This window comes from Bacillus sp. YKCMOAS1, from assembly GCF_030268125.1.
GTDB lineage: Bacteria > Bacillota > Bacilli > Bacillales > Bacillaceae > Bacillus > Bacillus safensis.
Window position 1 is genome coordinate 227,336 of the sequence record NZ_BSEI01000001.1, and the last position, 57,671, is coordinate 285,006.

Sequence of the window (57,671 nt, forward strand, 5' to 3'; positions counted from 1 at the left end):
TTTATTGTAATCGTTTACAAAATTGATTTCAATCCTAAAACAGGAAAAAACGATCTCCTTTAGAAAAGAAAATCGTTTTTTGGCTATTTTACAGGTGATGATTTTTTTAGGATAATCGCAATAGTTGTTCCAGAGCCTAGTTCACTTTCAACTTGAATATCACCGTCATGCAGCAAGACAAGCTCTTTTGCTATCGCAAGCCCGAGACCAGTTCCGTTCGTTGGATCATTTGTATTTGTCCCTCTGTAGTAGCGGTTAAATAGGTGATCCACCGTTTCCTGTGCCATTCCGCGGCCATTGTCTTTCATTTCGATCCGAACTTCTTCATCTGTTTCAGATAAAACAGCTGTAATATGAGTGCCTTTTTCGTTATGCTTCACTGCATTCGCCAGCAGGTTCTCAATCACTCGTCTGAACCAGGCTTTATCGATCTCAAATATGACACCATCAGTTTGATCTTCAAAGGAGGATGGATAATCCTCAGATGAGGAGCTTCTTGAGAACTCATCCATAATGGAAGCTAAAAATTCACTGAGTTCAACCGGCTTCCGATTAATAGGCAGGGCACCATTCTTCAATCGGTACGTGAGGTTTAAATCCTCAATCAGTGTCGACATGTATTCTGATTTCTCACGAATCACCTGTCCCATTTCTATGACTTCTTCCTTGGACCATTGATATTGATCGGATTCAAGCATGAGTCCATAGCCGTAAATCGTACTTAAAGGCGTTTTCAAATCATGAGACAATCCTGCAATCCATTCTTCCCTTGTGGTTTGAATTTTTCTTCGGTTTGATTCGTTCTCTTTTAACGTATGTGTGAGCTGATCCATTGTTTTTAGGATATCCTCAAATAAACGATATTCCCGCTTAATACGGCCTTTTTTATTTTTACTGACTGGAATTCCCTTTCTATTTGTTGGTTCCTGCAATTTATTTTTTGATAAGAAAATCAGCCAGCGAATAATATGATAAATTGGCAGCCCATAGCAATACGAGTACCATAATGTCATCACAATAATAATAGTGAGCGCAAGACCTGCAATTAAGATGGTTGTATATTGATTTAAAGCGTCTGTCTCCTTATCGTAAAGCTCGTCTGGGCTGTATACTTTATTTGGTACCGAAACGATAATATACAGGTTTTTATTCACCTTCATATAAGTGAGGTCACTTCTAAACTCCCAAGGCTTCGATTGATACTTGAGCAATTCAATATCTGTTACGTTATGCTTCAAACTTGTGTTGGTCCGAATGCCTTTTAAATATTTTCCTTCTTCATTGAACAGATGAACCGATCCGTTCATTCTCTTCAAGAATTCTTTCGTTTCAACCGAATATTGAGATAATGCAGCCAAATTTTTCTCGTGCTGCTTCAGATAATTGGCTACCTTTGTGCTGTTCGTTTTGAACCCATATAACACAATAAAGCTTTCTTGATCAATCTCAATTGGCCAGAAGTACATCTTGTAATCTTTAAATTCTCTTTTTTCAAAGATCTTAATCATTTCATCCTTTTGATAGGATGTTGGAATAGATTTAGGGCGGTGATAGCTATAAACGTTTTTCTTTTTTGAATCAATCACTTGCAGCCAGCCGTCTCGTTTTTGCACTGCTTGCTTGAGCTGATCGTCGGCTTCCATTTTTCCATCCTCGTTAAAATAAAGCCAGCTCATGAGTGTATCTCCATCAGCTTTAGTTAAACCAGTTTCAGCCATGTTCTCGTAGTATTTTTTTACATATAGATTATCAGAGAACGTATTTCCGATTATAAAAACAGCAATCACAATAAACATTTGTCCGACAAAGTGAAAGAAAAGTTTTGCTCGTAAATTCATAATTTATTGAAGGACCTTTGCAGGGTGTGGTATAAATTTATATCCCATACCACGGATCGTCACAATATATTCGGGCTGACTTGGATCTAACTCGATCTTTTCTCTCAGCTTTCGAATATGAACCATGACAGTGTTGTTATCACCATATGATGGGACGCCCCATACTTTCTCATAGATTTGATCTTTTGAAAGAACCACATTCGGATGATCACAAAAGTACTTCAGCAAAGAAAGAAGCTGAGCTGAGCATGCCGTCACCTCTCCTCTTACTTTCAATTCAGCTGCATGAGGATGATAGGAGAAATGGGCATAATGATATTGGCTTTGAGTGTCTTCTTGTTCCTCCTGTAAGGAGATATATGTTCGGTTTAGGTGAGCCTTAATTCTAGCCACTAGCTCAAGAGGATTAAATGGCTTCGTGATATAATCGTCTGCCCCCTGCGCAAAGCCCGTCAGTTTATCGACATCAGACGTTCTTGCAGTTAAATAAAAAATAGGCGCTTTCGTTACTTTTCTGATTTCAGGCAGAACGTCAAAGCCAGATTTACCGGGCATCATCACATCTAGAAGTAAGAGGTGGATGTCCTCCTTTTTGACAACATCTAATGCTTCATCTGCATGGTATGCTTTATAAATATGCTTGAATCCTTCTTTTTTTAATACGCGTTCAACCATTTTCACAATTGCTTCTTCGTCATCTGCAATCAATATTTTTGCTGTTTCCACGCATCTCTTTCCTTTCTAGCTATGATCTCTAACCGTATATTACCATTGTCTAAAGTAAAAAAGTACCTCTTTTCTGCATAAAAGCGAAAAAATATCAACTGGAGAAAATAGCAGCACTAGGAAGTTTCAAACACGAAAAAAACCCGGCAGCTGCACCGGGTTCCTTTACATCTATTATCCATTTACAGCTTCTAGCTTTCGTTCATGATTCATTAAATCATATGTTAAACAAATCGGCTTATTCGTTCTAGGATCAAGCACAATTTCTGCATCAATATGGAATACCTGACTGAGTACCTCTTTGGTCATGACCTCATGAGGCGTACCGTCTTTTATGACTTTCCCTTGATTGAGGGCAATCATGTACTGTGAAAAACGCGCCGCATGATTCAAATCATGGATGACCATCAACACAGTTCGCCCCTGCTCTCTATTTAAGCGTTCTAACAGCTGCAGAATCTCGAGCTGATGTGCAAGATCCAAATACGTCGTAGGTTCGTCCAATAGGAGCAGCTCTGTTTCCTGGGCAAGTGCCATCGCAATCCATACACGCTGACGCTGTCCGCCTGAAAGTGCTTCAATTGGCCGATCATGAAAAGCGATCATTCCCGTTTCCTCAAGTGCCCATCTGATGATTCGTTTATCTTCATTTGATAAGCGACCAAACCCATTTTGATGCGGGAAACGTCCATATGACACAAGCTCATACACTGTCAGTCCACTAGGTGCTTCGGGTGTTTGCGGTAAGATCGCCATTTGTTTTGAAATTTCTTTTGTCGGCGTCTCATGGATAGCCTGGCCATTTAAATAAACAGCTCCTCGATTGGCCTTCATAATACGAGACATCGTTTTTAAAATGGTTGATTTCCCGCAGCCATTCGGTCCAATCAGTGTTGTCACCTTGCCTTTTGGGATACTGACATTCAAATCTTCTACAATCAAACGGTCTTGATAACCGATACAAAGCTTTTCTGTTTCGAGCGATTTCATATGTTGTCTCTCCTTCCTCATTAGTTCGATTTCATCAATAAGTAAATGAAGTAAGGTGCGCCTAAAGCAGAAACGACAAGGCCAACTGGCACTTCTGATGGTGCAAGTATGACGCGGCCAAGTGTATCCGCCAACAATAATAACAGCGCCCCAATCAACGCGGAGGCCGGTATCATTCCTTGATGCTTTGGCCCAACAAGCTTTCTCGCCAAGTGCGGTGCGGCTAATCCTAGGAAAGAGATACTTCCTGCAACAGCAACACTCGCACCTGCTAATGCAACGGCAATCAGCATGAACAAGCTTCTTTCTTTATGAACTGAAATGCCTAATCCATAGGACAGCTGATCACCCAAATTCATGATATTTAAATAGCGTGATCTGACAATCGCGAATATAAGGAAAATCACCATCCATGGCAGAACAGATAGGACATACGTCCAGCTTGAGCCATAAATACTTCCAGATAACCACACGATGGCTTGGTTAAAATCATTTGGGCTCATTTTCAATTGAATGACCACAATCGCTGCTGAAAACGCAGCATTAACACCAATACCAGTTAAAATCAATCGGACAGGTGTGATGCCTTTTTTCCACGCTAACACATAGATGAGAAATGCAGCAAAGCCTGCACCTACGAACGCGAAAAGCGGCAGTACAAAAATCGAGAAATCACCTAAATTCGCCATCGTGCCTTGAAATGCAAAGATAAATAGCACAACGGCAAAGCCAGCGCCGGCATTGACACCGAGAATACCTGGGTCAGCTAAACCATTTTGCGAAACACCTTGCCAAATCGCTCCTGATACAGCGATAGAAGCACCGACAAGTAAAGCGATGACCATTCTTGGAAGTCGGAATTCGAATAATACGAGCTCATCCATTTCACTTCCGAATCCAAAAAGTGTTTTCAATGTATCCATCGGAGAGATCCGAATTTCTCCGGTATTTAAACTAATAAGGAACACAGCTACGATCGCGAAAAAGATCATGAGCATCGTTCGTTGATATTTCTTTTTCTTTGCTTGCTGCACCATTTCCATTTAAATTCCGCTCCTTTCACGTCTAGCTAAATATAAGAAGAAAGGAACGCCTATAATCGCCGTAATGGCACCGACTGGCGTTTCAAACGGAGCATTGACCAGCCTCGCAGCAATGTCTGCATAAATTAACAAAGTGGCCCCTAAAATAGCGGAGCATGGGATAATCCAGCGATAGTCCACTCCGACCAAGAATCGAGTGACATGAGGGATCACAAGCCCGATAAAACCAATAGAGCCTGCTACCGACACGGCAGCACCCGTTAAAAGAATAACAACCAATACGCCAAGCACCTTGACCGTTTTCGTATACTGTCCAAGTCCTTTCGCCAATTCTTCACCTAAGCTCAGAACCGTGATCGAACGGGCAAGGATCATTGCAATGATTAGTCCTGCAATGGCAACTGGAATGATGATATGAATGTTGCTCCAATTCACACCTGCCACTCCGCCAGCATACCAAAAGCTCATATCTTGAGCGACGTCAAAACGAATGGCAATGGCTGAAGAAATTGAGCTCAAAAGTGCTCCAACCGCTGTACCAGCTAGTGCGAGTTTAACCGGAGTCAGTCCCCCTTTTGACATAGTACCGACACCAAATACAATAGAGGCACCGAGTGCGGCTCCAACAAATGACCAAAGAATTAATGTGAAAGAAGATTGGCCAGGGAAAAATGCTAATGCAATGGCAATCGCAAAAGCGGAGCCATTTGTCACACCCATAATCTCCGGTGACGCCAGCGCATTTCTTGTCATTCCTTGCATAATGGCACCTGATACGGCTAAAAAGGCACCGACGAGCGCGGCTCCAACTGTGCGCGGCAGCCTCAATTCCCGAATGATTTGATGTGAAGTTTCTTGTGGATCAAAATGAAAAACGGCTTCCCATACAGTCTGTAGATGAATGTTTGCCGCTCCTAATGATACCGATAAAAAAAGACCAAATGCTAAAGCGATGATTCCTATGATGATAACAGCTGCTGTTCCAAAAGGCTTCGTGACAATATCGATCGTATCATCGCTGGCTGGCAGCTGTTTATTCGATTGTGAGCCCAAAACCAGTCTCTTCCTTTCCGTTCATGTTTATTCTTTATTAGTGATAATGATTATCAATCTCGAAGTCTAGTATATCACTTTCTTTTCTTTTTGAAATCATTGTTCTGATAAATTTCTTTATTTTCATCAAAAAACTGTGAGAATTTCATCATTTTTCTTTAGGCCTAAATTAGCCAATGCATTTTTGTTCCTATCATGTTACGATAAAAAATGAAATTGAGAATCATTATCAAGGAAAAATGAATAGGAGAGAACTTTTGTGAAAAAACGAACTGGATTTCTTTTGATTTCTTTATCGATTCTTATGATCTTTACAGCCGCTTGCGGCAGCACTTCAAATAAACAATCTGCAGCGAAAAAGAATGACATGATGACATATCAGGATGCAAAAGGTGAAGTGAAGCTTCCGAAAAATCCGAAACGAATAGTGCTTCTTGCAGAAAGCTATTACGGGGACCTCGTCACACTCGGCAAAACGCCAGTTGCTACAACATCACCCATCTTTAAAAACCCTTTTTATAAAGGGAAAACAGATGGAGTGGAAAATCTCGGAAGGACCCCATCGGTCGAAAAGGTAGCCGCTTCGAAGCCAGATATGATTATTGCTTGGGGGGAAGATGAGAAGTTTGATCAATACAAAAAAATCGCCCCAACTGTAGCGGTAAAATACAATCAATATTCTTTCAAAGACCAGCTAAAAGAATTCGGTAAAATGACAGGTACACCAAAAAAAGCAACAGAATGGATCACAAAATGGGATACCAAAATTGCTGAGGTGAAACCAAAGGTAACCAAAGCTGTCGGCAGCAAAACGGTCTCGATCGTATCGCCATTTGATAAAGGCATTTATATCTTCGGAAACACCTTTGCCCGCGGGGGCGAAATCATTTATGACGAACTGAAATTAAAAGCACCGAAGGCGGTTAAAAAAGAAGCGATCGACAGCGGCGTCGGCTATGCGAATATTTCTCTTGAGAAGCTGCCAGAATTCGCAGGCGACTATATTTTCACAGGTCCATGGAGCGGCTCAAAAAGTAAAGGTGAACAAGTGTATCAAAGCAGCATTTGGACATCACTTCCTGCCGTCAAAAATAAACATGTATTCGAAATAGATCCAGTCGGTTTCTTCTTTAATGACCCAGTGTCACTAGAAGGTCAGCTAGAATTTATTGTGGACCGATTGACATCTGCATCATAAAAAAACGTTTCTCCAGAAATGGAGAAACGTCTTTCTTATACCGTTCCTTTGGCAAATCCTTTTGACATGAATGGATAAAGCAAAATACCTACTAAGAATAGACCAATTCCAAGACCAAAGGTTTTCAAGTCGGCTGTTCCTGAAATAATGACCCAAGCTGAATACCCCATCGCAACAAGTGCAATGATGCCGTCTCTCGTTCGATTTCCTTTTTGAAGCTCATACGTGTCACCTTGCATAATGACCTTAAAGCTGTAGATGGAAGACACAATATACGGAATAAGATACGCAAGTGTCGCTGATGTAGTTAAAAAGGTAAAAGCTTCATTAATCGTACGTGACATCACAGAGAAGATAAACAGCTGTGACATAATATTTGTAACAGTCAAAGCGAAAGCAGGGCTTCCTTTTTTGTTTGTTTTTGCAAATACTGCTGGAAAATCACCAGCCTTTGCTGCTTGATACGGCACTTCTGAACCAAGTAAAATCCACCCAAGCATTGAACCAAACAAGCAAATAATCGCCAGCAGAGCCATGACAATTCCGCCAGCTGGCCCAATAATAAGCTGAAGCACGTCTACGAATGGTTTGTCAGAGCCTTGCAATTGATCGTGCGGCAGAACGCCCATTGTAATCAACGTGATAATCATGTAGATCGAAAGTGCAATTAAAAGACCTGTAATCGTCGCACGCTTCACATCACGCTGTGAGGATGCTCTTCCTGATAAAATGACAGCTGATTCAATTCCAATAAATGCCCATAGTGTGGAAATAGCCGCATGATGAATTTGACCTCCAAGGCCAAGCACTCCTTCGCTGCCTGTTTCAACCGGGAAGTAGTAATGTTCAAATAATGCCGTTTGAAATGCAAATAATCCCGCAACAATAAAAAGGACAAATCCAAGCACCTTTGAAAAGGTCGTAATAAAATTCAATTTACTAGCAGCACTTAAGCTTGTAATTAAAATGGTATGTGTTCCCCATAGAAGAAGGGTACATACGATAAACGTCATGAGCTGACCAAGCGTGACCGATTCTTTTCCAAAGGTAAAAACTTCAGTCTTCACGGTGAGAATCGGGAAAAAAGTCGTTAAATAACCAGCAAGACTTGTAATAATTGCGACATTACTAATCCAGCTTGCCACCCAATATCCCCAAACCATTGTAAATCCAGCCGCTTTCCCTTTTTTCGGATCTTTAAAAAGCGCCCTTGCATAACTTTGTGGTCCAGCCGTCAGCTGCGGCTTATGAATGGACAAATGCCCAAATACAAGCGCAATCATCAGCACACCGCCGCCTGTGACAAGCCATGCCATCGTCACACCTAAAGGACTTGCGTGCTGGGCAAGCGTACTTGGCAGCATAAAGATGCCTGAACCTACCATATTTCCGACGACAAAAGCCGTCAATAACCAAAAACCCCATTTTTTTGTCTGTTCCATTTCCGTACCTCCGTTTTATTCACTTTGGACCAGACCCGGCAGTATCTTCATTGATATATTTGTGAAGCAATGACTTGCATTCTTTATGTTCATAATGAATTGCTTTTTAACAGCATACCCTTATTTTTGTGACTCAGAACATAAAAAAAAGCCTGAACAAAAGTCCATGCTTTTCAAAACATACACCTTGATCTCCGGATAGCCCTCCACGCTTCAAAGACGTGGCAGTCCTGCATTTATTCAATGCAGACCCAGCATAAAGAAAGTTGGAGCTCTCTCTACACTTCGGCGCTGATGCCTTTTTTCTCATGATCTACGATTCCATCTCTCCTATGAGTGACTCATCATCCGCGCAACCTCTACCTCACTGAGACATAGCGTGAGGATTTCTATTCATTTTTACTACACGAAGGTTATCAAACATTCTCACATCTGTCAAAGGGAAAAACATAGAAAAAGGGCAGAGATTCTTTTCTCTGCCCTTTACCTGCTTATTGTTGGTTATTTTTCTTTTTTTGTACAGCTTCCTGAAGCGGATCGCCTGCTAGCTCTTTACTTGCTTCCTCTAACAGCTGATCTACCTGCTGATGGTTTTTCTCACTTTTCGCTTTTTTATCCTTTTGGAAAAATGACATCGCTGTTTCCTCCCTTTTCATAAAATGCGGTTGCCTGTTTAATTTGTGCTACAGCGCTCAGCATTATACAAGGGAAGAGGCTCAATCATCATGAAAGGTCTGTCTCATTTTTTGCAAGTACGTCAGAAAGGTTTTTAAATCATCCTTTGTGAAGTCTGACATCATATGCTGAATCACCTTTCCGAAAAGACGTGTATGCTTTTCATAAATGGCCATCCCTTTTTCCGTGACTTCTAAACGGACAAGTGACGAATCGTCCTTGTCCCGTTCTCTTTGAATATAACCCTGCTCACATAATTTATTGAGTGCAATAGAGGCTGCACCAGGGTTTAAAGAGAGTCTTTGCTTCAGCTCTTCGGCATGTGATACTTTGCCTTGTATCAAAATAGAAAGAGCATATATCTGTGGGGGCGTGATGTCTTTCTCTAACTCAAGTAACTTGCGGTTTAATTTACGGCTGACTTCATAATGTACAAGAACAATTTCTTTTAAAATGTCTGCATTACCCATCCGAATCGCATCCTTATCGTTAGTATCAACATGACTTCCTCCTTATTATAGAATGTTTTTCCATTCAGCCAACCTTTTTGGCCTCTTTTTCTTTAGAAATAAGCCTTGCTGAATGAATCGACCCTTGATATAGTGAATACTTGAACTAAAGATAGAACAGGAGTACGCATCATGACAGGAAAAACACACATCATGGGCGGAATTGCCGCCTCCACAGCCGTTGCCTACTACTATGGATTCGACCCAGTGACGATGGCTGCTGCTGGATCAGCAGGTGCTCTGATCCCTGATCTTTGCCATACAAAAAGTAAAATCGGCAGAAAATTCCCGCTGCTCTCGACACTGATCAGCAGTGTGTTCGGTCATCGCACGTTTACACACAGTTTATTATTTTTGCTGATCATTTATTTTCTAGCAACAACATACATTCCAAATGACAGCCTAAGTATCGGTTTACTAGTCGGGATGGCAAGCCATCTCATTCTGGATGCAGGAACAGTGAATGGGATTAAATTTTTATTTCCGGCTTCCATTAAAGTGCGTCTTCCCTTCTATGTCAAAACAGGCAGCACAGGAGAACAAGTCGTACTAGCTGCTCTCACCGTTGTTACCTGCTATTACATCGCTGTCCTCTGCGGCATCTCAATCCCATTCTAATGAATCAAAAAGAGTTTTCCGAAAAACACAGGATATGAATTGATCATTCCTCATTTTTTTAGTAGGTTTAAGATAAGTGTTTTTGCCTTGCAGCTGAATACAGAATGGTGAGGAGCTACATAAATGAAAGCGTTTTTCAAAATTCACTGGTTTTTAGTGTACTCCATCCTCTTCATGTGGATGAAAACATACATCATTTATCAATTCGGATTTCACATACGAACGGCCAATCTGTTTCATGAATGGCTGCTTTTGATCAATCCACTTAGCTTTTTGCTCCCTTTGTTTGGGATTGCTCTTTTTTTAAATGAAACGAAGCAAAAGGTATTTTTATTAACCGCAAACTTGATTTTGACGGCGATTCTCATATCGAATACGATCTTTTATGGATTTTATATTGATTTCATTACGATCCCTGTATTATTCCAAGCGAAAAACATGGGAGATATGGGCAGCAGTATGACAGAATTGTTCCACCCGCTGTTTTTGCTGATGCTCATTGATTTCGTGGTTCTGGCGTGGCTGTTAAAGCGCAAACCTTTAGCACCAAAAGCATCTTTCAAGACGATCAAAACATATTATGCGGTGTGCTGCAGCTTTCTAGTGTTTCATGTCAGCACAGCCATGATGGATCACCCTCGCTTTCTGACAAGCTCTTATGATCGAGAAGTGATCGTACGAAATCTTGGGCTGTTTCAGTTCCATCTGTATGACGGCGCTGCCCAAACGGCGCGTATTGGACAAAAGGCCTTTGCAGATGAAGATACACTTTCAACCGTAGCAAACTACACAAAGGCTGATTACAGTGCACCAAACGAAGAGTACTTTGGACTTGCTAAAGGCAGGAACGTTGTGTTCATTTCACTCGAATCAACACAGCAATTTGTCGTTGATCAAAAGGTGAATGGACAATACATCACCCCCTTTTTAAATCAACTTGCTAATAAGAGTTTTTATTTTGATGAATTTTATCAGCAGACTGAGCAAGGAAAGACATCGGATTCAGAGTTTATTGTCGCAAATTCCCTCTACCCATCTAGCAGCGGCGCTGTCTTTTTCACAGCGAGTGACAACGAATACGACACGTTATACAAGCAGTTGAAAAAAGAAAACTATCAATCCGTCCAATTTCATGCGAATAATAAAACGTTTTGGAATCGTGATGTGATGTATGAATCGTTTGGGATTGACCGTTTTTATGATGTCGATTCGTATCAGGTCAATGAACAGAATTCAACTGGCTGGGGCTTAAAGGATATTGACTTCTTTGACCAATCCATTGATTATTTAAATAAGTTGAAGGCGCCTTATTACAGCACGTTTATTACCTTGACCAATCACTTTCCATTTGAAATCGATCCAAAGGATCAATTGATTGATGAATATGATTCGTCCAGCGCGATTTTAAACCGCTATGTGACGACCGTCCGCTATCAGGATGAAGCCATTAAGACATTTTTTGACCGCATGAAAGAAGAAGGACTGTATGACAATACGATGTTTGTCCTCATGGGGGATCACTATGGTATCTCCGAGGCACACCATCAGGCAATGGCAGAGCTGCTTAAAAAAGATGAAATCACACCGTTTGATGCTGTGAAATTGCAGCGGGTGCCCTTTTTAATTTACATTCCGGGGGTCACAGATCAAGCACCGCAGACAATTTCTGAAACAGCTGGGCAAATCGACGTGAAACCGACACTCCTGCACTTACTCGGTATTGAAACGAAGGATGCCATTCAATTTGGCAATGACTTATTTTCAAACGAACGGACGCCTTTTGCTGTTTTGAGAAACGGGAACTTTATTACAGATGATTATCTCTATACAAAGAACACCTGCTATGATCAAAAAACAAAAGAACCTGTTGAACAGGATGAGGTGTGTCAGCCTTATATCGAAAAAGCCAATAAAGAACTTTCCTTATCAGACAAAGTGATCAATGGGAATTTGCTGCGTTTTTATCAGCATTAAAAAGTCGCCATCTGGCGGCTTTTTCTTTTCTCTTTTTACTGAAAACCTATGAATGGTCAAATAAGTTTGCTTATAATAAAGGATACATATGATATTGAATAATAAGAGGTGTGAACATGAAGTATGCGTTCTTCCCCTTCATCGCCATCTGCTTGCTCCTGAGCGGGTGTCAAACAGAGATGAAGTCATCGGATACAAGCAAAAAAACAGAGCTTGTCATTTCAGCAGCGGCAAGTCTTCAGGATGCACTAAAGGAAATTGAATCCGCCTTTAATGATGAGCATCCGAATGTGACATTAACAAATAATTTCGGGTCATCCGGCGCATTGAAGCAACAAATTGCGCAAGGGGCAAAAGCAGATCTCTTTTTCTCAGCAGCTGAAGCGCCCTTTGATGAGCTTGTGCAATCTGGAGATATCGATCAACATTTTATCAAGGATGCCATCCAAAATGAGCTTGTACTCATTGTGCCAAATGATCATTCTTCCTCTATTAAAAGCTTTCAAGACGCCCAGCACATAAAAGGGAAGATTGCTCTTGGCACACCAGAATCCGTTCCTGCTGGTACATACGGCAAAGAGATTTTCACAAAGCTGAACATCTGGGATCAAGTGAAAAAGAACGCTGTATACGGCAAGGATGTGCGGCAAGTTTTAAGCTACGTAGAAACAGGAAATGTGGAAGCTGGTGTTGTGTATAAGACAGATGCCCTCGTTTCCAAAAAAGTAAAGATTGCGGCTGAAGCCAATCAGGACATGCACTCCCCGATCATTTACCCAGTTGGAATCGTCAAAGGGACAGAACATGTAGAGGAAGCCAAGTCCTTTTTTCAATTTCTTCAATCAGAAACAGCCAAATCAATTTTTAAAAAGTACGGCTTTCAAGTGAATTAATGCCTATGATGACTGAAGAATTTCTATCTCCTATTTGGCTGTCCGTTCAGGTTGCTTGTGTGAGCGGGCTGCTTGCCACTGTTTTTGGCACAACGATTGGCTTTTGGATGGCACGAAGCTCGTTTAAAGGAAAAATGATTGTGGAAACGCTGTTGATGCTTCCGCTTGTCCTCCCACCAACGGTTGTAGGTTTTTTATTGCTCGTCATATTCGGAAGGCATAGCATGATCGGGAGCGCCATTGAATGGATCTTCCACCAGCCAGTCATTTTCACGTGGTGGGCGGCGGTCATTGCATCGACGGTTGTAGCATTCCCGCTTATGTATCAATCAGCAAAAGCCGGATTTTCAACCATTGAATCAGATATTGAAGGCGCTGCAAAAGTAGATGGTGCTCATTCATTTCAAGTCTTTGCCTATATTACAGTACCACTTGCCCTGCCTTCCCTCTTATCAGGCAGCATCCTCAGCTTTGCCAGAGCCCTTGGAGAATTTGGGGCGACCTTAATGTTTGCCGGCAACATCCCAGGAAAAACGCAAACACTCCCAACCGCTATCTATGTGGCGATTGATTCCGGACGAATGGAGCTTGCTTGGGCGTGGACAATTTGTATTGTGATCCTATCTTTTATCATGCTGTTGGCTGTGCGCCGAAGCAGTACGTAAAAAATCCCCTTTCTCACATGAGAAAGAGGATTTTTTTATTTATTCAAACCCAACCGTCATCGTCTCTGGATTCGAGCCGACGCGTTCGTTATTGTTTAATGCATCGATTTTTTCCATGTCTTCTTTAGAAAGCTCGAAGTCAAAGATGTCTGCATTTTGTTTAATACGTTCTTCATTGATTGATTTAGGAATTGTCACGACACCGCTTTGTAGATCCCAGCGCAAGATGACTTGAGCAACAGATTTGTTGTAGCGTGCAGCAATGTCTTTCAAAACGTCATGATCTAATAGCTTCCCTTGCATCAGCGGAGACCATGCTTCAATTTGAATGCCTTTTTCCTTTGCATATTGACGCAGTTCAACAAGTGTCAGTTTCGGATGAAACTCCACTTGGTTCACAGCTGGAACAACCTCAGCATCTTTTAACAGCTCTTCTAGATGCTGAATATAGAAGTTGCTGACGCCAATGGCTCTCACTTTCCCATCCTTGTAAAGCTTCTCAAGCGCACGCCATGTGTCTTTAAATGTTTCTGCATTTGGACCAGGCCAATGGATCAAATAGAGGTCTAAGTAATCAAGACCTAATCGGTTTAAGCTTGCGTCAAACGCCTCAAGCGCTTTATCATAGCCTTGATCTGTGTTCCATACTTTAGACGTAATAAATAAATCTTCTCGTTTCACACCAGATTCTTTAATCGCTTTTCCTACGCCTGTCTCATTTTTATAAACAGCTGCCGTATCAATGCTGCGATATCCGTTCCGTATGGCTGCTTTTACGGCATCTACCACTTGATTGCCGTCCTCCACTTTGAATACACCTAAACCAAACCAAGGCATTTCTACTCCGTTATTCAGTGTTACGGTATCATTCAAGCTTTTGACCATTTTAACAACCACCTTTTTCATAGATTCCATCTTTTTCATTATCTCACGTTGTCCTTCAAAACTCTATTATCAGGCGTTTCTCTTCGCTTCGATGGCTAAGAGCAGCGCACCAGTCATGCCAGCCTTGTCCTCAAGTCTAGGGGAGACAATGTATGTATCAAGCGGCGGCAGGTCTACATAATCATTGACATAAGCAGCTAGCTTCTCTCGAATGAGTGGGAATAGCTGCTTTTGCTTCATGACGCCTCCGCCCATGATGATGCGCTCTGGGCTTAAAATGAGCGAGTATTGCATAAGCGCCTGCGCTAAATAATCCGCTTCAAGTGCCCAAACCGCTTCATCCTGCGTCAGCTCTTTGGCAGGTTTCCCCCACCTTTTCTCAATCGCTGGTCCAGCTGCCAGTCCTTCTAAGCAATTTCCATGTGTCGGGCAGACACCTGCAAATGGGTCAGATTCATGCTGCCTGACAAGGATATGCCCCATCTCAGGATGTGAATGACCGTGTAGAAGCTCATTTTTCACAACAGCCCCCGCACCAATGCCTGTACCGACCGTGATATACAAACAGCTGCTTAGCCCTTTGGCTGCCCCTTTTGTTAATTCACCTAGTGCTGCGGCATTGACATCGGTTGTAAAAGATACGGGGACACCTAATTGCTTCTCAAGCTCAGGAATGAACGGGTATTGCTTCCACTCCACTTTCGGTGTGTTCATGATATAACCGTATGAAGGATCGTCCTTTTGTACACAAATGGGTCCAAAGGAGCCAACCCCTAATGCTGCAATGTCATGCTGCTTGAAAAATGGAATGAGCTTTTGTATTGTTTGATCCGGGTGCTCTGTCGGAATCGTCATTTCCTCTAAGATGTCTCCATGCTCATTACCGATTGCACAACAAAATTTTGTACCCCCAGCTTCAATTGCTCCATAATAAGCCATCATTGATCTCCCCCTGCTCGTTCTCTTTCTTCATCATAAAACATGGGGGAGAAGATGACAACATCACGTATTAGTGAGCAGAACAGCTTCCATGTCATTGATATACTCTCTTAAATGATGGGCAATATCACGGTTGATCTCACCATCTTCATATAAGGTTTGTATTTCATTTCGAATCGTCTGTACAGCTTGGAAGTTCAGCTCTTTTTTCTTCCGGTCAAATGAACGGTCTTTTTGCTGGAAGAAGCTTGGACCGTGTTCACAGCGGTAAATCACTTGGTTGTAAAAACCAATAACTTGGTGGCACGTTTGCTGGTTTTCATCTGTCATATGCTGTTTGATCGAGTCTACCGCAGCCTCAGCCGTTTTCTTACGGATTTGTTTGTACGAGTCCTCTTTTTCTAAAATACCGTTTGAAATGTGCTGATTCGGCCGCCATAATTGCAGCCATTGAAGCAAGCGGAGAAACTTCACCTTTGAAAAACGAATTTTGAATGAGTTTGAGTACAGCATTTCCAGCTCATGAAATCTCTCTTGCAGCTCATAAGCTTCTTCCTTATCAATTTTCTCATCATCAATTAATTGTTGAAGTTTCATCTGTTCTGCTTTGATGCCATGCAGTCTGATTTTTCGCTCTTGTCTTCTCATCCCGAATTGGTACGGCTCACGCTGGATATTTCTCAGCTTTATTCGGTAATCATTGATGAGTGCAAGGGATACTTCTCTGTTGTCCTCATTCATACCTTCTTTTAAGGTTTTAATGGCACTTCTCAGCAGCTTCCGTTTCGCATGCTGAATCTTTGTATCCAAGTCCACGTCGACTTGCTTGTCTTTTTTCTCAGATAAAAGAGGCAGTAACACACTAGCTAAAATGAGTGTACATAAAATCACGCCTGCTGCGAGGAAAATAATCAAGTGCCGCTCAGGAAATGGCGATCCGTCCGCAAGCGTAAATGGTATTGAAAAGGCACCTGCTAATGTGACAGCACCACGAACACCAGAGAATGTCATCAGCATCGAAGCCCGCAGCTTCGGTTTTTTCACATTCTGCTTTTTCGTTACACTCCAGTTACCTGCCCAGAACAGCCATACCCATAAGAACCGCAGCACCATGAGACATAGCGTAATAATTAAGATATAGCCAATGACCTGCATATTATTAAATGCTTCATCCTGGAAAATGACTGTGGATACATCAGGAATCTGCAATCCAAGTAAAACGAAAACAAGTCCGTTTAAAATAAATAAAATAATATTCCATGTGTTTGATGAAGCAATTTGCAGTTTGGCTAAATTCGCTTCCATTCGATCTTGCTCAATGGCATGTGTCACACCGCCAGCCACAACCGCTAAAATCCCAGATACACCGATTTCTTCCGCTGCTAAATAAATCACAAATGGTGTAAGGATTTGCAGGATGATGTGCATCGTGACATCGTCCATTCCTAAACGGCGGAGAAAATAGCGAAAACGAATGATAAAAAAGGATAGAATAAATCCAGTCAATAAACCACCTGCGGCAATGAGTACAAAGCTAAAGGATGCCTCAGCAATTGAAAAGGCTCCCGTCACTGTTGCGGCAATGGCAAATTTAAAGGCGACAAGTCCTGATGCATCGTTCATCAGCCCTTCGCCTTCCAGCAGTCTCATGATGCCCTTTGGCATATTCACACGGCTGGATAAAGCACTTACTGCCACCACATCTGTCGGTGATAAAATCGCTGCAAGCGCAAATGCGGCTGGAAGCGGTATGCTTGGAATCATCCAATGAATGGTATATCCCGCTACAATCACGGTCGCAAACACTAAACCAAGTGCTAAAAGAAGAATAGGTGCTCTTAATTTCCATAGCTCGTCCCTTGGGGTACGCTTCCCGTCATTAAATAACAGCGGCGCAATAAATAGAACGAAGAAGAGTTCAGGATTTAAAGAAATATGTAAACCTGAAGGAAAGGCTGCCACCAATATTCCTAAGCCCACTTGAATTAACGGAACTGGAATAAAGGGGACAAAACGATTGATAATATTAGATGCTGCAATGAGTGCCAGTAGTACGAGCACTGCTAAAAAAATCTCCACTAGTACATGTCCCTCCTATGTATATTTTTCGTCAAGTTTTGCTTACATGCAAAGATGTGTTCATTTTATCCATCCGTCCGATCAGAAGTGCTTCTTTAGTATTCCGCAAAAAGTGAAACCAACACATAACAATCCATCTAGGCAAAAAAAGGCTGAATCCAGATATTCAGCCTGCTGACAAAATTTTCATCATATGTATTGTTCAAATGATGAACAATAGACCCTGCTTTTATTTTACACGAAAACTCCAACATCTGCTGACATTCAGCTCTTATTAAACACAAAAAAAGAGCAGAATCGCCCTTTTTTCGTTTCACCCTTTATTTAAAAAATAAGACCTGGCGGGAAGACGCCATTTGAATAAGTAGGAACAAACCCTGCATACGACGAGGATGACAAACAGCAGATATAAAGCTAGCTCGCCTTGCGCTAAGCCGAGTCCGACGAATAAGCCGCCAAGAGCTGCCCATACGGCGTAAATTTCTGCTTTTAGCACAAGCGGCTTTCGTCCTGCTAATAAATCACGTACAATTCCGCCGCCGCTTCCAGTCAAAATGGCTGCCACAATGACCGCACTGAGCGGGAGTTCTCTTTGCACAGCAAATAGTGCGCCTTGAATCGCAAACGCTGCTAAACCGATCGCATCCGAGAAATTTCCCCATGTGCTCCAGTGCTTGAGCAAAAGCTTTGGAAAAAGAAACACAATCGTAATAGATACAAGGGCAATCGTAAACATTTTGCCCTGTGACCATAAAGCAGACACCGGAAGACCAATTAATAGATTTCGAATCGCTCCACCGCCAAATGCTGTCACAATCCCTAAAATGTACACACCAAGAATATCGTACTCTTCCTCCATTGCCACAATCGCACCACTAATGGCGAATGCGACAATGCCAATGATACTTAAGACTTCCCATGCCATTTTCCGCTTATCTCCTTACCATTATCTAATCATCTAATACTACACCCTTAATGTATATCTGACACAGGCGAAAAGCAATACAAATTTTCTTTAAATTTTATCTTTTTGCAAAAATAAAAAATAGCCCGCTTTAGTAGCAGGCTATCTCTTTCAATCTTCTTTTGCATTTAACAGCAGCATACTAATGATGATGAGAATAAATGCAATAAGGGCTAGTAGTGGAATCGTGATAAAACCAAACCAGTTCAAATAATCAACAGAACAAGGAATACCGCTCAGGCAAGGGCGAATCGATGCAAAGCCAGGTATCTTTTGTTCCATATAATGATAAATAGAAAAACAAGCGCCTATCACAGCCAAAGGCAGGACATAATATTTTATTTTGACATCGCCTCTGAATGTCGCAATTCCAAGTAAAAGCACAAGCGGGTACATGAAAATGCGCTGAAACCAGCACATATCGCATGGGATAAACTTTTTTACTTCACTTAAATACAGGCTGCTCATCGTCGCAACGATAGAGACGATCCAAGCACTGTATAAGTAAACAAGCTTATTCTTCATGATTTTTTCCCTTTGAGCTCTTGATCAATTAATTCTTTAATTTCATCATAGTCATAAAAGTTTTGGACTTGTTTATTGTTAATGAAAAGAGTTGGTGTTGCATTCACTTTATATTGGTTCACAAGCTGATCGTCTGTGTTCAGCTGCGGCTGATATGTTTTCTTTGATAGGTTATCTTTAAGCTTGTCCGTATCTATTTTTGTTGTCTTTTTCGCTAGCTCCGTCAGCTTAGCAGGCGTAACCCATTCTGCTTCACTATCTGGCTGTGCTTGATAGACAGCTTCATGAAATGCCCAAAAGTTTTTCGGATCTTCTTTCCATACTTCTTCAGAAGCTAGTGCTGCTAATACAGCGCCATCTCCATGAACAGGAAGTGGTAAGTTAATAAACGAAAATGATACATCGCCTTTATCTATGTAGTCCGCTTTCAGCTTTGGGAAAATGTCTGTTTCAAATGATTTACATGAAGGACATTTATAATCCCCAAACTCGACAATTTGCACGGCTGCATTTTTATCTCCCATAACAGGCTGACCTTTAATAGAAGGTTTACTGTCAACTGTTTGAGCTTCTTCGCTGTTTTTATTCCCAATCACAACAAATAGACCGATGAGAAGAGCTGCAATGATGGTTAAAATGACAGCAAATTTAATGGATGAAGATTGATTATTTTTTTTACTCACATAAGCACCTACCTTATCTTTTTCATTCCTAAAAAAAAGAAAAAGGATAATAGCTTAGAATAATGCCATTATCCAACTTCTTCTATTTTAACAAGAGAGGATTCAATATGAAAGATGGTATTCATGAATTTTTCCTTACAATTTTATTTCATCACCCTCATGGCATTTAAAACAGCGAGTACAGTCACACCAACATCCGAGAAGACGGCTTCCCACATGGTCGCAATACCAAATGCACCGAGTAATAGGAAAACCCCTTTAACCCCAAGAGCAAATGCAATGTTCTGCCATACAATTCTTCTTGTTCGTTTAGCGACAGCGATGGCTTCTGCAACTTTTGACGGCTGGTCTGTCATAATGACGATATCGGCCGCTTCTACCGCTGCATCTGAACCAAGTCCGCCCATCGCAATACCTATGTCTGCTCTTGCTAATACCGGTGTATCATTAATGCCATCCCCAACAAATAATAATTTTTCTTGAGGCGCTTTTTTCTGATCAATTTCTTCTAATTTTGCTACTTTATCCTGCGGTAATAATTCTGCATGCACTTCATCTATACCAATTTGCTGAGCGACCGCTGTTCCGACTTGCTTGGCATCACCAGTCAGCATGACAGTTTGAATGCCAGACGCTTTTAGAGCTGAGACGGCTTCAATTGCATCATCCTTCAACTCATCTGCAATCAAGATCGATCCGGCAAACTCACCGTTAATCGCCATGTACACAACCGTTCCGCTTCGTTTTTCTTTTTCATATGAAATGCCTTCTCGTTCCATCAAGCGGTGATTTCCCGCTAAGACTTGTGAACCACTGATGGTCGCTTTAATTCCATGTCCTGCAATATCCTCATATGCTTCAATCTGGCTTTCGTCAAGCGGCGAACCATATGCTGCTTTAATTGATTCAGCAATCGGATGTGAAGAATGAGCTTCTGCTAAAGCTGCAAAAGAAAGCAACTCCTCTTCTGACCACTTTTCGCTAGTTGTCACGATATTGGTCACTGTAAAGTTTCCTTTTGTGAGTGTGCCCGTCTTATCAAATACAGCATAGCTCACAGAGTTCAGTGCTTCTAAATAGTTACTGCCTTTTACAAGGATGCCTCGTTTAGATGCTGCCCCAATTCCCCCGAAGAATCCTAATGGGATGGATACGACAAGCGCACACGGACATGAAATAACAAGGAAAACGAGTGCCCGGTAAACCCAGTCAGACAATTGTGCTGATGGAATGAGAAGCGGTGGCACAAAGGCAAGCAGTAATGCCAATACAACAACAGCCGGTGTGTAGTATTTTGCAAACTTTGTGATAAAGTTTTCTGTCTGTGCTTTTCGGCTGCTCGCATTCTCAACCAAGTCTAAAATTTTCGTCACTGCCGATTCGCTTAGACCTTTTTGCACTTCAATTTCAAGAATCCCGTTTTGATTCACAAACCCTGCAAGAACTTCCTTCCCTGCTTCTACATCCCGCGGCACAGACTCCCCTGTTAATGCGGAGGTATCCACGAGTGAAAAGCCTTCAATGACGAGGCCATCGAGTGGAATTTTTTCGCCCGGTTTCACGACGATACGATCACCGACTTTTACTTCTTCCGGCTTCACTTTTTTCGTTTCATTTCCTACTTTGAGATTCGCATATTCAGGGCGAATATTCATTAATTCACTAATGGATCGTCTTGAACGATTCACTGCTGCCCCTTGGAACAGCTCTCCAATTTGGTAAAACAGCATCACTGCCAGTGCCTCTGGATATTGCTGAATCACAAAAGCGCCAGCTGTTGCAATGGTCATTAAGAAGTTCTCATCAAATACTTGGCCGCGCACGATATTTTTCAGTGCTTTAAAAACCACATCACCGCCGACTAGTAAATAAGCTGCGAAAAACGTGATGAATTTTAGTAAGCCATCTTCTGGTATAAAATAAGCTGCTGTTCCAATGACTGCACCGCCAATTAATTTCAGCACAATCGCTTTTAAATTCTTTGTCCCATGATCATGATCGTGATGATGGCCTTCTTCTTTTGGTGATACACTCACATGAGGTTCGATGGACTGAACCGTTTTTTCAATACGCTTTGACATCGTTTCTTGCTTATCTGCATGTGTGACAGTCAATGTCCCTGTCGCAAAATTAACGGAACAAGCTTCAACGCCATCCATTTTGCTGACACCTGTTTCAATTTTACGTGCACAGTTTCCACAATCAAGACCGTTTAATACGTATTCATCCTTCATTTTTTTCATGTTCTCACCTTTTTTCTATATGATAAGTAACGTTCCCTGGATCGATGAAACCTATTAAAAATCAAAAACTTTATATATGAGCATATATTCATATATTGGATTACCTTTATTATATGAGGAGTTCTTGTCTTCTGTCAATCATTTATGAAGAAATAATTGGTTTTTTTGTGTCCGATTCTGTCATACGGATTTTCAATAAATCAAGCTCATGTCCCCTGCTCCCCGCATAACATAAAAACGATCGTTTTCAGTTTTTCTCTTTACAAAAGAAGGACAGACGCTTAGAATAAAATAAAAGTTTCCCTTAGGAAACAAATTAGCATTAGGGAATCATTTCATCCTTTAGTCAAAATTATTTATTTTATGCATATATCTTTAGGAAGTGCAATGATGATTGAAAGGGGCCGCAAGAGATGTCAAATGCTTTAACAATCGACCGTCTTCATGTCTCATATCACGGACAGGATGCATTAGAGAACGTCTCTCTTTCCATACAGGAAGGGACAATGACAGGAATCATCGGTCCAAATGGTGCTGGTAAATCGACGTTACTCAAGGCATGTTTGGATTTAATTGAAAAAGACCAAGGGGATATTCGTTTTTTTGAACAGCCCTTTAAACAAGTGAGAAAACAGATCGCCTATGTACCACAGAGAAATGATTTAGATTGGACGTTTCCCATTCATGTACTGGATACCGTACTACTTGGAACATATCCGAAGCTCGGACTAATGAAACGTCCAAAAAAAGAAGACCGGGCATATGCGTACCACTGTTTAGAAAAAGTCGGGATGCAGGACTTTGCCAAAAGACAAATCGGTGAGTTATCCGGCGGGCAGCAGCAGCGTGTCTTCCTTGCAAGGGCACTTGCTCAAAACGCACAGCTCTTCTGTTTGGATGAACCGTTTGTCGGGATTGATATGGCAAGTGAAGAAACGATGGTGAGCATTTTGAAGGAATTACGAGATGAAGGGAAAACCATTTTGGTTGTCCATCACGATTTGAGTAAAGCAGATGATTATTTCAGCCATCTTGTTCTGTTAAATAAAAAACTCATCAAAGCAGGGCCTGTACACGACATCCTTCGCCCAGAGATCATGCTGGAAGCATATGAAACACAGCTGCCATTCTTAAAATCAGCAGGAGGAGACGTGTAATGGAATTTTTAACCGGACTCTTTGAATATGCTTTTTTACAAAAAGCGCTATTTACATCCGTCATGGTAGGCATCATTTGCGGCGTTATCGGCTGCTTTATCATTTTACGCGGCATGGCCCTGATGGGAGACGCCATTTCACACGCCGTACTGCCAGGTGTCGCCATCTCTTATATGCTTGGAATTAACTTTTTCTTCGGTGCCGTTTTAACTGGCGTGTTAACAGCGATTGGGATCGGTTACGTAAGTCAAAACAGCCGCATAAAAAATGATTCAGCCATCGGCATTGTCTTTACAGCCTTTTTCTCAATCGGGATTATTTTGATCACATTTTTGAAAAGTTCAAGTGACCTATATCATATTCTATTTGGAAACGTACTAGCTGTTCGGTCATCTGATATGTGGATTACACTTGGCATCGGTATATTTATTTTGCTAGCCGTCATCGTTTTCTACAAAGAACTGCTCATTAGTTCATTTGATCCGGTGATTTCTTCGGTTTACGGTTTACCAAATCGCTTGATTCATTATTTTCTCATGACCTTATTGACCCTTGTAACCGTTGCATCACTGCAAACTGTTGGGATTATTCTTGTCGTTGCCATGCTGATCACGCCGGCAGCCACCGCTTATCTCTTGACTGACCGGCTCTGGATCATGATTTATTTATCTGCTTTTTTCGGTGCTGTTTCTGCTGTCATAGGCCTAGGGCTTAGCTTTACGTATAACTTGTCATCTGGTGCTTCCATCGTGCTGGTCGCCACCATTTTATTCGGCAGTGCCTTTATCTTTTCACCAAAGCAAGGCATTCTATGGAGATCATTAAAATCTAAACGAAAACGAACGCACTTAAAAAAGGAAGCGTCTATGTAAAAGGAGGACATATATGAAGAAGGTATTTGCAATCCGTTTGACCGCAGTATTCATTGCCCTTATGATCATCGCAGGCTGTTCGACCCAGCAAAGTAATTCCGGTAAAGATGACGGCACATTAAAAGTTGTCACGACCTACTCCATTCTTTATGACATTGTGAAGGAAGTAGGCGGGCAGCATGTCTCTATTCACAGCATTGTTCCCATTGGTACAGACCCACACGAATTTGACCCACTGCCAAAGGATGTTCAATATACGACGGATGCAGACCTTGTTCTATATAATGGCTTGAACCTTGAAACAGGAAACGGCTGGTTTCAAAAGCTGCTTGAATCGAGCGGCAAGGACGGGGATGATGCACCTGTAGCCGAGCTGAGTAAAGGCGTCAAAGTGAAGCATTTGTCTTCAAAAGGGCTCGAAAGCCAGCAGGACCCCCACGCATGGCTGAATGTTGAAAATGGGATCCTTTATGCCCAAAATGCTCGAGATGCGCTCATTCAAGCGGACCCTGAGCATAAAGAGGATTACGAAAAAAATGCAGAAGCCTATATCAAAAAGCTTCAAGCGCTTCACGATGAAGCAAAAGACAAGTTTGATCAGCTGCCAAAAGACAAAAAGCTCCTTGTCACAAGTGAAGGAGCATTCAAGTATTTTGCAGAGGCGTATGGACTGAAAGCCGGCTACATTTGGGAGATCAACACAGAAAGTGAAGGAACACCAGGACAAATGAAGCGCATCATTCATTTTGTAAAAGATCATCAAGTTCCTGCTCTCTTTCTTGAAACAAGTGTTGATAAACGAAGCCTTGAAAGCCTCTCTGAGGAAACCGGGGTTCCAATCAAAGGGAAAGTCTTCACTGACTCTATTGGAAAAAAAGGTGAAGATGGAGACAGCTACTATAAGATGATGAAATGGAATATTGACACCATTTACAAAGGGTTGTCATCATAAGGAAAGACAGGTGGAGTGAATCCGCCTGTCTTTTTTGTCAGCCTGCTATATTTTCTGGGTGTTTTTTCGGCCAAATGACGTAGCTGATGCTAATGACAAAATCAATGGCTAAGATCATTCCCCATGTATTGACAAGCTGCGTCAGCGCTTCCGTCCGCTCTGGTGCTTGGATGAGATAGGTCAAACCATATAACAGCCCCGCTCCGATGACATAAGAAATGACATGCCGAGCCCAGCCGACCATTTCATACATAGACCGCTCTTTACCGTACTTTGGTTTTCCCTTTGGCTTAGGGCCTCCTGCAAAACGATAAGCAAACTTAGCATCTGCCCATTTCACCATTTGATGTCCAAAGGCCAGACTCACACCAATATAAACAGCCGCAAGCCCGTGGATGAAAGTCGCCACAGCACCCTGTCTTAAATCTATATAAGTAGCCGCAAGAAGGATGAGATCTAAAACCGGCGTACAGACAAGAAAGAAAGCACCCCACTTTTTCTGTTTAAACACATAACGAAGCGTTAAACCCATTAAAATAAACAGCCAAAAACCAATTTCACATGCCACAATCAATAACCCGACCAATTTCCCCACATCCTTTTTAATACAATTGTATTAAATAAAAAATAACACAGATGTGTTAAAAAAACAACAGCTATGCTAAAATCAATGTATGCCAAAAATCGTCGATCACCATAAACAAAAACAAAAGGTCGCTCAAGCTGCAATGAGAGTGATTAAACAAGAGGGATTGGAAAGCGCTTCTGTACGAAAAATAGCAGTAGAAGCTGGAATTTCAGCCGGCTCTATGCGTCATTATTTTTCCACACAGCAAGAGTTGTTTATATTCTCCATGAATTTAATTCAGGAAAGAGTCAAGGAGCGGATTACAGGGCTTCCATTAAACGGTTCAACGGAGGAAAATGTCATCACTTTATTGGAGCAAGTTCTTCCACTTGATGAAGAACGAAAATTTGAAATGGAGGTGTGGCAGGCTTTTTCAGTCAAGGCACTGACTGAACCAGATCTACAGCCGCTCAATGCAAAGATGTATGACGAACTTTTCCAAACCGCCCAATATTGTTTAATGAAATTGAAAGAGGATGGGCTGCTGCTAGATGATATCGATCTTTTATTAGAAACTGAGCGGCTTTATGCGGTTATCAATGGGCTTGCATTGAATGGAATTGTACAGCCTCATCGGTTACCTCCTCAGCTCATACGCTCCGTGCTGCAAATGCACCTGCAATCCATCACAAAAAAAGACATGTCTCCCTAATTGGAGAGCATGTCTTTTTTAATCTTCCATAAAAATACGTTTTGCTTCGTAGTAAAGCACCTGCACAAATTTCTTCACATTGATACGGGTGTGTTCTTCTCTTCCGCTCATCTCTTTCGTCAATTCACTCATTTTCTTTCGCACGATGGTGAAATCGAAAAATTTTGATGCGTAATTTTCAAATGTTGGATGGGAAAAATCGGTTAGCCCAAGTGATGCGATGTGTTTCAATGATTGGTTGATCGCACGTCTTACCCGCTGTTCGGCTGCCTTTGCTTCTCTTGCGATGTCTGCCGATGTGTATGGCTCACTTAATTTATCCTCCGTAATCCCAGTGAAAATGATCTTTAAAGAAGGAAAGGAATCGTGATGATCAGCATGCAGCGCTAAATACTGGTCTGTAAACAGGATCATATCTAATAAATCTTTAGACCCCTTCTCACCAACAATACCAAGCTCCGCCAGCAAAAACTGCCCTGCCTCTGCAAGACTTTTCCCCCGCTGCTTCGTTTTCGTCTGACCGCGCTGCTGAAATTGCATGACCGATTTAAGTGAGTGCTGAATATTTTCAATTGAATGCTCTAAATGAAGACGTTCAATCATGAGATGGAGGACGCTTAAGACCTCTACACGATTGATCGGCTTTGTCACATAATACTCGACGCCAAGCGTATACGCCTGTCCGATTAATTCCTTTGTTTCAACCTGTGACAGCATTAAATATTTCCCGTGAAACTCATCCTTGATTGCTCGAATCGTTTCAAGCCCGTCTCTTTCCGGCATCAATAAATCAATACATAAAATATCAATGTGCAAATCATTTAAGTAGCTGGCTGTTAACTCTGCGCCATCCTCTGCTTCTCCGGCCACAATACCAAGCTCTTCATCTTCAATGAGCTGAGCCAGTGAAGAACGAACGGCTTCATCATCATCAACAATAAAAAATCTCATCTCCCAATCCCCTCTTTTCTACTGACTTGATCTACTGGTATCGTTAATGTGAAAATCGTTTGCTTATTTGGGATACTCTTCATCTCAACACTTCCGCCAAGCTTCTCCGCTGTATCCTTTACATACGCAAGCCCGATACCGCTCGATGGATTCCCAACCTGGTCGTATTTTAAAGTGAAACCCGGTTTAAAAATAACATGATGATTACGTTCTTTTATGCCAGGCCCGTTGTCGCTGATTTGAAAAATCACCTGGTTCTCTTTCTGTGAAATAGAAAGTGACACTTCTCCATCTACAGGAATGGCTTCAACAGCGTTGGATACGATGTTATTTAACAAAGATAGAATGGTATACACGTGATAGGCGGGGTGTTGCCCATCTTCATCATAATGAAAGACAATGTTTTTTTTAAGAGATTCAGCATAATTTTCATGAATGCGAATGACAAGCCCAGCGATATGAGAAGGACTCTCATAAGCCTGGAAATTTTCCTCATGAATCAGCTTTGATAAGGCAGAAAAAATCCGCTGGTTATCTTTTTTGATTTCATGCACCTCTCCTGCAATTTGCAAGGCGGTTTTACCGAGCTTTTTCAAATCCAATGATTCCGCATCCTTTGCGTGGTGAAGAGATTGATACAATTGATAGGATGTAGCCGTAATGTGCTCAGCATGTGCAAGTGTTTTATGAAAATATGTAGATTCCGTGTAAAGGTTGGACAGGAGCATCAGCAGATGTTCCTTTTCCTTTTTCATCTGACGCTCTCTCGCCTGCTCTTCATATAAGCGAATCATTGTATAACAAGCCAACACGAAAAAGCTTCTGAAAATCGCCAAAACAAATAGTTGAAACAGCGTCCGCACCGTTAAAATTTCATCCATGGTGCCTCGAAGTGCGATGATCTCAACAATGCTTGCGCACAGCTCCATGATGATGCCTGTTGCTCCAATCAGCCAAGGCTGATCACGGAAACGTCTGACCTTCAATAAATAAAAGAGTGTGCCATAGACAACATAATAAAGCAAGGAAGGAAATCTTAATGAAACCGCCTCTTCCAGCGGAAGATGCCCTGTCACGGCTGTATCAAGCAGCACGCGAAACGCAAAAACAGATATCCCAGCGATGATGCCGCTTGCCCATGCAGGGAATCTTTTCATTTGAAGCAGGATAAAGAAAAAGACAACGGTTCCAAAGCTGACCCGAAAGCTGTCCTCAAATGGATAAAATTTAAACTCTCCGCCAATCGGCGTCAGTACAATGAGCAGCACAATTAAATAAGGCTCTGTATTCAGCCATTTTTTCAGTAGATTCAAACGCAGTCACATCCCTAATAATTGACGATAGTATACTATGTGAGCTTAAGAAAAACAAACCTTCATGAAAAAACGCACACCGGAACTTTGCCGGTGTGCGCTTCTCATGATGCCGCTTAATCTTCTAAACGATCTTTTTCTAAAAGTGATGCGCCAGCAATACCTGGTTTTGTCATTTCAAAAGGATTTAAGATGACATCAAGCTCTTCCTCTGTTAACACATCATTTTGCAGACAAAGCTCACGTACAGATGCGCCTGTAAGGATGGCTTCTCTTGCAATTCGTGCAGCCGCTTCATAACCAATATGCGGGTTCACCGCCGTCATGACACCGGCACTCTTTTCTACATATTCTTTTAATCTAGATTCATCTGCTTTTAGGTCACGCAAGCAGTTGTCCACGAAGGACTCGAATACATTTTTCATCATGCTGAGAGATTGAAGCAGGTTGAACACCAACACTGGTTCCATAACGTTCAGTTCAAGCTGGCCAGCCTCTGATGCAAGACAGATTGTGTGATCGTTCCCAATGACTTGGAAAGCCACTTGGTTCATGACCTCAGGCATAACTGGGTTGACTTTCCCTGGCATGATAGATGAACCTGGCTGTCTCGGCGGCAAGTGAAGCTCACCAAAGCCTGCTCTTGGACCAGAAGCCATCAGACGAATATCGTTCGCCATTTTGGACATATTCATCATACATACTTTAAGCGCAGCAGATACTTCTGTATAAGCATCTGTATTTTGCGTTGCATCGACTAAGTCTTCAGCACCAACTAACGGTAATCCGCTAATATCAGATAGATAGCCAACCACTTGGCGAATATATTTAGGATCTGCATTCAATCCAGTTCCGACTGCTGTTGCACCCATATTGACTTCATATAAATGCTGTCTAGACTGCTTGATACGTTTAATATCACGAGCAAGAACTTTTGCATACGCACTAAACTCTTGTCCAAGTCTGATTGGAACAGCGTCCTGAAGATGCGTACGTCCCATTTTGATGACATGATCGAATTCCTGCGCTTTTTCGGTCATGACTTGATGCATGTTTTCCATCGTATAAAGTAGTTTTTCAATCATATTCAATGTTGAAATATGAATCGCTGTTGGGAAAACGTCGTTTGTTGACTGCGACATGTTCACATGCGTGTTTGGACTTAGCTCAGTATAAGCGCCTTTTTCCTTTCCTAGTAGTTCAAGCGCTCTGTTTGCAATGACTTCATTGGCATTCATATTCATTGAAGTGCCAGCCCCGCCTTGAATTGGATCGACAATAAATTGATTGTTCCATTTTCCTTCGATGACCTCATCTGCGGCTTCAACAATTTTTTCTCCAAGGCCAGAATATAGTCGCTGTGTATCCATATTTGCAAGTGCGGCTGCCTTTTTGACAATCCCTAATGCTTTGATGAGTTCCTCATGAATACGGTAGCCTGTAATTGGAAAGTTCTCCACTGCACGTAATGTTTGAATTCCATAATATGCTTGAGTGTCTACTTCCTTTTCACCTAGAAAGTCTCGTTCGATTCGAACTTGCTTGTCCTGTAGCTTCGTCATTTGAAAAGATCTCCTTTTTTACGCTGCTTTTGTTTGTTGTTTCAATTCCTCAATATACTTCTTCGATTTCTCTTGATCAAATACTTTTTCCCACTTAGACATGACAATGGCTGCAAGTGAGTTACCAAATACGTTCACTGTTGTACGAACCATGTCAAGAAGTCGGTCGATCCCAACGATGAAGGCAAGTCCTTCAAGCGGCAGTCCCATAGCACCAAGAGTTGTGATGACAACAACGATCGATGCACCTGGTACACCAGCCATTCCTTTAGATGTCAGCATTAAAATTAATAGTAACGTAATTTGCTCATAGATGGAAAGCGGCATGCCGTACATTTGTGCAACAAATATCGCAGCAATGGATTGATAGATGGCACTTCCATCTAGGTTAAAGGTATAGCCTGTTGGAATAACGAACGACGTGATCGCTTTCGGGCAGCCGAACTTCTCCATTTTGTCCATTAATCTAGGCAGTACAGCTTCTGAACTTGCTGTTGAGAATGCAAGAATGATTTCTTCTTTTAATACTCTAAATAGTGTAAAGACGCTTGTTCCAGCCATTTTAGCAATAATGCCAAGTACAACAATGACGAAGAATGCCATTGTACCGTAAACGACAAGTACCAGTTTACCTAGCGGGAGAAGCGCTCCGACCCCGAATTTGATCACCGTCACACTGATGAGCGCGAATACACCAAATGGTGCAAACTTCATCACTTTATTGGTCACCCAGAACATGGCTTCGAGTATACCCTCAAAGAATCCTAATACTGGTTTTCCTTTGTCTCCTACTGCGGCAATTCCTAATCCGAATAAGACTGTAAAGAAGATGGTTGGTAATAGATCACCTTCTGCAATAGATTGGAAAACGTTTGTTGGTACAAGATGAACCAACGTTTCAGAGAAAGTCGCTTTTTCAGAAGAAGCCTTAGATGTCTCTTCATATTTAGAGATATCGCCTTTCTCCATGTTGCTCATGTCAATTCCTGTACCAGGATGGAAGACGTTTGCTGCAAGCAGTCCAACTGCTAATGCAATCGTTGTCACAATCTCGAAGTAAAGAATTGTTTTTCCGCCGAGTCTTCCGATCGTTTTCATATCCCCTACACCTGCAACTGCTACAATCAATGCAGCAATAACAATTGGAAGAACGATCATTTTAATTAAATGGATGAATATATCGCCAATCGGCGTTAACACATTAATAACGGTTTCATTTTGATAAAACAGCGCTCCCACGACAACACCCAGAACAAGTGCAATGAGTATTTGAGAAGCTAACCCTAACTTTTTCATACGTGAACCCCCTTTTTTTGATAACGCTTTCTTTGTTGCTTAATCGCATCTTAACGACGAACCTACAAAAAACGACAAAAAGGAACAAAAAGAAGTGAATTTTTTATGAAAAATCTTTAAAAAGGTGGGTTTTTCCACAATATTGTTAAAAAAAGACTTCGCTTTTGGCGAAGTCTTAATGATTTTGCATCTGTTCACTTGGTGTATCTTGTTGTGTAGAAAATCTATCGTACATCGCATATCCAATGAGGACAAGAACAACATAGAACAATGCACTAATCGTCCAAACCCATTTGACATTCAGCTTCATTCTGCCACTCCTTCTCTGACTGGCTTCAATCGCTGCAATCTGAGCGCATTCAACACAACGGACACGGAGCTAAAGGCCATTGCCGCTCCTGCAAGCCATGGCGCAAGGAAACCAAATGCAGCGATCGGTATCCCAATACAGTTATAGGCAAGCGCCCAAAATAAATTTTGCTTAATGTTTCTCATTGTTTTTTGACTAAATTCCAGCGCATCTGCAATCGCATGGAGATCCCCCGTCATAAGCGTAATATCTGCTGCTTCCATGGCAACGTCTGTCCCTGTTCCCACAGCCATCCCAATATTCGCTGTTGCAAGAGCTGGGGCATCATTGATACCGTCTCCGACCATAGCGACTTTTTTTCCTTGTTTCTGAAGCGCTGCAATATGAGCCGCTTTTTCTTCAGGCAGCACTTCAGCAATGACATGATCAATGCCCGCCTGTTTCGCAATCGCCTCTGCTGTTAGTTTATTATCACCTGTCATCATCACAACATGAATCCCCTGCTCTTTCAGACGAGCGATGGCTTGAGGAGAGGATGATTTGATCGTATCTGCGACCGCGACAATGCCAGCGACTTCGCCGTCAATCGCGACAAGCATAGCCGTTTTTCCTTGCTCCTCCAGCGTTGTGACGGATGATTCGACTTGCTCATATGGGATATGATGTTTCTGTAATAGCTTACGCGTTCCAATCAAAAGCTTGTGTCCTGCTGCCTTTGCTTCAATTCCATGACCTGGATCTGCTTGGAATGCTTCAACCTCGACCGCTTCAAGACCTTGTTCCTTCATACCGTCTGTGATCGCCCTGGCAAGCGGGTGTTCCGACTGCTGTTCTGCCGATCCTGCTAGCTGCAGCAGCGTATCTTCTGTCCAACTGGCATATGCCAGCACATCTGTCAGACTTGGCTCTCCTTTTGTCACAGTACCTGTTTTATCTAACACCACCGTGTCGAGTGATTGAGTCACTTCTAAATGCTCTCCGCCTTTAAACAGAATGCCTGATTCAGCCGCACGGCCGCTGCCAGCCATAATAGAGGTAGGTGTAGCAAGTCCGAGCGCACATGGACATGCGATAACAATGACGGCTATAAAGGTTTCAAGTGCTGACGTCACATTCCCAGGGTCGACAAAGAAAAACCATATGAGGAATGTGAGCACAGCAATTCCTACAACGATGGGAACAAATATCCCTGATATTTGATCTGCCATTCTTTGAATCGGTGCTTTTGAGCCCTGCGCTTGTTCTACGACTCGGATAATCTGGGCAAGCGCCGTCTCTTTTCCGACTTTTGTCGCTTTTATTTTGATAAATCCATTTTTATTCATCGTTGCCCCGATGACCATATCTCCTGTTGTTTTATCGATAGGCAGACTTTCTCCTGTAATCATGGACTCATCTATTGCGGTTGTCCCCTCTATGATCTCTCCATCTACCGGCACTTTTTCCCCGGGTTTGACAAACACAAGATCATTCACTTTCACGTCAGAAATAGGCACAGTCATCTGTTTGCCATCTCGCTCGATAACTGCTTCTTTCGCTTGTAAGCCCATCAGCTTTTGAATCGCTTCTGATGATCTTCCTTTTGCTCTTGCTTCCATTAATTTTCCGAGCACGATCAATGTAATGAGGACAGCACTTGTTTCATAATAGAGGGCTGCCTCATGTGTGCCTCGAATCGCTGACTCGATGCTTTCATATAAACTATAGAAAAACGCGGCAGATGTCCCAAGTGCGACAAGAACATCCATATTGGCGCTTTTGTTTCTTAAAGCCTTATACGCGCCTACATAAAATGGCCAGCCGACAATAAACTGCACAGGCGCTGCTAACGCCAGCTGAACCCATGGATTCATGAACGCTTCAGGCAGCCATATAAAGGATGTGAAAGAAAAATGACTGACCATTGCCCAAAGAAGCGGCAGTGACAAAATCATTGAGAATAAAAAGCGTGCCGTCTGCTTCTCTATTGCTGCTTGGCGGTGATCTTTCTTTCCTTCCTCTGCTTGATCTACGGCTGGTTCAATTAAAGAATACCCTATAGACTGCACTGCATTTTTTATATCATTTGTAGACATTTGGCCCGGATGATATGTGACCTGAAGTGTCTCAAGCGCAAAGTTTACAGACCCGTGATCGACACCGTCCATTCGGTTAATTTTTTTCTCGATTCGGTTTGCACAAGCCGCACACGTCATTCCCTCGATATCAAATTCTGCTTGCTCCATCACCACATCATAGCCAAGAGATTGAACTTTTCGCTTCAAATCATCTGGTGTTAACTGCTCTGATTCGTAGATGATATGGGAAGTTTCAAGCGCCAAATTCACACTGGCATCCTCCACACCTTCCAGCCTGTTCAATCCCTTTTCGATGCGGCCTGCACAGGCAGCACAAGTCATCCCCGTAATTTGAAAATCAATTTCCTTTTTCATTGATCTCACCTCTCCACATACTCCATGGGGGTATTATTTTTTGAAAAAAAGACGTGCTGTCATGCAGCACGTATGTTCATTTATACGACATCATATCCCTGTTCTTCAATCACATCAGAGATACGGTGTAACGTGACTTGATCCGGGTGAAATGAAACCTCCACCTGTCCTTTGTCTAAATGGACTTTTACAGATTCAACACCTGCTAATTCTCCTACATTTCCTTCGACTGCTTTCACGCAATGTCCGCAAGACATGCCCTGCACTTGAAGTGTTGCTTGTTCCACTTCTCATCGCCTCCATCAATCATTTTCTACAACTTACTATACCCTAGTAGGGTATCAATGTAAACATAAATGCTACGATTTTGTTAGTTTCGTAAAGACCGTCATTAACTCTTCAATGGCTTCATCCCCATTGCCGCTCTTGATAGCATCTGCTACGCAATGATGTGTATGCTTTTCCATCAAATGCAGACTGACTTTTTTCAAAGCCGCATTGACTGCGGAAATTTGATTCACAACATCTATACAGTAACGATCGTTTTCAATCATTTGTTGAATCCCGCGAACTTGTCCTTCCACTCGTTTCAAGCGATTGATCAATTGGTCTTTTTCCTTCTCGGCTCTTGGCGAAGCCATATGTCGTTCTTCATGTTCTGTCATGTGATCACCTTTTTCTATTATGACTTGTCATTACCTAAATTAAAGCATATCTCCACCGGAAAAGGCAAAGATATGCTGAGCATCGCATATAAAGCTATGTTTGTCCTAATTTGTTAATTGTTCGATATCCTGCAAAAGATTGACGGATTGTTGAAGCTGTTTCATCAATCCCTGCTGATCCTCCAGTATGGAGGCAGCATCAATATCGCCTGCTTTCAATTGCTGTAAATACGTTTGGATTTCCTCTGACAGCACTTTATTTTTTTCAATGATTTGTGCATGCAGGTCTTCTGCCATTTTTGGCGCTGTGACTTCATTAAAATCTTGAATATCTGACTTCAATGATTCAAGCTGCTGCGTTAATTCTGCTTTTTTGGCGGCATTTTGCACAGCTTCTTCAGCGAGTTTTGGAAAGTCCTCTGTAAATTGTTGAATGTCTGTCACATAGTCATTTGCCTCAGTGACATATGTCGTTGTATCGTTGACCTGATCAAGCAAGCCGGAGCACCCGCTTAATACAAGCGTTGCGGAAAATAGGAAAGCCAGCACATATTTTTTCAAGATCGATCATCCTTTCATCTATAGGATTAAAAGCATCATTTGTTCCGCTTCTCTATCACACAGATGCAAAAAGACCTTAAAAATAGCCAGACCTTTGCCTCATGTGTGATAGGCAAAGGTCTGGCTAACATTGTTCATGCCGGAATGGCCGAGAAACAACGAATGTTTCTGTAATGACGACCAGACCGTAAAAGCTACTCCCCTTTAGGAAACCGTTCAAATGTTATGTTTATCATATCGAATGTCGGGACAACAGTCAATTCGGGAGATCCTGCTCTTGATACAGCACATGACCCTTTCCAGTTGATGCATAAATCCGGTTCCGTCCTTGGCGTTTTGACATATACAAGGCCTGATCCGCTTCAAATAGAAGTGTTTCTAATACACAAGGATCATTGGCTGTATGAGCAATTCCAAAGCTCGCTGTCACTCGCACTTTTTCCTCATCATTCGTAAAGAAACTCGCTTCAAACGAATGTCTTATTTGTTCCGCGATATGACATGCCTCTTTAAATGACTGATGCGGCAGACAAATGGCAAACTCTTCTCCCCCATATCGTCCAAATAAATCATCCATTTGTAAATGCTCCTGACAAATAGAGACAACATGACGCAGCGCTTCATCTCCAATATGATGTCCGTGTGTGTCATTAATTTGTTTAAAGAAATCAATATCAAACAGCATAACCGCCGTATCCTGTACATCCTCTTCCAAAATCAGCTGCGTTCGTTCGATGAAAGAAGAACGATTGAAAATATTCGTCAAACCATCGATATACGCACGACGTTCCAGCTCTTCCTGCAGCAAACGCTGCTCTGTTACATCACTGATCACTATTTGCCTGCCCTCGATCTCTCCTCTTTTATTAAATAGAGACGAAGCGGTCAGATGATAATAGCAGGACTGGTCTTTTTCCTTTTTCCACATTAGATCATATTGCGAATGATCCTGCGGAGAGCGCAGCCACTGAATGAACGCTGAATCTTTGATGATTCCTGAGAAAATATCGTCGACTTTATAGCCAATCCCCTTTTTATTCGCAAGTGTCGGAATGATCGATGCTGCAGCGGGGTTGTAATCAATGAGTGTCCGATATCGATCTAAAATCAGAACCCCTTCAGACATATGCTCAAACACACGCTCCATTGCAATGGGAGAGATTTTAAAAAGCTGGAACGACATAATCGCCCATAAATAGAGTGCGTTAGTCAAAAACATCACCACAGGGACCGGATCAATATGAAAAGGAGTGACACCTAATAAATAGATAAAAGAAGTCATAATGGGTAATAACATTCCCACTAACAGTATCAGAATCTGCTTTAAATATTCTTTTTTTGTGACACGTAAAAACCAAACCAGCATAAAAATAGCGAGCATCGAACAGCCAAACGTATAAACGCCATGGATGATATACCAATAGCCAATCGTAAAATCAGCCAATAAAAAACCATCTACTGGATTTATCGTGATGTCTCGATAAAAGAGCGAATGTAAAGAGTTGGTGAACACTAAAATGGTTGTGAGAGTTGGAATCAATAAGATGAGAAGCACGCGGCGCTTTGTGAAATATTGATGGAATCCCGTAAATTGCAGCACAATCAGCAGACTGAGCGGTGCGATAAACGGAAGACCTATGTATTGAAAACAAACCCAGAACATGATTTCTCCAGGGGTACGAGCCAATAATTCAAACGTATGCCCAAAGATATAAATCGCAGTTGCTCCAGACATGTACATAAACAATTGACAGCCAATATACCGATGGCGGTTTGCATGAGCAATGATTGATAATATCACGGACAGAATGCCAGAAACACTCATGATCACAATAAAATGTAAAACAATCGAATCCATGTAAACGCCCCAATTTCAGTCATTTAGAACTAGTCTAATCTTACTATATATGAGGAAGTCTCAAATGGGAAGATGTGATTTTGAATTGATTGGAGGTTTTTTGTAAAATTTCAGGCGTTACCTGTTCGTGCCCCCTCATTTTTTCACTACTTTTTGCTTAAATTGAGGGAGAAGTATGTTGCGCCAAGAAAAATATATGTACAATGTGGGGATCAATGGAGAGGAGACTCGAAAGCAATATGACTTTTTGGATGATCATGATGGGGCTGTTTCTGCTGATTCTTTTGGAAAAACCGTTTGAAAAGAGAAGTTCTGGATTGTTATTTTTGATCAGTTACTTGCTGCTGATTGCGATTTATGTGATTCAGACAACATTTGTGGAACTTGTGTCAGATGAATTTTTGATGATGTTTGCGGTGGTTGTCGTTTTTCCTTTGTTTGTTCAGTTGGTGGTATCTTCTTTGAGAAACCGTACATAAGAAAAGAGATGCCAGATCTGGCATCTCTTTTTCTGCTGTGAATCAAGTTTGGTGTATCTCCCTTATTTCAGCATCATTTTTTAAAATCAAGATTTTGATTTGTCCTTTGGTGTATCTTTAGCTTTCTCATCTTCAATTTTACTAATTTCTGTTTTTGCATGATCCATTTCTTCTAATGCTTTCTTCATTCTAGCATTTATGAAATTTAAATCATCATCAACGACCTTATCTTGTTTTGTAACCTTTAAGATATCTTTTAAAAGCGGTTCGAATTTGTCATCTGTTTTTACTAAGTAACTATTTACTTCTTTATAGGTATCAGGAACTTTGTTTTCTTTTTCTTTGGCTTCGCTAAGTAATTCACGCATGCTATTGATTTCCTTTTCAAGGTCACTAGCCCACTCTTTATCATAAACCTCATCCATTGGGACTAATGTTAAGATAAATGTCATAAGTCTATCTTCAAAACGTTTTAGATACCCTTTATACCATGATGCATATTCTTTATCGGTCATCTTTTCAATTTTTTCTTGTTTTGCCTGCGCTTTATTTGACGATGAACCGTTTGCTGTTTCATTTTTACCGCATGCTGTGCTCATCATCAATGTAAATACTAGAATAAATACTGAAATCATTGTCCTTTTATTTGTCTTCATGTGTGAATTACTCCTTATCCTTTGAGACTTTTTCTACTTCTTCATCTGCTTTGGCTGTTTGATCGTATGCTTTGTCGAGTCTTTTCGAAATGTTATCCAGTGATTCAAGATCAAGATTTTCAAGTGCTTTCGGTGTTTCTTCTACGGCATATTGATATCCTTTGTTTGCTTTTAGCAAATACTCATGTGCTTTTTTATAAGCACCAGGAACGTTTTTCTTTTCATTGCCCTCATCAATGACTTTTTGTACATCAAAAAGTGACTTCTCGACAGATCCAAGCCATTCATCATTACCTGCATCAATGGCCACCATCTTTTTAGCAAACACGAGCATTGTGTCTTCGATATCACTTCTGTAGTTCTCATACCACTCGGCATATTCTTTTTCTGCTTTTTGGTTGCTGCACGCTGTACCGAATACCATCAGCACAGCAAGCATGATCATCATTGCGACTAGTGATTTAGTCTTTACTTTGTTCACTAAGATAAACTCCTTCTGCATTCCTGCTGTTTTTTCAAGCTTTAATTTCAATAAAATTGCCACTTGTATATGGTGTAACATTCCTACATTTCATCGGTTAAATAGTGGTTATATTTAGCTATTCATTCAATTTATTAGTAAATACATCCTCATTTGGCTTTTCTGTTAAAAAATTATAAAAAGGATAAAAAAAAGACGCTATCATTAGCGTCTTCTTGTATTTAATCTCAATTTTCATGATGCCAGCCCCACATCAAGGGCTTTCAAACCCTTGATACGACTGCATGCTGCAAAGGATGATGATACAATCAATCAGATAGCTGTATTTTGGAAAGCTCCTTATATAGATGAAGAGGAAACAGTGGCTAAATTCTTGAACGAACGTTCGGTGGGAACAAATGAAAATTACCGATAAAGTATCTTCTTTAATATGACCCTTCAAGTTGAAGGGTTTTTATTATCTTTTTGTAGAAGGGTACGACGTGACGGATCTTGATAAAGAGAAGCATACATAATCAGACATACATCGACATATTACGCCCACAAGTTTAAAGATAAAAATGAGAGAAAATAAATTACCATGCCTAACATTACAAAAAATTTAAGGAAATTTTCGTACTTTGTGAGAGGTCGCTCTTTTTTTGTTTTGATTAGTTTCCAATAAAGAGCGTATCCAGAGAAGAAAAGAATTAATTGACCAAGTCTTGAAGCGTCCTCTAATATATCTATTCCATTCATTATAGTTCACCTCCCAAATCACAGAAAAATCAAACATTCTACACATCTATTTTTCATGTATATCCAAGGTAATTTCAATTCATTATCTCAAATTTCCTTTCACCTTCCAACATTTATGTAAAAATAAGTAATAAGAAGAATTAGACAAGATAGATGTATCCCTCCTTTCTTTAAATGTTTTTTTGATATTCCAAAAATACGAATGATAAATAGGTGGACTTGAAGTAAAGAATTAACACAAAAAAGCTCCTCCAAAAAAATGGAGGAGTTCTCAATTTACTTTTGTTTTACCTTAACATATTTTAATGAAGCAGTGATGTATAATCCTGATTTAATTTTATACATTTTCGATCCGTTAACGGTCACCTAATCAAGCGTAAATGCTTCACCAAGCTTTATTTCTTTGTGTTTCATAAAACATGCCTAATATTTAATAAATAAAAATTGCAATCCTTTTGTGCTAACCAATCGTTTTATGGCACTCAGATGTTGCAGAAACACTAAAAAATTATAGCCACATATACCCTTCCAAACAAAAGGAAGTTGTAGCTTTTATGAAAGAAGAAGTTTTCTAAAATGTTGCCAGAATGATGCCAGCCCCACATCAAGGGCTTTCAAACCCTTGATACGACTGCATTCTAAAAGTTTTGATGGAGACGGTGGGAGTCGAACCCACGTCCAGAGACATCGATTACTTAAGCGTCTACGAGCGTAGTCAACATATTTTGTGTTCACTCATCCTCATGCCTGCTGACGGGCGCTTGGAGAGCTAGTCTGATGGATCTCTTCTTACGTCCTCAGACGGAAACGTAAGCGTAGCCTACTTCATTGGGCTCCTCACAGACACATAGGCGATGTCAGGAAGAGCTCGCTGCGCTTATTAGGCAGCTAGTGCTAAGTTTTGGTTAAAACTTTTAGTTTTGCCAGTTACATTTAAGTGCGTGTTAACGAGATCGCCTCTCGGCTCGCAGCCTAAGCTCGAACCATCCCTGTCGAATCCGTAACGTCCCCTTGTAAAAGGGATATACGGGATGGAAGTTCAGCTTAACTGCTTCCGTATATAACTATTATAACAATCTTATCGCTCGAAACAACTGGTGGTTTCTGTAAAAAAGCGATGATTGTTTTCTGCATAACATATTGTAGCATAATGCTTCCGCTCTCAGCAAGCCATCTGCATCAGGCTAGAATTGCTTTTGACGATCGCGGAAGGCACGTTCGATTTCACGTTTTGCATCTTTTTTCTTCAGATCTTCACGCTTATCGTATTTCTTCTTCCCTTTTCCGATTCCGATCAGCACTTTGGCAAAGCCATTTTTCAAATATAGTTTCAGAGGCACAAGTGAATAGCCTTCTTCCTTTGTCGCACCAATCAATTTGCTGATTTGCTTGCGATGAAGCAGCAGCTTTCTCGTTCTCAGCGGATCATGGTTATAACGGTTCCCCTGTTCGTATGGGCTCACGTGCATGTTGTGAAGAAACACTTCTCCTCGCTCGATTTTGGCAAAGGAATCTTTTAAATTCACTTTTCCAGCACGAATCGATTTGATTTCAGTTCCTTGTAATACAAGGCCGGCTTCGTAAGTTTCTTCTATAAAGTAATCATGATTTGCTTTTTTGTTTTGGGAAACAACCTTTCCCTCTCCCTTTGGCATTGGCGTACACCCTCCTTTTGACACAAACACGGTCCAAATCGTACGGATTATTTTATCAAACAATCCACCTTTCGACAATGCTGACGCCATGTGGTCAAAAAGCAAATAGAGCGTGATGCCCTATTTGCTTTTTGGCACGTTACTTTTTCTTTTTGCGTTTTTGTTTCGGTGCGTTTTCAAATACGCGTTTTTTCTTTTTTTTCTTCTTACGGCTTGTGAACCAGTCACTTCCGCTTTTATCCTCTTTGCCTTTTTCCCCAGAGGCTTTTTGACCTCCACGCCCTTTTTTCGCTGGTGGATCTGTCCGTTTTTTGAACTTGAAATCTTTTGGTGATTTACGGCGCGTGCCCTTCATACCTACGATTTCAAAATCAATCGAGTGCTCATCTTTATTGACATTCACAACTTTAACAGTGATTTCATCACCGATTCGGTAGACATTTCCTGTACGTTCACCGATCATGGCAAAGTGCTGCTCATCAAAGCGATAATAGTCGTCAGTCATGTAGCTGACATGGACAAGACCTTCTATCGTATTTGGCAGTTCAACGAATAGTCCAAAATTCGTCACGGAACTAATCATGCCATCAAACTCTTCACCGATTTTATCTAGCATAAACTCTGCCTTCTTCAGATCATCTGTTTCACGCTCTGCATCGACTGAGCGGCGCTCCATCGTAGATGCATGATCTGCGATTTCAGGCAGCAGCTGGCCCCACTTTTCTAGGGTCGCTTCATCTGTCTTTTTCTGAATCAAATAGGTTCTAATCAGTCTATGCACGATTAAATCCGGGTAACGTCGGATCGGTGATGTGAAGTGTGTATAGAATTCCGTTGATAATCCAAAATGGCCAATGCTTTCTGGATCATACTTTGCCTGTTTCATAGAACGAAGCATCACGGTTTGAATGACGACTTCTTCTGGTTGATCCCTGACAGCATCGAGGACACTTTGAAGTGCGCGCGGGTGAATATTCGTTGACGTTCCTTTTACAATGTAACCAAACGTCGTCACGAACTCTAAAAAGCGCTGAAGTTTCTCTGGATTTGGTTCTTCGTGAATTCGGTAAATGAACGGAACATTCATCCAGTGGAAATGCTCTGCAACCGTTTCGTTTGCAACAAGCATGAATTCTTCAATTAATTTCTCTGCAACGGAACGCTCACGAATGACAACGTCTTTCGCTGCTCCTTCATCATCTACAAGTACTTTTGCTTCCTTGAAATCAAAGTCTACAGCTCCGCGCTCCATTCGTTTGTCACGTAGAATCTCTGCAAGCTTCTCCATCTCTTGGAACATCGGAACAAGCGGCTCATATTTGTTTAGAAGCTCTTCGTCTTGGTCGACTAAAATCTTATTTACATCGGAATAGGTCATTCTTTCTGTCGTTTTGATCACACTTTGGAAAATCTCGTGTTTGACGACTTTTCCGTTTCGATCAATGACCATTTCACAAGACAGTGTGAGACGATCGACCTTTGGATTTAATGAACAAATACCGTTTGACAAACGATGCGGAATCATCGGAATGACGCGGTCGACGAGATACACACTCGTTCCACGTTCATAAGCTTCCTGATCAATCGGGGAATTCTCTGTAACATAATGAGAAACGTCTGCAATGTGCACGCCAAGCTTATATTTGCCATCCTCCAGCTTTTGCACAGTTACGGCATCATCTAAGTCCTTCGCATCTGCACCGTCAATCGTCACAATCGTTTCATTGCGCAAGTCGCGTCTGCCTTCAAGGTCCTTTTCATCAATCGTTTCCGGTGTGTCCGCTGCCTGCTGAAGCGCTTCTTCTGGGAACTCACCTGGCAGACCGTGCTTATGAATGATCGACAAAATATCAATGCCAGGGTCATTTTTATGACCAAGGATTTCAGTCACTTCACCCTCTGCACTCATTCTTCCTTCAGGGTAGCTTGTCAGCGTCACAACGACTTTATGACCTTCGACCGCTCCATTTTTAGCGGATTTCGGAATGAAGATATCGTTTGTGATTTTTTTATCATCAGGAATAACAAAGCCAAAGCTTTTCGTTTCAGTATAGGTACCGACAACCGTCTGAGTATTGCGCTCCAGAATGCGGATGACAGTTCCTTCTTTTTTCGTGCCGTTTGATTTGTGGCTGACACGAACCATGACGGTATCGCCATTCATCGCTGTGCCTAACTCATTTGGCGGAATGAAAATATCATCCTGTCCAAACTCTTCAGGCGTCACAAATGCAAATCCTTTTGCATGAGCAGACAGCTTTCCTTTTACCAAGTTCATTTTTTCCGGTACACCATAGCGGTCGCTGCGGGTACGGACGATAAGTCCCTGATCCTCTAATATCACAAGTGCTTTGACGAGCTCTTTATAATCATCTGGATTGGTAATTTCCATCATGACTTCTAATTCCTGTACCGTTAATGGTTTGTACGCCTCTTCTTGCATAAACGCAAGTAATTCATCCATAAATTCTTCTTTTTGCACACTCTAACCCCCTATATATTTAAATTGACCAAGCGAGTGATTCTAAGAATGCATATACATCCTGATGAACCTTCTCCCGCTCTTTATCAAGCGTGATAACATGGCCCGATTCTTCATACCACTTTAAATGTTTTTCATCTGTCTCTACTTCGTTATAAATAATGTTTGCACTGTCTGTATTAATCATATGATCATGACGTGCCTGAACAACAAAAGTAGGTGAATAAATCATGTCAACATTGTTTCTGACATCTGCAATGAGTTCTTGCAGGCCTTTGAGCGTACCCATTGGTGTTTTCTTGAACTCTTCCATCTCTTGCTCAATTTGATCCTCAGACTTACCCTCGAATTTTTTATAGTTACGGGCATAATCTAGTACACCCTGATACATGACTTCTTCACTTTTTATGTACATAGGTGCACACATAGGTACAATTCCCTTTACAGGTACAGTGTAACCTAATTTCAATGAAAAAACTCCTCCGAGGGATAGTCCGCAAACCGCAATCTCCTCATAGCCCTCATCTTTTAAGAATTGATAGCCTTCTTCCACATCTTTCCACCAGTCAGACGGGCCTGTATGGACAAGCTCTTCTGGCGGCACACCGTGTCCTTTATATTGAGGTGCATGGCATGTATATCCTCTTTCGTTCAAATAACGACCAAGCATTCGAACATCGGCTGTATTCCCAGTAAAACCGTGAAGAAGAAGCACCGCCTTTTCTCCACCTTTAAATGTGAATGGTTTTGGTGTAACAACTTTCATGATGTGACTTCCTTTCCTTCTGATATGGTTTATATTTTCCACTTGTATGTATGAAACAAACACAAAAGAGTGCTGATAATAAAAAAAGGTCTGAAAAAAGATCAGACCTTCTGTTACTCGCGCTTTACACGCCTAAATATGCCAATGCAAGTGTTAAGATGAAGAAAAGCACTGACAAAATAACCGTTAATCGGTGAAGAATCAAGTCAAGGCCTCTCGCTTTTTGTTTACCGAAAAGCTGCTCGGCTCCACCTGAAATAGCGCCTGACAGTCCAGCACTTTTACTTGATTGTAGTAATACAACGATGATAAGTGCGATACTGACAATTACGAGTAATGTGATAACAAATGCGTGCATGAAAACACCTCCAGACAAACTGGTACACATAACTTTATTTTACATGAAAACAAGGTGCATGTCACGAAACATCAAAATAAAGATTTCCTATATATTGTCGACTTGATTCGTTATTTTGATACAATTTCGTTCCAAAGTGCTGGTTGCAGCATTTTTATATGCAATTTTTCGGTTAAAAACTTATTTTTAATGAGTTGCTTCTTCCTTCAATAGCTGTTTTAATTCTTCTAACAAACGTTCAGCTCCTTCAGGACTCAGCATCACGCTTCCATTTCCATAACTTTTGTTGTACTTCGTCACTTGTCCCGTTAGCAGGCAGCTCTTATCTGCATCATATTTTTTCAGCATAATGGTTTGATCTTCAATGAAAATTTCTAACAGCTGCTCTTCTTTAATATTGAGTACCTTGCGCATTTCTGAGGGCAGAACAATTCTGCCGAGAGAATCAATGTGTCTGACCATCCCTGTCCTTTTCAATGACATTTCCTCCTTGGTGATGATATCAATTATTGACTTTTGTCAACATTTTCATAGTAAAATAGATCTTCAAATTTTTTATCAAAGTAATGAATCATTTTGCCAATGACAAGCTGTCCTGGTTTCCGGTGACCATTTAATACCCTGCTAAGTGTGGCAGGAGAGATGCCAATTTCATCAGCGAGCTGATTTAAAGACATATCGTTCTCGATCATATACTGCATGACAAAAGCCCGCCTGATCTGAATCTTTTCGACCATCATTACAACCTCCTATGGAATCAATATGTACAACATGTAAGGCTCTCACATCAAGCAGATTCATTAACTTATGTCAACACTTTTACCCCTCTGCTATTTCCTTTGGTCAATGATCATACTAAAATAAGTCATATACTGAAATGTGAGGTTCGATGTCATGAATCACTTTGGTGAACAATTACGCATTTTAAGAGAAAATAGAAAAATGTCGGTCAATCAACTTGCCATGTATTCAGGTGTAAGCGCTGCTGGTATTTCTCGTATTGAAAATGGAAAGCGCGGTGTGCCAAAACCTTTAACCATAAAAAAATTAGCACACGCCTTGAAGGTGCCTTATGAGGATTTAATGCTGCTTGCCGGTCATATTGAACAGGAACAAGTTCATGAAATGAAACCGAAATATGAGTCCATGTTAAAAATCTATCAAACGGCGCTTCAAAAGGATGTAGAACATCTTCCCATTTTTGACGGGGACAAATGGGAAAGGCTCTCCGCACAAGACATCAGCCAGCTGAATGAATACTTTCTCACGCTCATCAACCAAAAAAAGGCGAACAAATAGCGGGGCATAAACCTAATGTACATCCACCATTAACTAATGTCAATATTTTCATGGTATACTTATTGCCAATAGTCAACAAATCAAGTAAAATAGACATATCGAATCTATAACCATGTGAGGTTTTGCGTTGATGAACTTTGGTGCATATTTAAGAGCATTACGTGAAGAAAAGAAGCTGTCAGTGAACCAATTAGCGATGTATTCTGAGGTCAGCGCTGCCGGTATTTCTCGTATTGAGAACGGAAAACGCGGCATTCCGAAACCTCCTACGATTAAAAAGCTAGCTGGCGCGTTAAAGGTACCTTATGAAGACATGATGCAGGCTGCGGGCTATATTGAGGAAGTCTCTCCTGTCCATCAGATCAAGGAAGAGGATCTGGCTTTATCCAAAATAAAGGAAGCCGCAGCGCAATATGAACTTGATGATCTCGAAATATTTAATGGTGACATATGGTCGACCCTTTCGAAAAAAGAAATAGAGGACCTCAACCGCTATTTGTTATTTATGTTAAACAGCCGGTCGTCCTCATAAATGTTTTCATCATTGACAAGCTTTTTGCGCCGATTTATGACAGATGTACGGTATAATGGGTTCAGATTGGAGTGAAGGAAGATGAATCAATCTGACATGTGCCCGCGGTTTGAAAAAGCAGTTGAGTTATTGAGCAAACGCTGGGTGGCACTGATTGTTTTTCAGCTTCTCTCAGGTCAGCAGCGCTTTAGTGAAATTGAGGCGGCTCTGACAAATTTAAGCGGAAGAGTATTATCTGAGAGATTAAAAGAGCTGGAGGCAGCAGGTATTGTAAAACGGGAGGTTTTTGCTGAAACACCCGTGCGCATAGAGTATTCTTTAACAGATATGGGGCGTTCACTTGCACCCGTTTTTGAAGAAATTGCGAAGTGGTCCTCTGAATGGATCACGCTTGAATCATAAAATACATGCATGTGAACTGTCTGATCATCATAAAACAACCTCCCTTACAGATGTAAGGGAGGTTTTGTCTTTTCAACCGCTTAAGCAGATGTGATGTTTTTTTCAGCCAACGCTTTTCTTTCTTTTTTCTTGTTTGTCGGGCTTAAATAGCGTTCGAGCCAGCCCATGACAAGGTCAGCAATGATAGCCATGAGTGCCGTTGGGATCGCACCTGCTAAAATGATGGCTGTTCCGTTTGTGGCGTTTGATCCTCTGATGATGATATCACCAAGACCTCCCGCGCCCACAAATGTTCCAATCGCTGTAATACCGATGGCGATGACCAGTGCGGTTCTTAAACCTGCCATAATGACTGATAAAGCAAGCGGTAATTCAACCATTCTCAGCACTTGCCATTTCGTCATGCCCATCGCTTTACCTGATTCTAAATAGGCATGTTCAATGCTGACGATGCCTGTATACGTGTTTCGGATGATCGGCAGAAGCGAATATAAAAAGAGTGATAGGATGACTGTATTTGCGCCAAGACCTAATACAAGCATCAACACAGAAAGCATCGCTAATGCCGGTATCGTTTGAATGACGTTGGTAATGGCGAAGACCCAATTGCTCAGCTTGCGGTAATGCGCCACAAAGATGCCTACTGGAATCCCGACAATCGCCGCAAACAACACCCCGTACGCCGACATGAGAAAATGCCGATAAAATTCTTCTAACACATATGAACCGTTCTGCTGATAATACGTCCATAATTGCTGCAGTGTGTCCATCAGCCGTGACACCTCCCCATCTTACTCAAAGTAATTGTGTTTTTTCAGGAAATTCTTTGCAACGGTTGCTGGTTCTTGAAGCTCGCCGTCGACTTGGTAGTTCAGCTCTTGCATTTGTTCTGTATCGATTTTTCCGATCAGCCTGTTGATCACCTTATTAAGTCCTGGATTTTCTTTTAAGACTTTCTCCGGGACTACTGGCGATGCATCATATGGCGGGAAGAACCGTTTATCATCTTTTAAGATTTTGAGGTTATAGGCCTTGATTCGTCCATCTGTTGAATAGGCAAGCACAATATCCATTTTTCCATTTTTTAATGCATCATAGACTAAACCAATTTGCATCGGAAATGTGCTGCCAAATTTAATTCCGTATGTTTTCACAAACCCTTCATAGCCGTCGCCTTTCTTTTTGAGCCATACGTTATCGACACCAAAACGGTAATTGTTCGCATTCTTTTTCAAATCAGAAACCGTTTCTAACTTGTTTTCCTTCGCCATCTTCTGCGTCACGGCAAAGGCATACGTATTATCAAATCCATAAGAATCAAACCATTTGTAATCATATCGTTTCTTAAATTCTTTTTGGACGATCTCCATCGCACGCTCCGGGTCTTTTTCTGCATCCATTCCAAGCGTACTTGTTAAATCCGTGCCTGAATATCTTGTGGCAGAGATGTCAACGTCTCCGTTTTCCATTGCTTTCTGCTGCACAGTGTTGGAACCTAGGTTTTTCACAATGGTTGTCTTTTTATCTGTGTAATGTTCGATCATATCGCCAACCATATAGGCCATAATTTCTGATTCGGTAAAGTTTTGTGCTCCGATTCGCAGCGTGCCCCCTGAGGAGCCGGCTAGTCCAGGAAGTGAACAGCCGCTTATCAATAGCAAGCATCCGGCAAGCAGTGCACTGATCCATTTTGTTTTTCGATTCTTCACATAAGCCAACTCCTTATGAAACTTCCTTCAATCCTTTTAAGCCTTCTGGTGTTACTTTTTTCTCCAGCTTCATTAATGATAGGTCGATGATGACTGCTAAAATCGTGACTGGGATCGCACCTGCAATAATAAATTCCGGCTGATACAGCTGAAGTCCAATCAAAATGTAGTCACCTAGACCGCCTCCACCGATAAAGGCTGCAAGTGTTGTCCAGCCAATCAAATAAATCGTTGACGTTCTGACACCTGCCATAATGACCGGTACAGCAAGCGGGAGTTCAACAAGACGAATTTGTTCCCATGTTGTCATCCCGATTCCTTTACCGGATTCAAGCAAGTTTTTGTTCACACCTTGGACCCCGGCATACGTATTTCTTAAAATAGGTAAAACCGAATAGAAAAAGAGAGCAACGATTGCAGGTATTTTCCCAACCCCCAAAATAGGAATAAAAAAGGCAAGAATCGCTAAACTAGGGAGTGTTTGAAAGATATTCACGATACCGATGATAAAACCTGCGCCTCGTTTCATTCGTGTGAGAAGCACACCTAAAGGAACGGCAACAAGAATACCAAGCACAACAGCAATTAAGGAAATATATAAATGCTCCCACATTTTTGTGAGGAGTTCCCCACCATTTTTCTCTAAAAAGTCGATGATTTGATCCATGTGTACACCTCCCTTAATTCATTTCAGTGACAGCCGCCGGCGTATCGTCTCCCCAAATGGAGTCGTACACAACATCTACAAGACTTGCACGTGTCACAATGCCTTTTAAGTGCCCTTCTGCATCCACAACCGGTACATATTTAATGCCGCGTATTAAGATTTTCCGGACAGTGTCTCTTAGAAGTGCGCCTTCTTGTACGGTATAGAACTCTGTATTTAAAATATCACCAACGAAAGCTGCTTTTCTGCGGTTCGCATCGATTGTTTCAATATCGATATAGCCTTTTAGCACATGATGTTCATCTACTACAAGCAAGGAATCGACCCGCTTTTCTCTCATGATGTAGATGGCATCTGTTAATGTTTTTTCAACTGTAATGGTGACTGGTGACGTGTTCATCATTTGTTCTACACGTTCCATGTTCGGGTTCGATTGAAGCAGTCGTTCTTTGCCGATGAATTCTTCTACGAATTCATTGGCAGGGTTCCGCAGAATATCGTCAGGCGTACCTACTTGGACAATCTCTCCATCTTTTAAAATCACAATTCGATCAGCTAGTTTAATGGCTTCGTCCATGTCATGTGTGACGAATACGATGGTTTTATTTAACGTTTTTTGCAGTTTCTTAAATTCTTCCTGCAATGAATCTCGTGTGATTGGATCAAGTGCGCCAAACGGTTCATCCATGAGGATCAGAGGGGGTTCCGCTGCTAGTGCGCGAAGAACACCGATGCGCTGCTGCTGTCCTCCGCTGAGTTCATGAGGGTAGCGCTCTAAATATTCTGGTCCCATGTCGACAAGCTTCAGCAGTTCACGTGCCCGTTCTTTTCGTTTTTCTTCCGGCCATTTTAACAGCTTTGGAACAAGTGAAATGTTTTGTGCGATGGTCATATGGGGGAACAGTCCAATTTGCTGAATCACATAGCCAATTTCTCTTCTTAATTGAACTGGATCTTTTTTCATAATATTTTCTCCCTCGATGAAGATGTTTCCTGAGGAAGGTTCGATGAGTCGGTTGATCATCTTCATGGTTGTTGTCTTACCACAGCCACTCGGTCCAATAAAACAAATAAATTCTCCTTTTGCTATTTCTAAATCAATATTTTTGACAGCCTTTTTTCCGCCTTTATACGTCTTAGATACATTCTCTAGTTTCAGCAAATGAGACACCTCCAATTAGTCGGATCAATATTTTCAGAAAATTTACACCTTATTTATTATAGTGCAAACTTTATAAAATAAAAAGTTTATGATGTGTTTGTATTGCATAACATTTATTTAAAATTTTCAGTTAACGGCCTGCTAGATAGAGATCTCTCCTTTTTCCTCCAAATTACGAGCAAATACTCAATATTTATTGTTTTCATCAACAAACAGGTATATGATATATTGTGTTACAAATTGTCAGTCGTGAAGGGATGAAGCGGGGAGTGGACAAGCAAGCGTTAGGCGCCATTCAAAAAGCACAGGATCATTATATTGAAAAAGCTGCCGAGAACATGAATGCCTTTGGTCTTTCTTCTACAGTAGGTAGAGTGCTTGGTATCATTCACATGAACCGTAAACCAATGACGCTTGGAGAGCTATCAGAGGCGACAGGCATGAGCAAAACGAGAATGAGTCAAGTCGTTCGAGAAATGCTCGATTTGAATATTGCGGAAAAGGTTTATGAAAAAGGAATACGTAAAGATCTATATGACGTTGAGCAAGATCAATACCAAACGTTTATTTCCTTGTTTGCAGCCAATTGGTCCCGAGTTGTCAGCAAAAACCGCAAAGCACATAAGAAAACGTGCAAGGAATTGCTGGAATTGCTTGCACAGGACGACCTGCCAGAAGAGACAGAGGATAAAATCAATCTGCTTCTTTCAGAAATCAAGGAAAGTCTTGATTACTATGATTGGATTAGCCGCTTAATTGAATTCTTTGAGAGTGAAGAAGTATTTAAGCATGTGCCGAAACCTTAAAAAAAGCTGTTTTATTTTACATCATTGTAGAAAAAAACAGCTTTTTTATATACACTTATGACATAAACATCGGAAACATCCCTTTTAAGCCCGCGCCAATCATTTCAACTGCCACTACAGCAAGAATTAATCCCATTAAGCGAGTCACGACATTCATCTCTGTTTTCCCCATTTTTCGCATAATGAAACTTGAATAATGAAAGGCATAAAAGGTCATCGCCAGTACGATGACAATGCCGATTAAAATCGCAAACATGTGAAGCATCCCTTGACTTCCCGGGGTTAAGCTCATCACTGTAGCGATTGTACCGGGACCAGCGATGATCGGAATCGCCAGCGGCGTAACGGAGACATCCGCCTTTTCTTTGCTTTCTGCCTTTTCCTCAGAATGAGGATTTTGGACATGTGACTCCTTTGCATTCAGTAAATTGTAAGCGATACCAAAAATGAAAATACCTCCGGCGATGCGGAGAGCATGAATATCGATCCCAAACAATTTGAAAATGAGCCTCCCTGCCAATAGAAAAGCAACCAAAATAATGAAAGAGACCACAATGGCTTTTTTGGCTGTTTGGGAGCGTTCTTTCTCTGTATATCCCTCTGTTAAGGTAATAAAAAGAGGCACGTTTCCAATAGGGTTAGATACAGCAAATAATGAGACCACGACATGAATCATAAAGGAAATCAACAGACACCCTCCTTTTTTCATAGTGTCTGCCAATCTGATGTGAATATTCCCTTGTGATGTTAAAACCTGTATATATTTAACCGATGATAATAAAGGTTTAAAGAAAGGGGAATGACACATGAAGAAAACGATCACCATCATCCTTCTATGCGCTGTGGTTTTAGGAGCAGCCGGCTGGATTGTTTGGCAGCAGCAGTCCATCCAAGCAGCAGAGGAAAAACTTCAGCAAGAAAGCAAAACGAACACTGAGCAGCTTTCGAAGTTAAAATCAAATCAAGCAGATTTGAAGCATAAAAACGAAGATCAAAAAAAGAAACTGTCTACCATCACGAAAAAGCTCAAAAAAGAAAAGAAAGCCTATCAAAAAGAAGTCCAACAGCGTAAAGCGCTTGAGGCAAAAATCGACCAGCTTCAAAAAGAGCTGACGTCAGCGAAAGCCACTGCTCAAGCGAATAAGCAGACTTCACAGACTCCAAGGAAAACAACTGTCAAAAAAGACCCAAATGTCACCCACAATCCGCCCTCACAATGGGTACAGGATCAATATGATTGGGGTGTGAAACAAGGATATATTAAAGAATAGAAAGGATGAAAAACATGATACAAATTCGGCCATTGTCAGGTGATCATTCTGTCCCTATGGATCTTTTACTCTTAGCTGATCCTTCAAAGGAAAAGGTACTTGAATATGTGCAATCCGGTTCTTGTTATGCCGCTTATCATGAACAGGACGTGATTGGTATCTATGTGCTTTTATCTCTGTCTCAGCAGACAGTCGAAATAATCAACGTCGCCGTGAAGGAATCATGGCAAGGAAAAGGAATTGGAAAGCAGCTGATCCGCCATGCCATTTCTGAAGCGAAAGCCGCCGGCTTTCACACGATTGAAATCGGCACAGGTAACTCGAGTATCCAGCAGCTCGCACTTTATCAGAAATGCGGCTTCCGCATGACATCTATTGACCACGATTTCTTTCTTAAACATTATGATGAACCGATTTTTGAAAATGGCATTCAGTGTATGGATATGGTACGGCTCTCACTCACTTTGCAAGCAGACTGATGTTTTGTTCCGTCTGCTTTTTTTATGTTCTACGCTTTTTCACCACATGCTTCACATATTGAATAAAAAAATAGAGCACGGCGCCAGCTAAAAAGCAGACCACACATCCAAAGAGCGTCGCCTCTGAACTGAATTGATACTCTTCAATTTTCATGATATAAAATGGCATGCCAAACATTGATGGACTTGATTCAACATGATTGACCTCTAGCAGCAGTAAAAAAACAGGGGTCATAAACACAGCAAATACATACAGCATCGCAAGTGTTAAACCGCTGGAAAACGAATGAAATACTTTAATCATCTCTTTCTCTCCTTCATCTCTTTTAAACTGGCTGTGATATTTTTCCCGTCTGGGCAAGCTGGATGCAGCATCACCGTATTTAGTAAAGAAAAAAACAGCAGTTGATGACTTACCGGATGCTTGCATATCATAAAAAGCACAATCGAACAAAGCACCGGAAAGAGCGGGCCTGCAAGTGCCACCATCATATTGAAGCTCGGCCGGACAAATTTCTCATGGACCAGCGCCACATGCTTCCAATCAATCGTTATCACAAAATCAAAGAGCGGCCTTTTTTCGATTTTGTTACACACCATGATCATCAGCATATGACCGAGTTCATGTATCAGCACAACCAATAGGAAACTACACACAAGCTCTATCATCGCAAGACAGGCCTCTTTAACATGACCGCATATATACAGCTAAAAAATGCAAGTGAACCTAGCAGATAGGCGGTGGTGAGAAGATACACATCTGTTGAAAGCCACTTCAATAAAAGCATATCGATGAAGCTGAATACAGCAATCATCATTACGATGACAAACAGTTTATTAAACTCACTGATCTTCACGATAAATCCGGTACAGGCCGCCATGGCAGTGATCAACAAAATGGACAAACTTGCAAGGACATGGCCTTCACTTTCAATGCCTATCACTATAGATGCAAACCCAATAAACACAAAATATAGCAACAAATTAATAGCGTAATAAAATAAAATTCTCGACAACAAATAAGCGCCCTTTGATGTATTTAACATAAAGATGGCCCTTTGATTCATATGATATTCTCTGCCAATCATCAGCGGAAGCATGATCAATATTTCCTTTAACGCATACTGAACAATAAAGGCATACAGCCAGCCGATTTCTACCGGTGTAAAAACAAAAGGCAGCCCCGCCGTCAAACAAACGAGAAATAAAAACAAAATGCCCTGTTCTTTAAAAACAGATGAACGGCTGAAATAGACCAATTCCTGCCGCAGGTGCGTCAGAAAGGAAGATTGCGTTCTGATTTTCTTATAAGAAAACGACTTCACCTCTGTTTTCAGCTGCAAAAACATCCAATGGACATAAGAAGCCGCTAACCCCTTCAGCCATAGCCAGCCAGCGCTTAGAAGGATCATTAGAAATATGAGATAGACTGATGGCCATACGCGGATCATCTCCATTGCTTTTTGCAAAAGGAGAAACACCAATAGATTCAGCACCGCAAAGCCGAGCGTTTGCAGCAGCAAATGCTCTTTTGTTTTTGATACGAAATGGCTCACAGCAATCCGCATCACCATCCAAGAAGCGAGTGCAAACAGAGCCAGTACACAGCAAGTCATGCATACAACCGTTATCCAATAAAGAGATGGCGTAACACCGCTGATCAAAAGGCCTAATACAATCGGTAAAAAAAGCAGTCCAACCACGAGGAAACAAAAGAGCATCGGAAAGAAATATACACAAAGGACAAATGGCACACTTTGTATCGCACTATTCAAAAAGTAGAATTGATATTCCTGGCGCTTTAATTTATTGCGGGATAACACAATGCCTGCGCTTAAAAGTAAAAGCGTCATTTTCATCAATTGGAGGTATAGAGTAGCCGGCTCGCTTTCTCCTGCCTGCATGAAAAAGCGCAGGCTGATAACGACGTATATCGCATACATGAGCAAGAAAAAAGCCGCGGCTGCGAGAAGCTGTATTGGGTACTTTTTTGCGAGCTGCTTTCCTTTTGCTGTCAGCATCCCCCATTCTATTTTATGAAGAACGTGTCGTGTCCAGATCATTGAGTAACCTCTCCACCTGCATATAGTAATCTCGATTCACTTCTTTATAAATCTCTTCAAGTGCCTGATGAGGAAATGTCTGATTCGTTTCTTGGCGGGACATATCCAGCTTGACGTCACCATTTCTCAAGATCATGAGATGGTCATAAAGCGTATCACCAAAACTCAAATGATGGGTTGAAATGAGAATGCCAGCGCCTTGCTCTCTCAGCTTCATGAGCACCTTTTTTAAGATAATCATCATATCTGGATCAAGTCCGTTCGTTGGCTCATCAAACACATAATAATCACATGGCCTGAGGAGCTGTGAAATGATCTGCGTTTTCTTTTGATTGCCATGAGACAGCTGAGCGATAGGCTGATCCATATACGACCCCAGCTCAAACAGATCAATGAACGTCTCTTCCCGTGTGACATCTTGCTCATTTGGCAGCTGAAGTAATTGAAAGTATTCCCTCGGCGATAAATAATCGAACAACGAATGGTCATCAGGAATATAGGAAACATGTTTTTTAAACAAGGAGATATGTTCTGAGGATTGAAGGTTCAGCTGTTTACCATGTAAAGTGACGCATCCTATAAATGGCGTCAGCCCAAACATGGATTGGATCATCGTCGTCTTTCCCGCACCATTATGCCCCAAAAGCAGCAGCATCTGCCCTTTCTCGACACTTATTTGAATATTGCGGAGAGAGAAGGTGCGGCTATATGTTTTTTCTTTTAATTGTAATGTCAGCATCATATCCCTCCGTTTGATTCAGATAGAACAGATGACCTTGCATCTGTTCTCATCCCTGTTAATAACCACACTGGATTTTAACGTACATGCCTAATAATTTGAACTCTCCTAAAAATTTCGAGCCCCGTCCAAAGGTCTTGCATGCCCAAATCAATGCTCCAAGTGAAATAATGCCCAATATAGCGGCAAGGACATAAATCCAAAATGCGTTTTTCTGTACATTCTTAGAAGTTAGAATTCGTTGCTTCCTTTCATCATATGCCGCCAACAGGTGAAGGACATACATATACACACCTACTGGAAAACGAAGGCTAAAAGGATTCAGCATCTCATCACCCCCTAATATATGTAAAATGATACCACTCCCTTACAGAAAGCATAAGTTCATTTCAGATCATATTTTTAGACGAATTTTCATGATTTAGTGCTTATAAATGGAGGGGATTTTGACTTTGTCTCTAACTGAAGGAGGAGGTTTTACAGAAATAGGATAAGTCAAATGAATTAGCCAGCGGATTTCGCTCAACAAAAAAACGCTGCGTCCCGCTCTCATGAAAGAGTGGAACGCAGCGCATAGCTGACATTATTTATTCAAGTTATAGAATGTTGCAATGCCGTGATATTGTGCTGTTTCAGCCAATTGATCTTCGATGCGAAGTAATTGGTTGTATTTCGCCACACGGTCCGTACGAGACGGAGCACCTGTTTTGATTTGTCCAGCGTTTGTTGCAACAGCGATGTCTGCAATAGTGCTGTCTTCAGTTTCACCAGAACGGTGAGAAATAACAGCTGTGTATCCTGCGCGTTTTGCCATTTCGATTGCATCAAATGTTTCAGTTAATGTACCGATTTGGTTTACTTTGATCAGGATTGAGTTACCGACACCATTTTTAATACCTTCAGAAAGCTTCTTCGTGTTCGTTACGAATAAGTCATCTCCTACTAGCTGAACCTTGCTGCCAAGGCGCTCAGTTAATAGTTTGTGACCTTCCCAGTCGTTTTCATCAAGGCCGTCTTCGATAGAGATGATTGGGTATTTCGATACCATATCTTCATACCAGTCAACCATTTCAGCAGATGTTTTCACAACACCTTCGCCTGATAAATGATATTTACCGTCTTCTTTGTTGTAGAACTCAGAAGATGCAGCATCCATTGCAAGTTTCACTTCTTCACCTGGTTTGAAGCCAGCTTTTTCGATCGCTTCAACGATAGTTTGAAGTGCTTCTTCGTTAGAACCAAGGTTTGGAGCGAATCCACCTTCGTCACCTACAGCTGTGTTTAAACCTTTTGCGCTTAATACAGATTTCAGGCTATGGAAGATTTGAGCGCCCATGCGAAGTGCTTCACGGAAGTTTGGAGCACCTACAGGCATAATCATGAATTCTTGAATGTCTACGTTGTTATCCGCATGCTCTCCACCGTTGACGATGTTCATCATCGGTACTGGAAGCGTTTTGGAGTTGAATCCACCAAGGTATTGATAAAGTGGAATTTGTAAGAAATCAGCAGCCGCACGTGCTACAGCGATAGATACGCCAAGAATTGCGTTTGCGCCTAATTTCCCTTTGTTTTCTGTTCCGTCAAGTTCGATTAACATTTTGTCGATCGCTACTTGTTCTGTTACATCAAAGCCTAAAAGCTCTGGTGCAATGATTTCGTTTACGTTGTTTACAGCTGTCAGAACACCTTTTCCAAGGTAACGGTCTTTGTCTCCGTCACGTAGTTCTACTGCTTCATATTCACCAGTAGAAGCACCACTTGGAACAAGCGCAC

62 protein-coding genes, 1 other RNA gene, 1 pseudogene and 1 riboswitch (1 of these 65 cut by a window edge) are annotated in these 57,671 nt (G+C 41.4%); of the genes and pseudogenes, 17 read left to right on the forward strand and 47 right to left on the reverse strand.

Going from position 1 to position 57,671, the window contains the following annotated elements; translation table 11 throughout:
• Positions 1-83: 83 nt before the first annotated feature.
• The 5 genes from QSJ46_RS01245 to QSJ46_RS01265 form a co-directional block, all read right to left on the reverse strand.
• Positions 84-1,676, reverse strand: coding sequence for a HAMP domain-containing sensor histidine kinase (locus QSJ46_RS01245; protein WP_258182561.1), 1,593 nt, complete (start codon positions 1,674-1,676; stop codon positions 84-86).
• Positions 1,677-1,841: 165 nt separating this feature from the next.
• Entirely contained in the window at positions 1,842-2,564 is a 723-nt protein-coding gene (locus QSJ46_RS01250) for a response regulator transcription factor (RefSeq protein WP_107163066.1), read from the reverse strand.
• A gap of 174 nt (positions 2,565-2,738) precedes the next feature.
• Positions 2,739-3,554, reverse strand: coding sequence for an ABC transporter ATP-binding protein (locus tag QSJ46_RS01255; protein ID WP_047202399.1), 816 nt, complete (start codon positions 3,552-3,554; stop codon positions 2,739-2,741).
• A gap of 20 nt (positions 3,555-3,574) precedes the next feature.
• Positions 3,575-4,597: a FecCD family ABC transporter permease gene (locus tag QSJ46_RS01260; protein ID WP_047202398.1), complete on the reverse strand. Its 1,023-nt coding sequence runs from the start codon at positions 4,595-4,597 to the stop codon at positions 3,575-3,577.
• Positions 4,598-5,650, reverse strand: coding sequence for a FecCD family ABC transporter permease (locus QSJ46_RS01265; protein ID WP_107163065.1), 1,053 nt, complete (start codon positions 5,648-5,650; stop codon positions 4,598-4,600).
• 259 nt (positions 5,651-5,909) lie between these two features.
• Between QSJ46_RS01265 and QSJ46_RS01270 the strand changes: the two genes are divergently transcribed.
• Entirely contained in the window at positions 5,910-6,848 is a 939-nt protein-coding gene (locus QSJ46_RS01270) for an iron-hydroxamate ABC transporter substrate-binding protein (RefSeq protein ID WP_107163064.1), read from the forward strand.
• Between the two features lie 35 nt (positions 6,849-6,883).
• On the opposite strand, the gene QSJ46_RS01275 is transcribed toward QSJ46_RS01270, so the two are convergent.
• From QSJ46_RS01275 to QSJ46_RS01285, 3 genes are all read right to left on the reverse strand, one after another.
• Entirely contained in the window at positions 6,884-8,290 is a 1,407-nt protein-coding gene (locus tag QSJ46_RS01275; protein ID WP_047202396.1) for an amino acid permease, read from the reverse strand.
• Between the two features lie 191 nt (positions 8,291-8,481).
• Positions 8,482-8,660: riboswitch (Lysine riboswitch) on the reverse strand.
• 121 nt (positions 8,661-8,781) lie between these two features.
• Positions 8,782-8,925: a small acid-soluble spore protein SspJ gene (gene sspJ, locus QSJ46_RS01280; RefSeq protein ID WP_024423454.1), complete on the reverse strand. Its 144-nt coding sequence runs from the start codon at positions 8,923-8,925 to the stop codon at positions 8,782-8,784.
• A gap of 81 nt (positions 8,926-9,006) precedes the next feature.
• Positions 9,007-9,435 (reverse strand): MarR family winged helix-turn-helix transcriptional regulator, encoded by a 429-nt coding sequence (locus QSJ46_RS01285; protein ID WP_047202395.1) that lies wholly within the window; start codon positions 9,433-9,435, stop codon positions 9,007-9,009.
• Positions 9,436-9,606: 171 nt separating this feature from the next.
• Here QSJ46_RS01285 and QSJ46_RS01290 point away from each other — a divergent pair, with 171 nt between their 5' ends.
• The 4 genes from QSJ46_RS01290 to modB all read left to right on the forward strand — a co-directional run bounded on the left by QSJ46_RS01290 (position 9,607) and on the right by modB (position 13,624).
• On the forward strand, positions 9,607-10,092 hold the full coding sequence (locus QSJ46_RS01290; protein ID WP_047202394.1) for a metal-dependent hydrolase: 486 nt from the start codon (positions 9,607-9,609) through the stop codon (positions 10,090-10,092).
• A gap of 123 nt (positions 10,093-10,215) precedes the next feature.
• Entirely contained in the window at positions 10,216-12,066 is a 1,851-nt protein-coding gene (locus QSJ46_RS01295) for an LTA synthase family protein (RefSeq protein WP_285604170.1), read from the forward strand.
• Positions 12,067-12,182: 116 nt separating this feature from the next.
• Positions 12,183-12,959, forward strand: coding sequence for a molybdate ABC transporter substrate-binding protein (modA, locus tag QSJ46_RS01300; protein WP_107163062.1), 777 nt, complete (start codon positions 12,183-12,185; stop codon positions 12,957-12,959).
• Positions 12,959-13,624 (forward strand): molybdate ABC transporter permease subunit, encoded by a 666-nt coding sequence (gene modB, locus QSJ46_RS01305; RefSeq protein WP_285604171.1) that lies wholly within the window; start codon positions 12,959-12,961, stop codon positions 13,622-13,624. The genes modA and modB overlap by 1 nt, the downstream gene beginning before the upstream one ends.
• A 39-nt stretch (positions 13,625-13,663) precedes the next feature.
• On the opposite strand, the gene QSJ46_RS01310 is transcribed toward modB, so the two are convergent.
• From QSJ46_RS01310 to QSJ46_RS01340, 7 genes are all read right to left on the reverse strand, one after another.
• On the reverse strand, positions 13,664-14,509 hold the full coding sequence (locus QSJ46_RS01310) for an aldo/keto reductase (protein WP_285604172.1): 846 nt from the start codon (positions 14,507-14,509) through the stop codon (positions 13,664-13,666).
• 69 nt (positions 14,510-14,578) lie between these two features.
• The gene (locus QSJ46_RS01315) at positions 14,579-15,448 is read right to left on the reverse strand and encodes an ROK family protein (RefSeq protein WP_285604173.1); all 870 of its coding nucleotides are present in this window, start codon (positions 15,446-15,448) and stop codon (positions 14,579-14,581) included.
• 63 nt (positions 15,449-15,511) lie between these two features.
• Positions 15,512-17,527 (reverse strand): Na+/H+ antiporter, encoded by a 2,016-nt coding sequence (locus QSJ46_RS01320; protein WP_047202389.1) that lies wholly within the window; start codon positions 17,525-17,527, stop codon positions 15,512-15,514.
• A gap of 313 nt (positions 17,528-17,840) precedes the next feature.
• On the reverse strand, positions 17,841-18,452 hold the full coding sequence (locus QSJ46_RS01325) for a trimeric intracellular cation channel family protein (protein WP_024423463.1): 612 nt from the start codon (positions 18,450-18,452) through the stop codon (positions 17,841-17,843).
• 150 nt (positions 18,453-18,602) lie between these two features.
• A complete protein-coding gene (locus tag QSJ46_RS01330) occupies positions 18,603-19,016 on the reverse strand; it encodes a disulfide oxidoreductase (protein ID WP_047202387.1) in 414 nt (137 codons plus the stop codon).
• Positions 19,013-19,699 carry a DsbA family protein gene (locus QSJ46_RS01335; RefSeq protein ID WP_107163172.1) on the reverse strand — a complete coding sequence of 229 codons (687 nt, stop codon included), beginning with the start codon at positions 19,697-19,699 and terminating at the stop codon, positions 19,013-19,015. Before QSJ46_RS01335 ends, QSJ46_RS01330 begins: the two co-directional genes overlap by 4 nt.
• Before the next feature lie 143 nt (positions 19,700-19,842).
• Positions 19,843-21,942, reverse strand: coding sequence for a heavy metal translocating P-type ATPase (locus QSJ46_RS01340; RefSeq protein ID WP_212039689.1), 2,100 nt, complete (start codon positions 21,940-21,942; stop codon positions 19,843-19,845).
• A gap of 413 nt (positions 21,943-22,355) precedes the next feature.
• On the opposite strand from QSJ46_RS01340, the gene QSJ46_RS01345 reads away from it, so the two are divergent.
• The 3 genes from QSJ46_RS01345 to QSJ46_RS01355 are packed head-to-tail and all read left to right on the forward strand — an operon-like array spanning position 22,356 to position 24,923.
• Complete coding sequence (locus QSJ46_RS01345) at positions 22,356-23,099, forward strand: metal ABC transporter ATP-binding protein (RefSeq protein WP_047202385.1); 744 nt, start codon at positions 22,356-22,358, stop codon at positions 23,097-23,099.
• Positions 23,099-23,971: a metal ABC transporter permease gene (locus QSJ46_RS01350; protein ID WP_047202384.1), complete on the forward strand. Its 873-nt coding sequence runs from the start codon at positions 23,099-23,101 to the stop codon at positions 23,969-23,971. Before QSJ46_RS01345 ends, QSJ46_RS01350 begins: the two co-directional genes overlap by 1 nt.
• 13 nt (positions 23,972-23,984) lie before the next feature.
• Entirely contained in the window at positions 23,985-24,923 is a 939-nt protein-coding gene (locus QSJ46_RS01355) for a metal ABC transporter substrate-binding protein (protein WP_039181414.1), read from the forward strand.
• A 37-nt stretch (positions 24,924-24,960) separates the two neighbouring features.
• On the opposite strand, the gene QSJ46_RS01360 is transcribed toward QSJ46_RS01355, so the two are convergent.
• Positions 24,961-25,509: a hypothetical protein gene (locus QSJ46_RS01360; RefSeq protein WP_047202383.1), complete on the reverse strand. Its 549-nt coding sequence runs from the start codon at positions 25,507-25,509 to the stop codon at positions 24,961-24,963.
• A gap of 88 nt (positions 25,510-25,597) precedes the next feature.
• Here QSJ46_RS01360 and QSJ46_RS01365 point away from each other — a divergent pair, with 88 nt between their 5' ends.
• Positions 25,598-26,203, forward strand: coding sequence for a TetR/AcrR family transcriptional regulator (locus tag QSJ46_RS01365; protein ID WP_047202382.1), 606 nt, complete (start codon positions 25,598-25,600; stop codon positions 26,201-26,203).
• An 18-nt stretch (positions 26,204-26,221) separates the two neighbouring features.
• Here QSJ46_RS01365 and QSJ46_RS01370 read toward each other — a convergent pair whose 3' ends face one another.
• From QSJ46_RS01370 to QSJ46_RS01415, 10 genes are all read right to left on the reverse strand, one after another.
• Positions 26,222-27,154 carry a response regulator gene (locus QSJ46_RS01370; protein ID WP_034280916.1) on the reverse strand — a complete coding sequence of 311 codons (933 nt, stop codon included), beginning with the start codon at positions 27,152-27,154 and terminating at the stop codon, positions 26,222-26,224.
• The gene (locus QSJ46_RS01375; RefSeq protein ID WP_047202381.1) at positions 27,151-28,467 is read right to left on the reverse strand and encodes a sensor histidine kinase; all 1,317 of its coding nucleotides are present in this window, start codon (positions 28,465-28,467) and stop codon (positions 27,151-27,153) included. The genes QSJ46_RS01370 and QSJ46_RS01375 overlap by 4 nt, the downstream gene beginning before the upstream one ends.
• Positions 28,468-28,583: 116 nt before the next feature.
• Positions 28,584-30,029, reverse strand: a complete 1,446-nt coding sequence (gene aspA / locus QSJ46_RS01380; RefSeq protein WP_039181426.1) for an aspartate ammonia-lyase — start codon at positions 30,027-30,029, stop codon at positions 28,584-28,586.
• Positions 30,030-30,047: 18 nt separating this feature from the next.
• Positions 30,048-31,325, reverse strand: a complete 1,278-nt coding sequence (locus tag QSJ46_RS01385) for a cation:dicarboxylate symporter family transporter (protein ID WP_039181428.1) — start codon at positions 31,323-31,325, stop codon at positions 30,048-30,050.
• A 175-nt stretch (positions 31,326-31,500) separates the two neighbouring features.
• Positions 31,501-31,635: a hypothetical protein gene (locus QSJ46_RS01390; protein ID WP_258182560.1), complete on the reverse strand. Its 135-nt coding sequence runs from the start codon at positions 31,633-31,635 to the stop codon at positions 31,501-31,503.
• Entirely contained in the window at positions 31,632-34,067 is a 2,436-nt protein-coding gene (locus QSJ46_RS01395) for a heavy metal translocating P-type ATPase (RefSeq protein WP_285604174.1), read from the reverse strand. Before QSJ46_RS01395 ends, QSJ46_RS01390 begins: the two co-directional genes overlap by 4 nt.
• Before the next feature lie 80 nt (positions 34,068-34,147).
• Complete coding sequence (copZ, locus tag QSJ46_RS01400) at positions 34,148-34,354, reverse strand: copper chaperone CopZ (protein WP_024423475.1); 207 nt, start codon at positions 34,352-34,354, stop codon at positions 34,148-34,150.
• 72 nt (positions 34,355-34,426) lie between these two features.
• The gene (locus QSJ46_RS01405) at positions 34,427-34,732 is read right to left on the reverse strand and encodes a metal-sensing transcriptional repressor (RefSeq protein WP_012011272.1); all 306 of its coding nucleotides are present in this window, start codon (positions 34,730-34,732) and stop codon (positions 34,427-34,429) included.
• 105 nt (positions 34,733-34,837) lie between these two features.
• On the reverse strand, positions 34,838-35,293 hold the full coding sequence (locus QSJ46_RS01410) for a DUF6376 family protein (RefSeq protein WP_285604175.1): 456 nt from the start codon (positions 35,291-35,293) through the stop codon (positions 34,838-34,840).
• Positions 35,294-35,549: 256 nt separating this feature from the next.
• Entirely contained in the window at positions 35,550-37,151 is a 1,602-nt protein-coding gene (locus QSJ46_RS01415; RefSeq protein ID WP_224929504.1) for a histidine kinase N-terminal 7TM domain-containing diguanylate cyclase, read from the reverse strand.
• 239 nt (positions 37,152-37,390) lie between these two features.
• Between QSJ46_RS01415 and QSJ46_RS01420 the strand changes: the two genes are divergently transcribed.
• Positions 37,391-37,630 carry a hypothetical protein gene (locus QSJ46_RS01420; protein ID WP_107163056.1) on the forward strand — a complete coding sequence of 80 codons (240 nt, stop codon included), beginning with the start codon at positions 37,391-37,393 and terminating at the stop codon, positions 37,628-37,630.
• Positions 37,631-37,716: 86 nt separating this feature from the next.
• Here the strand turns inward: QSJ46_RS01420 and QSJ46_RS01425 are convergent, their stop codons facing one another.
• From QSJ46_RS01425 to QSJ46_RS01435, 3 genes are all read right to left on the reverse strand, one after another.
• Entirely contained in the window at positions 37,717-38,286 is a 570-nt protein-coding gene (locus QSJ46_RS01425; RefSeq protein WP_047202775.1) for a hypothetical protein, read from the reverse strand.
• A gap of 7 nt (positions 38,287-38,293) precedes the next feature.
• Positions 38,294-38,818 (reverse strand): hypothetical protein, encoded by a 525-nt coding sequence (locus QSJ46_RS01430; RefSeq protein WP_224929506.1) that lies wholly within the window; start codon positions 38,816-38,818, stop codon positions 38,294-38,296.
• A 483-nt stretch (positions 38,819-39,301) separates the two neighbouring features.
• Positions 39,302-39,505: a hypothetical protein gene (locus tag QSJ46_RS01435; protein WP_039181453.1), complete on the reverse strand. Its 204-nt coding sequence runs from the start codon at positions 39,503-39,505 to the stop codon at positions 39,302-39,304.
• Positions 39,506-39,932: 427 nt separating this feature from the next.
• On the opposite strand from QSJ46_RS01435, the pseudogene QSJ46_RS01440 reads away from it, so the two are divergent.
• Positions 39,933-40,080 (forward strand): annotated as a pseudogene (locus QSJ46_RS01440) (site-specific integrase); the annotation flags it as partial.
• A gap of 73 nt (positions 40,081-40,153) precedes the next feature.
• On the opposite strand, the gene ssrA reads toward QSJ46_RS01440, so the two are convergent.
• From ssrA to QSJ46_RS01475, 7 genes are all read right to left on the reverse strand, one after another.
• Positions 40,154-40,516: a transfer-messenger RNA gene (ssrA, locus tag QSJ46_RS01445) on the reverse strand.
• Positions 40,517-40,689: 173 nt separating this feature from the next.
• Positions 40,690-41,160 (reverse strand): SsrA-binding protein SmpB, encoded by a 471-nt coding sequence (gene smpB, locus QSJ46_RS01450; RefSeq protein WP_012011279.1) that lies wholly within the window; start codon positions 41,158-41,160, stop codon positions 40,690-40,692.
• 139 nt (positions 41,161-41,299) lie between these two features.
• Positions 41,300-43,642 carry a ribonuclease R gene (gene rnr, locus QSJ46_RS01455; protein WP_047202975.1) on the reverse strand — a complete coding sequence of 781 codons (2,343 nt, stop codon included), beginning with the start codon at positions 43,640-43,642 and terminating at the stop codon, positions 41,300-41,302.
• A gap of 19 nt (positions 43,643-43,661) precedes the next feature.
• Positions 43,662-44,408, reverse strand: a complete 747-nt coding sequence (locus QSJ46_RS01460) for an alpha/beta hydrolase (RefSeq protein ID WP_047202976.1) — start codon at positions 44,406-44,408, stop codon at positions 43,662-43,664.
• A 124-nt stretch (positions 44,409-44,532) separates the two neighbouring features.
• A complete protein-coding gene (secG, locus tag QSJ46_RS01465) occupies positions 44,533-44,766 on the reverse strand; it encodes a preprotein translocase subunit SecG (protein ID WP_003212746.1) in 234 nt (77 codons plus the stop codon).
• A 186-nt stretch (positions 44,767-44,952) separates the two neighbouring features.
• Complete coding sequence (locus QSJ46_RS01470; protein WP_039181465.1) at positions 44,953-45,243, reverse strand: AbrB/MazE/SpoVT family DNA-binding domain-containing protein; 291 nt, start codon at positions 45,241-45,243, stop codon at positions 44,953-44,955.
• Positions 45,244-45,272: 29 nt separating this feature from the next.
• Positions 45,273-45,506 (reverse strand): helix-turn-helix domain-containing protein, encoded by a 234-nt coding sequence (locus tag QSJ46_RS01475; protein ID WP_024719830.1) that lies wholly within the window; start codon positions 45,504-45,506, stop codon positions 45,273-45,275.
• Between the two features lie 154 nt (positions 45,507-45,660).
• On the opposite strand from QSJ46_RS01475, the gene QSJ46_RS01480 reads away from it, so the two are divergent.
• The 3 genes from QSJ46_RS01480 to QSJ46_RS01490 all read left to right on the forward strand — a co-directional run bounded on the left by QSJ46_RS01480 (position 45,661) and on the right by QSJ46_RS01490 (position 46,999).
• Positions 45,661-46,065: a helix-turn-helix domain-containing protein gene (locus QSJ46_RS01480; protein ID WP_034660010.1), complete on the forward strand. Its 405-nt coding sequence runs from the start codon at positions 45,661-45,663 to the stop codon at positions 46,063-46,065.
• Positions 46,066-46,195: 130 nt separating this feature from the next.
• Positions 46,196-46,597 carry a helix-turn-helix domain-containing protein gene (locus QSJ46_RS01485; protein WP_285604376.1) on the forward strand — a complete coding sequence of 134 codons (402 nt, stop codon included), beginning with the start codon at positions 46,196-46,198 and terminating at the stop codon, positions 46,595-46,597.
• Between the two features lie 81 nt (positions 46,598-46,678).
• Entirely contained in the window at positions 46,679-46,999 is a 321-nt protein-coding gene (locus QSJ46_RS01490; protein ID WP_024423485.1) for a catDE operon transcriptional regulator CatR, read from the forward strand.
• Between the two features lie 80 nt (positions 47,000-47,079).
• On the opposite strand, the gene QSJ46_RS01495 is transcribed toward QSJ46_RS01490, so the two are convergent.
• From QSJ46_RS01495 to QSJ46_RS01510, 4 genes are read right to left on the reverse strand one after another with little or no spacing between them, the layout of a single operon-like run.
• The gene (locus tag QSJ46_RS01495; RefSeq protein WP_034280931.1) at positions 47,080-47,769 is read right to left on the reverse strand and encodes an ABC transporter permease; all 690 of its coding nucleotides are present in this window, start codon (positions 47,767-47,769) and stop codon (positions 47,080-47,082) included.
• Between the two features lie 21 nt (positions 47,770-47,790).
• The gene (locus QSJ46_RS01500; RefSeq protein WP_285604176.1) at positions 47,791-48,708 is read right to left on the reverse strand and encodes an osmoprotectant ABC transporter substrate-binding protein; all 918 of its coding nucleotides are present in this window, start codon (positions 48,706-48,708) and stop codon (positions 47,791-47,793) included.
• A 13-nt stretch (positions 48,709-48,721) separates the two neighbouring features.
• Positions 48,722-49,375 (reverse strand): ABC transporter permease, encoded by a 654-nt coding sequence (locus tag QSJ46_RS01505; protein WP_285604177.1) that lies wholly within the window; start codon positions 49,373-49,375, stop codon positions 48,722-48,724.
• Positions 49,376-49,388: 13 nt separating this feature from the next.
• A complete protein-coding gene (locus QSJ46_RS01510; RefSeq protein WP_039181485.1) occupies positions 49,389-50,537 on the reverse strand; it encodes a betaine/proline/choline family ABC transporter ATP-binding protein in 1,149 nt (382 codons plus the stop codon).
• Between the two features lie 269 nt (positions 50,538-50,806).
• Here QSJ46_RS01510 and QSJ46_RS01515 point away from each other — a divergent pair, with 269 nt between their 5' ends.
• Positions 50,807-51,343, forward strand: coding sequence for a GbsR/MarR family transcriptional regulator (locus QSJ46_RS01515; RefSeq protein ID WP_285604377.1), 537 nt, complete (start codon positions 50,807-50,809; stop codon positions 51,341-51,343).
• Positions 51,344-51,398: 55 nt separating this feature from the next.
• Here the strand turns inward: QSJ46_RS01515 and QSJ46_RS01520 are convergent, their stop codons facing one another.
• Positions 51,399-52,031, reverse strand: a complete 633-nt coding sequence (locus tag QSJ46_RS01520) for a MarC family protein (RefSeq protein WP_047202979.1) — start codon at positions 52,029-52,031, stop codon at positions 51,399-51,401.
• A 118-nt stretch (positions 52,032-52,149) separates the two neighbouring features.
• On the opposite strand from QSJ46_RS01520, the gene QSJ46_RS01525 reads away from it, so the two are divergent.
• Both QSJ46_RS01525 and QSJ46_RS01530 read left to right on the forward strand, forming a co-directional pair.
• Entirely contained in the window at positions 52,150-52,614 is a 465-nt protein-coding gene (locus tag QSJ46_RS01525; protein ID WP_285604178.1) for a coiled-coil domain-containing protein, read from the forward strand.
• A gap of 14 nt (positions 52,615-52,628) precedes the next feature.
• On the forward strand, positions 52,629-53,093 hold the full coding sequence (locus tag QSJ46_RS01530) for a GNAT family N-acetyltransferase (RefSeq protein WP_107163052.1): 465 nt from the start codon (positions 52,629-52,631) through the stop codon (positions 53,091-53,093).
• Between the two features lie 22 nt (positions 53,094-53,115).
• Here QSJ46_RS01530 and QSJ46_RS01535 read toward each other — a convergent pair whose 3' ends face one another.
• The 6 genes from QSJ46_RS01535 to eno all read right to left on the reverse strand — a co-directional run.
• Complete coding sequence (locus QSJ46_RS01535; RefSeq protein ID WP_039181498.1) at positions 53,116-53,397, reverse strand: hypothetical protein; 282 nt, start codon at positions 53,395-53,397, stop codon at positions 53,116-53,118.
• Positions 53,394-53,762, reverse strand: a complete 369-nt coding sequence (locus QSJ46_RS01540) for a hypothetical protein (RefSeq protein WP_285604179.1) — start codon at positions 53,760-53,762, stop codon at positions 53,394-53,396. The genes QSJ46_RS01535 and QSJ46_RS01540 overlap by 4 nt, the downstream gene beginning before the upstream one ends.
• Positions 53,759-55,156 (reverse strand): hypothetical protein, encoded by a 1,398-nt coding sequence (locus QSJ46_RS01545; protein WP_285604180.1) that lies wholly within the window; start codon positions 55,154-55,156, stop codon positions 53,759-53,761. Before QSJ46_RS01545 ends, QSJ46_RS01540 begins: the two co-directional genes overlap by 4 nt.
• The gene (locus tag QSJ46_RS01550) at positions 55,128-55,895 is read right to left on the reverse strand and encodes an ATP-binding cassette domain-containing protein (protein WP_285604181.1); all 768 of its coding nucleotides are present in this window, start codon (positions 55,893-55,895) and stop codon (positions 55,128-55,130) included. Before QSJ46_RS01550 ends, QSJ46_RS01545 begins: the two co-directional genes overlap by 29 nt.
• A 58-nt stretch (positions 55,896-55,953) precedes the next feature.
• Positions 55,954-56,223, reverse strand: a complete 270-nt coding sequence (locus tag QSJ46_RS01555; protein ID WP_041107838.1) for a hypothetical protein — start codon at positions 56,221-56,223, stop codon at positions 55,954-55,956.
• A gap of 255 nt (positions 56,224-56,478) precedes the next feature.
• Positions 56,479-57,671: the 3' portion of a phosphopyruvate hydratase gene (eno, locus tag QSJ46_RS01560; protein ID WP_003212752.1), read on the reverse strand. It continues 100 nt past the right edge of the window; only the last 1,193 of its 1,293 coding nucleotides appear in the window; the start codon falls outside the window, past its right edge — the gene reads right to left on this strand; the stop codon is at positions 56,479-56,481.

Excerpts from the sequence above, each read along its gene's own strand:
- QSJ46_RS01385 (WP_039181428.1), bottom strand. The coding sequence starts at position 31,325 with ATGAAAAAGTTAGGGTTAGCTTCTCAAATACTCATTGCACTTGTTCTG.
- aspA (WP_039181426.1), bottom strand. The coding sequence starts at position 30,029 with ATGACGAAGCTACAGGACAAGCAAGTTCGAATCGAACGAGACTTTCTA.
- QSJ46_RS01350 (WP_047202384.1), top strand. The coding sequence starts at position 23,099 with ATGGAATTTTTAACCGGACTCTTTGAATATGCTTTTTTACAAAAAGCG.
- QSJ46_RS01505 (WP_285604177.1), bottom strand. The coding sequence starts at position 49,375 with ATGGATCAAATCATCGACTTTTTAGAGAAAAATGGTGGGGAACTCCTC.
- QSJ46_RS01545 (WP_285604180.1), bottom strand. The coding sequence starts at position 55,156 with ATGATCTGGACACGACACGTTCTTCATAAAATAGAATGGGGGATGCTG.
- QSJ46_RS01345 (WP_047202385.1), top strand. The coding sequence starts at position 22,356 with ATGTCAAATGCTTTAACAATCGACCGTCTTCATGTCTCATATCACGGA.
- QSJ46_RS01290 (WP_047202394.1), top strand. The coding sequence starts at position 9,607 with ATGACAGGAAAAACACACATCATGGGCGGAATTGCCGCCTCCACAGCC.
- QSJ46_RS01485 (WP_285604376.1), top strand. The coding sequence starts at position 46,196 with ATGAACTTTGGTGCATATTTAAGAGCATTACGTGAAGAAAAGAAGCTG.
- QSJ46_RS01395 (WP_285604174.1), bottom strand. The coding sequence starts at position 34,067 with ATGAAAAAGGAAATTGATTTTCAAATTACGGGGATGACTTGTGCTGCC.
- QSJ46_RS01295 (WP_285604170.1), top strand. The coding sequence starts at position 10,216 with ATGAAAGCGTTTTTCAAAATTCACTGGTTTTTAGTGTACTCCATCCTC.
- QSJ46_RS01475 (WP_024719830.1), bottom strand. The coding sequence starts at position 45,506 with ATGATGGTCGAAAAGATTCAGATCAGGCGGGCTTTTGTCATGCAGTAT.
- QSJ46_RS01390 (WP_258182560.1), bottom strand. The coding sequence starts at position 31,635 with ATGAAGCTGAATGTCAAATGGGTTTGGACGATTAGTGCATTGTTCTAT.
- QSJ46_RS01550 (WP_285604181.1), bottom strand. The coding sequence starts at position 55,895 with ATGCTGACATTACAATTAAAAGAAAAAACATATAGCCGCACCTTCTCT.
- QSJ46_RS01245 (WP_258182561.1), bottom strand. The coding sequence starts at position 1,676 with ATGAGCTGGCTTTATTTTAACGAGGATGGAAAAATGGAAGCCGACGAT.
- QSJ46_RS01480 (WP_034660010.1), top strand. The coding sequence starts at position 45,661 with ATGAATCACTTTGGTGAACAATTACGCATTTTAAGAGAAAATAGAAAA.
- QSJ46_RS01555 (WP_041107838.1), bottom strand. The coding sequence starts at position 56,223 with ATGCTGAATCCTTTTAGCCTTCGTTTTCCAGTAGGTGTGTATATGTAT.
- QSJ46_RS01535 (WP_039181498.1), bottom strand. The coding sequence starts at position 53,397 with ATGATTAAAGTATTTCATTCGTTTTCCAGCGGTTTAACACTTGCGATG.
- QSJ46_RS01370 (WP_034280916.1), bottom strand. The coding sequence starts at position 27,154 with ATGAGATTTTTTATTGTTGATGATGATGAAGCCGTTCGTTCTTCACTG.
- QSJ46_RS01425 (WP_047202775.1), bottom strand. The coding sequence starts at position 38,286 with ATGAAGACAAATAAAAGGACAATGATTTCAGTATTTATTCTAGTATTT.
- sspJ (WP_024423454.1), bottom strand. The coding sequence starts at position 8,925 with ATGTCATTTTTCCAAAAGGATAAAAAAGCGAAAAGTGAGAAAAACCAT.
- QSJ46_RS01490 (WP_024423485.1), top strand. The coding sequence starts at position 46,679 with ATGAATCAATCTGACATGTGCCCGCGGTTTGAAAAAGCAGTTGAGTTA.
- modA (WP_107163062.1), top strand. The coding sequence starts at position 12,183 with ATGAAGTATGCGTTCTTCCCCTTCATCGCCATCTGCTTGCTCCTGAGC.
- QSJ46_RS01415 (WP_224929504.1), bottom strand. The coding sequence starts at position 37,151 with ATGGATTCGATTGTTTTACATTTTATTGTGATCATGAGTGTTTCTGGC.
- QSJ46_RS01525 (WP_285604178.1), top strand. The coding sequence starts at position 52,150 with ATGAAGAAAACGATCACCATCATCCTTCTATGCGCTGTGGTTTTAGGA.
- QSJ46_RS01260 (WP_047202398.1), bottom strand. The coding sequence starts at position 4,597 with ATGGAAATGGTGCAGCAAGCAAAGAAAAAGAAATATCAACGAACGATG.
- QSJ46_RS01435 (WP_039181453.1), bottom strand. The coding sequence starts at position 39,505 with ATGAATGGAATAGATATATTAGAGGACGCTTCAAGACTTGGTCAATTA.
- QSJ46_RS01275 (WP_047202396.1), bottom strand. The coding sequence starts at position 8,290 with ATGGAACAGACAAAAAAATGGGGTTTTTGGTTATTGACGGCTTTTGTC.
- QSJ46_RS01540 (WP_285604179.1), bottom strand. The coding sequence starts at position 53,762 with ATGATAGAGCTTGTGTGTAGTTTCCTATTGGTTGTGCTGATACATGAA.
- QSJ46_RS01255 (WP_047202399.1), bottom strand. The coding sequence starts at position 3,554 with ATGAAATCGCTCGAAACAGAAAAGCTTTGTATCGGTTATCAAGACCGT.
- QSJ46_RS01420 (WP_107163056.1), top strand. The coding sequence starts at position 37,391 with ATGACTTTTTGGATGATCATGATGGGGCTGTTTCTGCTGATTCTTTTG.
- secG (WP_003212746.1), bottom strand. The coding sequence starts at position 44,766 with ATGCACGCATTTGTTATCACATTACTCGTAATTGTCAGTATCGCACTT.
- QSJ46_RS01530 (WP_107163052.1), top strand. The coding sequence starts at position 52,629 with ATGATACAAATTCGGCCATTGTCAGGTGATCATTCTGTCCCTATGGAT.
- QSJ46_RS01495 (WP_034280931.1), bottom strand. The coding sequence starts at position 47,769 with ATGGACACACTGCAGCAATTATGGACGTATTATCAGCAGAACGGTTCA.
- QSJ46_RS01310 (WP_285604172.1), bottom strand. The coding sequence starts at position 14,509 with ATGGTCAAAAGCTTGAATGATACCGTAACACTGAATAACGGAGTAGAA.
- QSJ46_RS01325 (WP_024423463.1), bottom strand. The coding sequence starts at position 18,452 with ATGGCATGGGAAGTCTTAAGTATCATTGGCATTGTCGCATTCGCCATT.
- QSJ46_RS01460 (WP_047202976.1), bottom strand. The coding sequence starts at position 44,408 with ATGAAAGTTGTTACACCAAAACCATTCACATTTAAAGGTGGAGAAAAG.
- QSJ46_RS01285 (WP_047202395.1), bottom strand. The coding sequence starts at position 9,435 with ATGGGTAATGCAGACATTTTAAAAGAAATTGTTCTTGTACATTATGAA.
- QSJ46_RS01355 (WP_039181414.1), top strand. The coding sequence starts at position 23,985 with ATGAAGAAGGTATTTGCAATCCGTTTGACCGCAGTATTCATTGCCCTT.
- smpB (WP_012011279.1), bottom strand. The coding sequence starts at position 41,160 with ATGCCAAAGGGAGAGGGAAAGGTTGTTTCCCAAAACAAAAAAGCAAAT.
- QSJ46_RS01340 (WP_212039689.1), bottom strand. The coding sequence starts at position 21,942 with ATGAAAAAAATGAAGGATGAATACGTATTAAACGGTCTTGATTGTGGA.
- QSJ46_RS01315 (WP_285604173.1), bottom strand. The coding sequence starts at position 15,448 with ATGGCTTATTATGGAGCAATTGAAGCTGGGGGTACAAAATTTTGTTGT.
- QSJ46_RS01330 (WP_047202387.1), bottom strand. The coding sequence starts at position 19,016 with ATGAAGAATAAGCTTGTTTACTTATACAGTGCTTGGATCGTCTCTATC.
- modB (WP_285604171.1), top strand. The coding sequence starts at position 12,959 with ATGCCTATGATGACTGAAGAATTTCTATCTCCTATTTGGCTGTCCGTT.
- QSJ46_RS01365 (WP_047202382.1), top strand. The coding sequence starts at position 25,598 with ATGCCAAAAATCGTCGATCACCATAAACAAAAACAAAAGGTCGCTCAA.
- QSJ46_RS01405 (WP_012011272.1), bottom strand. The coding sequence starts at position 34,732 with ATGACAGAACATGAAGAACGACATATGGCTTCGCCAAGAGCCGAGAAG.